Here is a 57,671-nt window from a genome sequence, read left to right as displayed (position 1 = left end):
TAAACACTTTTTTACGACCACGCATTTTCTCGATTGGAATTAGTTTTCCATCTTCTACGTGAAGGAGTGGTTTAATGCTTAATAATCCACCGATGAAAGCACTTGTTTTAGAAACACGTCCGCCTTTAGCAAGAAAATCTAAGTCTTCTACAGTAAATAAGTGTTCCATATGTTCTGCTTGGAATCGTGTACGTGCTACAACATCTTCAAATGAGTATGCTTGATCGCGTACACGAACCGCTTCTTTTACGACCATACCATAACCAAGTGATGCACATTTTGAATCAATAATTTCGAGTTTTAAATCAGGATAGTTTTCAAGCACCTGTTCACGCATCATGCGAGCAGTGTTGTATGTACCTGAAAGTTCAGAAGAGAATGCGATATATAAACCTTCCTCGCCTGATTTTGCAAGTTCTTCAAAAGCATACAAAAATACTTCAGGTGATACTTGAGAGGTTTTTGGCGATTTGCCATTTCGAATTTCGTCATATACTTTTTGTACATCAATGCCAATGACATCGTCGAATTCTTTGCCATCTAGCTCAACACGTAGTGGAAATAGATGTACATTATTATCTACATAAAAAGATTGTGGTAAATCACATGCGCTATCTGCAAATAGTTTCATGTGCTTACACCTCCTATAATTCATTTAGAGTTTTAGACGTTCACGTAAAATACGCGCGATTCCGTCTTCGTTGTTACTGTCCGTAATCTCATTTGCAATATTTTTTACATCGCCAATCGCATTGCCCATTGCCACGCCAAGACCGGCATATTCAAGCATCTCTAAATCATTATCCTCATCACCAAATGCAATAATATGTTCTTTTGGAATTTGTAAATGCTTTGAAACGATCCCTAAACCAATTGCTTTATGAATACCGCTGCGCACGATTTCGATTACATGGTACGGGTCACCCCAACGACGATGATCAATTACTTCTGCTTTCGTATGTTCTAAAAATTCACGAATGATTGCAACTTCTTGGTCACTCGCATGAAGTAATAAACTTGTTGGATCATCTTTTAGATGCTCTTTAATTTTGCCATATGTCATACGTGGATTACCCATTCCTAAAATCGCAAGAAGTGGATCGTCTTGCTGTTCAACATAAACATCATCCATCACTTCCGCAATGACATTGGCAAGACGGTATTCGTGAAGAGATTCCACAATGTCCGTTGCAGTATGTAATTGAATCGGATTATGTTGTGTTTTAAACTGCGTGTGATGAGGTTGATGAATGTATGCACCGTTGAAATTAACGATTGGTGTATGTAGTCCTAGTTCTTCATAAATATGTTTGCTGGCGCGAAAAGGCCGCCCAGTTGCAATCATTACTTGATGTCCTACTGACTTTGCTTGCAAGATTGTTTCTTTTGTCGTAGGTGATATCACTTTTTCATCCGTTAATAATGTGCCGTCTAAATCAAGCACAATTAAATGAGGCTTCATGAATCGCAAAACTCCTCTCTATCCCGTAATTTTACCCTTATACACCGTATTCCGTCAAAACTTCCTTTCGAAAAGAGTGAATAAGTCATAATAAAAAAGAAAATTGGAAATTGCCAATTTTCTTTTCATATCATCCTACTAATTTGCTTTTTTAGGATTTACAGCGGATACAATTGCACTGAATACGATAATGACACCAAAGAACAACCAAGAATTAATTGAATTATAAAAGAACGCATAAACTATAAGCACTGCACCATATACAAAACTTAAAACAATTAATCTTACAGATTTACCTTTCACTAAAGCGAAAATTCCGAGCACCAAAAAGAAAATACCAACGGCTAAAGCAAAAATCGCTTGGAACCCCATACAATACCTCCTTAAATTGTCTAATGCTTTATAAAATGACCTTTTCCCGATTTTGTTCATTTTTATTCGTCACATAAAATAATTTCTGTTACGATAAGGGTAGAAATGTAAAGGAGTGGACAGGAAATGGAGATTAAAAAAGAACAATGGGGCAATATCCCACTACTACACATCTATGATGAAACGATGGATGCATCAACACCAACCATTCTATTTTTACATGGTTTTGAAAGTGCAAAAGAGCATAATCTACACTATGCCTATAACTATGTGAATAAAGGAATGCGTGTCATCATGCCAGACGCCATGTTACATGGTGATCGTGATGAACATCTCGATCCTGTTCAATTAAGCTTACGATTTTGGGAGATTGTCTTAACGAATATTGAAGAAGTTGAGACGATTTATCATGCACTACAAGACAAAGGAATTATTCAAGAAGGTACAAAAATTGGTCTAAGTGGAACATCGATGGGAGCGATTACGACATTAGGGTGTCTAACTGTCTATCCATGGATTGATGTAGCAGCAGTGATGATGGGTACACCAAACTATGTTGATTTAGCAAAAGCACAAATCGAACAAGTGGAAGCGATGGGATTACCATTACCGCTTTCTGAAGAAGAATTGGCACATTTATACCGCACGCTAGCCTACTTCGAAATTAGTAGCCATCCTGAAAAATTAGCAGGACGACCTGTATTCTTCTGGCATGGTAAAAAAGATCAAATGGTTCCATATGCACCAGCACACGCTTTTTATGAAGCAATGAAAGAACAGTATGCAGATGCTCCTGAGAAGTGGCAACATATGACATCAAAAAGTTCAGGTCATAAAGTAAATCGTAAAGGTATGCTTGCAAACGTGGATTGGTTTGCAGAGTATTTGGCATAAGCCTTAAATTTTGTTATGATTGATTAAACACTATGTAGAAAGGGGTAAACTTTCATGGCAATCGATCAAGATATGAAAGACAGTATCCTAGGCGCACTAGAAAACGTTATTGACCCAGAATTAGGAATTGATATCGTCAATTTAGGTCTTGTTTATGACGTAGATATGAATGATGAAGGTGTCGCAATGGTTACAATGACACTAACATCAATGGGCTGCCCAATGGGACCAATGATTATCGACCAAATTCGTACAGCATTATTTGAATTACCAGAAGTAAAAGATGTAGACGTAAATATTGTTTGGAATCCACCATGGTCAAAAGACAATATGACGCGCTATGCAAAAATGGCTTTAGGCGTACGTTAAGAATAGAATGACCTTTCACATTCGATACTTGAATCGTAAAGGTCATTTTTTTATGATTAAATAAAGATAGGAGAATTAAATTTTTTTTAAATGGATAAACAATTGATTCAAATTGAACGTAAATTCCGACCCGAAATTGAGGGTTTACGTGTTGTTGCAGCACTTCTGGTCGCCACATACCATATTTGGTTTAATCGCGTTTCAGGTGGTGTAGATGTATTCTTCGTAGTCTCTGGATTTTTAATTACAACCTCTATTATTTCAACCATTAATCGTACAGGGACGTTTAAGTTCCTACCCTATATCTCTAAGCTATTAAAACGTTTATTGCCATCCGTATTTTTTATATTGGCAGTCGTTCTTTTACTTAGCTTCTTTTTATTACCGCAAACAATCCTAGATAAGACGATTAAAGAAATTATTGCTTCCATGTTCTATTTTGAAAACTGGCAATTAGCATTTTCAAATACGGATTATCTCGATTCCCAACAAATGAAAACTCCTGTAGAACACTTTTGGGCGATGTCCATTCAAGGTCAATTTTACATAATTTGGTTTATGCTATTTGCATTTATTTTATGGGCGATTAAAAAATATCAAATCACGAATACTCGAAAATTAATTAATTTTATTTTAGGTAGTGTATTCATCGTATCACTTATTTATTCAATTTATTTAACTTCAGTGAACCAACCATTTGCTTATTTCATTACATTTACACGTGTATGGGAATTCTCGTTAGGTGGATTACTCTGTGTAAATCTAGCATACATTCGCATCAATAAAGTAGTCGCCATGATATTAGGATGGCTAGGCTTAATTGGCCTTGTCTTAACAGGTATGTTATTTGATGTATCACAAATGTTCCCAGGATATATTGCACTATGGCCAATGGCTTGTGCGGTCTTTATTATTGTATCTGGAACAGTAACAACTCGTTTTGGTGTGCGTCGTATTTTAGCCTCACCTGTCATGATTAAATTAGGTGGTTTGTCATTCGGTGTTTATCTATGGCACTGGGTTATTCTTTCGTTCTACCACTATAATATTAGCCGAGAGAATCCGAACTTTTTAGAAGGTATGACGATTATTATTGCTTCATTCATCTTATCTTACTTAATGACGCGCTTCATTGAAAAACCGATTCGCGAATCTTCTACGACGCGTCGTGCATTCCGTAGAATCTCATGGATTGGAACGGTGAACCTTATTTTAATTGCTGTTTTAGTGAGTACAAATCTTTTTGCGCAAAATCAACAAGCTAAAAATAAAACTGTTGAAAATTATCCTGGAGCAGTAGCAGCTCTTGGAAAAGTTGAAGTACCAGATGTACCTGCATATCCAACTTTAGCCAATGTATTTAATGATTTACCACAATCGCATATAGATGGTAGTAATCAAACTCAAAAAGAAGCGGATGTAAAAGTTGGTGTCTATGGTAAAAAAGAAGGGTACACAGCTACCATCGCAGTTGTCGGAAGTTCACATTCCGAACAATGGCTAGGTGGCGTATTAAAAGCAGTTGAAGGAACGGATTATCGTGTGCTCAATATTACACGTTCCGCTACTCGTTTTTCAACAGGCTATGATGAAGATGATATTAAGTCTAAGTGGGTTGAAAATACATTAGCCTATATTAAAGAACAGGATATCGATTTAGTAGTAGGGCATGCGACAGCTTCAAATACAGATAAAGAACGTATTCAAGAACATCTTTTAAATCCACTGCGTGAATTAAAGGAAGCGGGTGTCCAAGTTTTAGCATTACGTGATAATCCACGCTATAAATTCAATGTTGTAGAGTCTCTTGATCAAGATGGTGAACAAAAAACGATTGAGAAAATGAATCGTGAACAAAATCAATTAGACGGAGCAGCTTGGACTAAACTTGAAAAGAGCCAAGAGTTTCATACTTTAGATTTAACACAGTATTTCAAAATAGGTGATGAATTCAGGCCGATTATTGGTAATGTGGTTGTCTATCGTGATTATGATCATATTACAAATACGTATGCCGAATCTTTTGCACCGATTTTTGAAAAACAATTTAATGACATCTTAAAGAAATAAAATAGTTAGAAGAGGCTGGGGCAAAATCCCAGTTAAAAGCAAGAGAGCTTCGGCACATGAAAATGCTGAAGCTCTTTTTGGTCTATTTGCGAATTTTCATTTTGGGCGATGCTGTTTCTGCATAAGTCACATCCACACGCCCATACAAAACAAAAACAGCCTTTCTTGTTAAAATTTAAGTATTCTACTACAAAAATTATAAATTAGAGTGATATTTTCTTAGTCTTGAGATAAATACATCCATTTATGATCATCTATTTCGCTTAATACAATATCCGAATCTATATACGTCAACAAGTTATTGAAAAATGGAACTTCATCTAAATCGGGATCATCATATAAATCTTTTTTTACAAACTCATCCATAATAAAAGTAGTGACATCCGTATTATTGACTAATTCTGAGAAAAAAGTCCTTAAAAAATAAGAATCTTCTTCTTCTAGTTTCTCATCACTTATAAATGAAATTTTGAAAACATTTAAAATTTCATTTATATCTTCCTCATCCATATAACATAATGGATCACGTTTTATTTCTTCTTTTGAAAGAGGTCGTCTAGAATCTTCTAGCAAAATGTAACATACCGTATTGCTTTCTTTGAAAAACTTAAAAATTTCTAGATTTTTAAGTTTTAATATTCTCTTAAATAATTTCATAAAATTCTCCTCTTCGAAATTTAATTTTGAATGTAGTAACAACTTTCCACCAGTTAGCCCCATTAATCTTACCTTTTTGAATAGGAACATACCAATCACCATCAACATATGGTTTTTCAACATGATATCGAAAGCTTCAAAACTAATTAATAAAACACCTAAAAAATTTTCTTTGACACATTCTTGATACATTCGAGCGGCATACTCTTATTTGTAAGACAGACAAGCTTGTCACATTCAAATAGGAGGAGTACAACATGAATTTTTTAAAACGAGCCTTTCATAGTATGAAAGTTAAAAAAGGAAGAACAGGGTTATTAACGATTGTCTTTTCAGCAATCTTAATCTTTATTTTAGCAGGCTTAACGATACAGAGTGCCTCACTAAAGGCAACAGAGAATGCGAAGAAAAGTATGGGAGCAACGGTTACGGTGTCAGCGAATATGCAAAAAGCGATGGAGGAAATGCGTTCATCAGAAAAAGAAGGAGAGAAACCAGACCCAAGTGGATTTAAATTAACGCCTATTGATGAAAAAACGATGAACAAGTTGAATGCATTAGATGGTATTGCAACGTCCAATGTGACAAGTTCAACTTCTGCTAACGCAAAATCCTTTGAAGCGATTACGTCAGACGATACGTCAACGGATGAAACTGATACGCAAACAGAAGGTCGAGGTGGCCCAGGCGGTGGTATGGGTGGCATGGCATCTGCAGGGGATTTAAGTATTGCAGGTACGAATACGACAGATACAGTTTCTTCATTTACAAGTGGTACATCGAAAATTGTAGAAGGTGTCGGTATTACAGAAGCAGATGAAAATACAAACCACGCAGTCATTGAGAAGAATCTTGCAGAAGCGAATGATTTAAAAGTCGGTGACAAAATTAAAGTAGAAGATACAGATGAAAAATCACATACATTAGAAGTTGTCGGGATTTATGAATCAACAGAAACAGCAGATGCACGTGCATTGCAAATCGCATCACTTAATCCGTATAACAAAATTTATACATCTTACACATTTGCGAACACATTAAAAGGTTCTGATTATAAAAATACAGCCGATTCAATCGTCTATACATTAGAAAATCCAGAACAGGTGGATGCATTTGTAAAAGCAGCTAAAAAAGCTGGTGTTGATACAGATACGTACACATTACAGACGAACGATCAAGTGTACCAACAAATGATTGAACCGCTTAAAAATGTAGAGAGTTTCGCACAGAAAATTGTGTTATTAGTATCGATTGCAGGAACGATTATTTTAGCGTTAATTGTTATTTTAACGATTCGTGAACGTAAATATGAAATTGGTGTTCTGTTATCGCTTGGTGAGAGTCGTGTGAAAATCATTGCGCAGTTCTTTTCAGAGATGTTAATTGTCTTAATTATGGCGATGGTGATTGCTGGTGTGAGCGGACAGTTCGTTGGCAACATGGTTGGGCAACAACTGTTAGATCAACAAACAACGACACAAACTGCAACAACACAAGATGCAGGACAACAACGAGGCCCTGGTGGTCAAGGTGGTCCAGAACAAGGAGATGCTAATGGTGGTCCACGCGGTGGCGGTGGATTTGGTGGATTCGGCGCAAACAGTGTGGCAGAAGCTGAACAAATTAAAGAACTAGATATCACATTGTCGCTACAAGAACTTGTAGAACTTGGTGGATTCGGTCTTGCGATTAGTTTCTTATCTGTCATTCTCGCATCTATTGGCATTATGCGCATGCAACCGAAAAAAATCTTAATTTCATAAGGAGGAATAGTAGATGTTACAAGTAGAAAATTTAAATTATTGGTATCAATCGAAGTCAGAACCACTTTATGAAGACTTAAATCTGACATTTGATGAAGGAAAATTATACGGTATTTTAGGATCGAGTGGCTCGGGTAAAACGACATTTTTATCGCTAATTGCAGGACTGGATACACCAAAATCAGGTGATATTTATTACGAAGGGAAGTCATTAAAAAAGATTGGTTTAACACGTTATCGTAATGAATGTGTATCGATTGTCTTTCAGTCGTATAATCTACTACCTTATTTATCGGCACTTGATAATATAACAGCAGCACTTGAAATTACGCATTCAAAAAAAGCGAATCGTAAAGAATATGCACTCGAGATGTTGCAAAAAGTAGGAATTGACACTGAAATGGCGAAGAAGAATGTCCAACATTTATCAGGTGGACAGCAACAGCGTGTTGCGATTGTGCGCGCCATGTGTTGTGATGCGCGACTTGTTGTAGCAGACGAGCCGACAGGTAATTTAGACAAACAAAATTCACTCGAAATTATTCGTCTGTTTAAACAACTAGCACATGAACAAAATAAATGTGTCATTGTCATTACACATGAAAAAGAGATTGCAGAACAATGTGATACGGTTCTAGAGTTAAAATCTAAGAAAATGCATGTGATTAAAAGTAGTTAATTTATGAAACATATAATTAGAATATAGCTAATCGAAATATAGTAAATAAAGAAGACCATGCAAAAAAAAGCAGTGGTCTTCTTTTCATGTCTAATTAATACGACATAAAAATTCGACACACTGCTCACATTCACAAAACTGCTGTAAATAATCTAAACGATGGATTGTAAGGTAGCCATTTTCTTCTGATATGACTTTTTCTTTTTTGAATTCTTGTAATAAGCGGTTTACAACTTCACGACTTGTTGCACAAAGACTTGCTAGTTCACTATGTGTAAATTTTTCACTAATTTGAATCGATTTGTCTGTTTTCTTTTCGCCATATGAATTCGCTAAACGAATGAGTGTAGAGGAGAGTGCGCCTTTTTTTCCATATAGCAGTAAGTCGCGTAATTTAGTTTGTTCACGCATTCTTTGGATTTGAATCCATGTGAGACATTCTCGTAGTGCTGCAAGGTTTTCGGATAATTCATGTTCTAATTGTTCTTTCGAAATTGCAAAAACGGTACAACAATCTAAAACTTTTGCTGAAAGTGGGTATGTAATAAGTGGGATGAATAAAATACTTTCACCAATACAATCATTTTTCGTCGCAATGCAAAGTGTTAATTCTTTACCACCAACGCTCTCTTTTGTAATAGCAATACGACCTTTTTCCACAAAATAAAGATGTGTTGCCGCTTCACCTGTAGTACAAATATGTTGATGACGAACGAAATGATGTTTTGTACCATGTGCTTTAAAAATCTGCTGGACGATTTGGGGGACTGCATCAAACAAGATTAAAACACCTCCATAATTAACTGGTTTTTATTTTAACATAAATAGTAAATGGTACAAAAAATATGAAAGTCAAAAAAGGTCAAACATATTACTTGAGTTTTTGAAATGAAGTCGATATAATAAAATTAATCAATAGTCAAAGATGGTCAAACAGGAGGGGAAAATAATGCAAATGAATCAAATGAACCAAGAAGAAGAAAATCCGCTAGAGAAGTACGGACGTAATCTAGTAGAGGCTGTTAAAGAAGGTAAGATGGACCCTGTTATTGGACGTGACCAAGAAATTCGTGATGTCATTCGTATTTTATCTCGAAAAACAAAAAATAATCCCGTTCTAATCGGTGAACCAGGTGTAGGTAAAACAGCGATTGTTGAAGGTCTAGCACAACGTATTGTAAAAAAAGACGTACCTGAAGGTTTAAAAGATAAACAAATATATGAACTTGATATGAGCGCATTAATTGCAGGCGCAAGTTATCGCGGACAGTTTGAAGAACGTCTACAAGGGGTTTTAAAACAAGTACGTGAAGCAGAAGGAAATATTATCTTATTCATCGACGAAATTCATACCATTGTCGGTGCAGGTAAAACAGAAGGTTCGATGGATGCAGGGAATATGTTAAAACCAATGTTAGCACGTGGTGAACTACATTGTATTGGTGCAACAACATTAGATGAATATCGTACAAATATCGAAAAAGACCCTGCACTTGAACGACGCTTCCAACAAGTGCTTGTACGCGAACCATCTGTAGAGGATACAATTTCCATTCTACGTGGTTTACGTGAACGTTTTGAATTACATCATGGTGTACGCATTCATGACCGTGCGATTGTGGCCGCGGCAGAATTATCAAATCGCTATATTACAGATCGTTTCCTACCAGATAAAGCGATTGATTTAGTCGATGAGGCGTGTGCGATGATTCGTACAGAAATCGACTCGATGCCATCTGAATTAGATGAGGTTACACGTCGACAAATGCAGTTGGAAATTGAAGAACAAGCATTGATGAAAGAAGACGACAATGCGAGTAAAAAACGTTTAGAGGCACTACGTGAAGAATTACAAGAATTAAAAGATTCATCACAATCGATGCGTGAACAATGGGAACGTGAAAAAAATGCGCTTCAAATTGTGCAAGAAAAACGTGAAAAACTCGACCAATATCGCCATGAATTAGAAGAAGCAGAGAATCAATATGACTTGAATAAAGCAGCGATTCTACGACATGGTAAAATTCCAGAGCTTGAAAAAGAGTTAGCGAATTTAGAAGAGGAAGTAGAAAGTACAGATAAGTTATTACGTGAAGATGTAACAGCAGAAGAAATTGCGAGTATTGTATCTCGCTGGACAGGTATTCCTGTAACGAAAATGTTAGAGGGAGAACGTGAAAAATTACTTCGTTTAAAAGATACACTACATGAGCGTGTAGTAGGTCAAGATGATGCAGTTCGTCTTGTTTCAGAAGCTGTATGGCGCGCACGTGCAGGTATCCAAGACCCGAATAAACCAATCGGTTCGTTCCTATTCTTAGGACCAACTGGTGTAGGTAAAACAGAACTTGCGAAAGCACTCGCAGCACAACTATTCGACTCAGAAGACCATTTTGTACGTATTGATATGTCGGAATACATGGAAAAACATAGTGTATCTCGACTTGTGGGTGCACCTCCAGGTTATATCGGTTATGAAGAAGGCGGTCAATTAACAGAGGCAGTTCGTCGTAATCCGTATTCGGTCATTCTATTAGATGAAATTGAAAAAGCACATCCAGATGTCGCAAACATTCTCCTTCAAATTTTAGATGATGGTCGTATTACAGATAGTCAAGGACGTATGGTGAACTTTACGAATACAGTTGTCATTATGACATCGAATATCGGTTCACACTATTTACTTGATTTACACAATACAGAAGGACATGCGGTGGAAGATTTAGTGATGGCAGAGTTGAAAAAACACTTTAAACCAGAACTATTAAACCGTCTAGATGATATCATCATGTTCCACGCATTAACAGATGAGCACTTCTACGAAATTACACGTAAGTACGTGAACCATCTCGTACAACGTGTAGCAGAACAAGAGATTAAATTAGTAGTTGGCGATGATGTTATTCATTGGATTGCGAAAGAAGGAGCAGATCCTGCATTCGGCGCAAGACCACTTCGTCGCTTCATCCAACGCCATGTAGAAACACCAGTCGCAAAAGAATTATTAAAAGGTGAAAAAGTACCTGGCGACACACTAACAGTTTATGTAGAAGACAATGAGATTAAAGTGAAATAAGATTTATTTTAGGAAGAGGAATCACATTTGATGTGGTTCCTTTTTATTTGCCCTATTTTTGATGAATGTAAGTAAAAAATAAAATTTTACTAATAAAATAAGTATTTCTTTAAATAACCCTTTTATCTATTTGTATTTTATGTTAATCTTTTACATGTTACATTTTTATCAAAAATATATTATTTATATTAAAATTATTGCGTACAAGTAAATGAGCGTTTTACATATACGATTAAATTTAAGAGGAAAAGTTCATAATATTCGAAAACCAATTGCTAAGTTATTTGGTAACTCTAAATATAAATACTAAAAGGAGGTATATGGATGAAATATATTAGACTGACCTTAATTAATATTGTGGCGATTGGCATATTACATCTAGGTGGTTTTTTGTTCAGTATTTTAACTGATGGTGTATATGAAGGTATAGCTTACTTATTAGTACTCATTACACCAATCACTTTGTTTATTGGAAACTATTTATTAAAAGAAAAGTTACAGCCAGAGTCACAAAGCAATTTGATTTTTATTTTAATTGGAAGTATAGGAAGCCTGTTTTTACATTTTCTTTTTAGTAATGTCCAGTTTGAAAATGGCTTACCTTATGATTCATCAAGAGATAATATGTCAACGGCGCTTGTATTATTTTTATATAAGGCGGTATTTGTTCAATATTTCATAGGAGCTGTCCTTTATGAGTGGCGACTTTATAAAAAGAAAAACAGTAATACATAGAATGAATGATACGAATTTACTTGGTTCATTGACATACACAACAAAAGCGCAACAAACATTTAACGAAAGATAGAAATGTGAGGGAAGAGAATGAATAAAAAAATCGCTGTTTTTCTTATAATAGAATTATTTTTAATTGCTTGTTTAGTATTATCAATATTTACTGAGATGTATTTTTTAATATTGCTGATTTTTATATTATCACCAGCTACTTTAATAATAATGCTACTTGTTTCAGATCATAAAAGAGGGAATAAAGGCTCAAGAATTACTTTTTTCATTATTGTATTTTCCTTTTATCTTCAAATGAATTTATTAGCAATAATTGATGATAGTTATACTTGGAGAGGTCCATTCAGGTTACCTGAATATGAAGAGCTTGATGAAGTTTTATTTCCGTTAATTATTTTAGTAGGAGTGAGTCTATTAGTGGCATTTATCGCTATCTATGAGCTAATTGCTATGTACGAGAGAAATAATAAAAAACGAAGTGTTAATGAGATGGATGAAAAATAAATAGGTTCAAATAGAAATAATTAAAAGAGAATCAATTATGTAAATAACTCTGCACCCTATGCTCATGATTTTTATTATGTATAAGTGTTTTAATTGATGCATTATCGTCATCTGAGTTAAAGGAAAATAGAAAAAATGAGATTTAATAAAAGGGTGAGTTATTTGAAAGATGTTTTTGATTCTCCAAAATATAAAAGATAAAAATATGAGGGTAATTAAATGAAGATGAAAAAATATTTGTTTGTATTAATAGAAATTATTTTATTAATCTGTTTAGCTTTATTCACGACAAGAAAAATGTACGATGCAGCATTTATCATTTTGATATTTTCACCAATAATTTTAATGAGTATTTTAATTTTAGGGGAATTGTTAAAAAGTAAGGGAAAGCCACAATATCTGATATTTAGTATCATAATACATACTTACATTGGACTAAATTTGTTTAGTATTTTTGATTCACAACTTGATTGGAGAGGGCCTTTTAGATTCCCCAAAGCTATAACTAATGATCAAGGTGTCTTTGAATTGATTGTTATTTTAACTGGAGTTAGTTTACTAATTTCTGTTTTAATAAGTGGAGCGATTTTATATAGTCAAAAGAAAAAATCTAATAAATAGGTTAGAGACTTCTTTTTTGAAACATACATTAATGAGATGGATGAAAAATAAATAAGTCCAAATTTGAAAAGAGCTCATTTCAGATGTAAATGTGGTCTTTTCAATTCATTACGAACCACCGTGGTGACGTATTAATTAAGGAACATCGACTAAGTTCCGCAAAAAAATTTCAAGGAACATCGACTAAATGCTGCACGTCCTGTGCGAACGTCGATGGATCTTACATCCTGTGAGGCCTACATCTAGGTGATGACGATGATCCATTACCTCAGACTGGTTATACGTATGGGGATAATAATCCAGTCGTTAAAATAGATACTGATGGTAATGACGCAATGATTATCATTGTAAAAAAAGCTGCTAGGTGGCAAGGGATATGTCACTTTTATTAAAAGTTAAAGGGAATTTCGATAGAGCATATAGCTATGCGAAAAGTATAAAGAAAAATAAACCAAAATATAATGTAACCACATACAATTGTGCAGATGTGTCGATTGATATCTTGTTAGCTTCGATGAAATATCGTCATAAAGGGATTGATGACTCTAAAACGTATGCATTAAAGCAAACTAGAAAAATAATTAGACCAAATGGGATGGTAGGGTCTTTAAAAGGTATTTTTGGTTCTTCGAAATATAAAAGATAATAAAATAGTAAAGTGAATTTAAATTTTAAAAATTAGGAGTAGATATGGTGAATAAAAGGTTATATTTTTTTCTCATTGCAGAATTTTTAATATTAATAGCATTAATTTTAGCTGTTGTTTTAAAATATAAGACGCTTGTCATGCTAATTTTATTAGGATCACCGTTATTGTTGATAGGAGGAGCCGTTATAGCTCACTTATTTTCCGATGCAAAGACCCCGCAAAAAATTATTATAAGTATAGTGGTTTACGTAATTGTGGCATTAAATGTATTTAGTATTATTGATCCGGACGTCGTTTGGAGAGGGATACTTACACCGTCTATAGGTAAGGCTCCAATACTATTCAATGAACAAGGTGAACAAATCGTTGGTACGGGTGACGAAGGTGTTACAAATGCTGTGTATATATATACTTTACTTTTAACAGGAGCATTAGTTGTAATTTGTGAATTATTTTTATTTGTGAAAAAAATACTAAAAAGTATCACAAGTAAATAATTCCGTAGTATATGGATATAATTACACAACATCATTTTATATTGCAGGTAACTTTGATAGAGCTTACAGTTATACAAAAGGTATAAAGAAAAAAAGCCTTATTATAGTGTTTTAAGAAATAACTGTTCAGATGTATCTATTGACGTGTTATTGGTATCAATGCAGTATAGTCAAAATGCTTTAACAGCATCTAAATCATATAGTTTAAAAAGATTGTAAAAACGTTCCATGAAACCAAATGGAATGGTAGGACCTTTAAAAAATATTTTTGGTTCTCCAAAGTATAAAAGGTAGAAATGTGAGGGAAGAGAATGAATAGAAGAATATTTGTTTTTTTAATAATAGAAGTTCTATTAATTGTTTGTTTAGGATTAGCCGCATTTACAGAAGTATATTACTTAACATTTCTGATTTTATTATTAACGCCCGCAGCTCTAATGATAATGCTACTTAATTCAAATCATAAAAAAGGAAGTAAGGGTTCAAGAGTCATTTTTTTCAGTATTATCTTTTACTATTATATTCAATTAAATGTATCAGTAATAATCGATGATGATTATATTTGGAAGGGCCCATTTAGATTTCCTGATATGATTGAATCGGATGGTGGTGTTTTCGCATTAATGATAATAGTATCAGCGAGTCTATTAGTGGCATTTATCGCTATCTATGAGCTAATTGCCATGTACGAGAGAAATAATAAAAAACGAATTATTAATGAGATGGATGAAAAATAAATAAACCTAAATTTGAAAAGACCTCATTTCAGCTGTAAATGTGGTCTTTTCAATTCATTACGAACCACCGTGGTGACGTATTAATTAAGGAACATCGACTAAATTCCGCAAAAAATTTTCAAGGAACATCGACTAAATGCTGCAAAAAATTTTCAAGGAACATCGACTAAATGCTGCAAAAAATTTTCAAGGAACATCGACTAAATGCTGCACGTCCTGTGCAAACGTCGATGGAACCGACATCGTGTCGGTCTGTGCGAACGTCGATGGATCTCACATCCTGTGAGACCCACATCTAGGTGATAATGATGAACTTTTATCATAGAGTAGTTATACGTACGGTAATTAAAGCAGAATAAAGAGGTGAGAAAATGGATTTAATCGTACCGGAAAGTGATTACTTCGAAAATAAAAAAGAGTGGATGCGTGCTTTTGATGTGTTACAACAGCTCGTTAAGGAATATCCAAATGAACCGAAATATCTTTGTAAATTAGCATTTCTTTGTTGGTATCATACTTCTGAATCGGACGGGGATCGAGAAAATTTGAATGAGAGTTTATTAGACAGTACTTTACTGGCGTGTTTTGTAGAAGGAAAAAAGAAATTTAGTGAAGATGTTAATTTCCTCGTTGTATTTGGACAAATGATGCACCTTACCCCGTATCTTTTTGAACATGAGAATTTTGATTATTTCGCTATTGAAAAGCTGGCGTTGGATTATATTGAGAAAGCATTTATGATGGCTCCTAATAGCCTTTTTATAAAAAAATTATTTATAGAGACTCGATATATCCCAGAAAATATTTCATCTAATAGACTTTTAAATCGTTTTAAAAAATTATTGAATATAGAGACAGAGACAGAATATAATAAGTTAAAAGAAGAAGTAGCGCATGACATCTCGAATTTTGGTTTTTCAGGGCTGATGTTAGAGTTTTTCAAGGATATGAATCCCCCAAATAGTTTGTGAATGATTAATTATAGAAAAAGATATTTAGCCCATCACTGAATAAAATTTTAGACTTTGCCGTATCAGTGGCATTTCTTTAAAAAGAATACTCATGATAATGCTTTTTCTGTAGTTAATTAAATAATTTATTTGGTTCACTGACGTACACAACAAAAGTACAACTTCTTGCTATAAAGAAAGAGGCATAGTCATTAATGAATTTTAAACAAATATTTTATTTTTTTGTCGGAATGTTAATTCTATTATTAGCAGGTGATATAACTTATAATACGGAGCATATTATTCCGATTTTCATAGTAATGGTATCAGTTTTTTATTTACTATATACGGAGATTTTTAAGAATAAATTTTCAATAAAGAGCATGTTAATAGGTATAATGATTGCATGGTTCATATATCATTTTGTAAATATTTAGTTTTTACAAAGTGCATCTTTAAAATAATACAGGATGTCGCACCTCAAAAGTAAAACTGAATTTTGAGGTGTTTTTTTATACCAAAATATACGGCGAAGTTTATATTATATATACCAAATAATGACTTATGATATATAATAGGGTGAGAACAAAAGTTCGTAATTTTATTATAGAGAGAAGTGAGGATAAATGAATGTATATGTAGATGATTTACGAGATTGTCCTGAAGGGTTCACAATTGCTAGAACCTTTGAAGAAGCGGTGACTTTATTGGAACAGCATGAGGTGGATATTTTGTCATTGGATCATGATTTAGGTGAGGATGCAGAGGGGAATCTACTGCCGACAGGGTATGATTTGGTCAAGTACTTTTGTGAACATGGTTTACGAGCAAATAAAATTTATTTGCATACAGATAATCCGGTAGGACGAGAAAATATGTATGAAACGTTGAAGGGGGCAAAGCGTAGAGGTTTTATTGATCAAGATATTGAAATTTATCATTATTCCATCACATCCAACCGTTATAGTGGTCCAACTGAATAAATAAAAAAAGACATGTACGTAGGTACGTGTCTCTTTTTGGTTTATTGTCTGTGTGAATCGATATCTTGTGCTTCACCTTTTGGAAGGATTGCGCCCACGATTACGACGAATACTGCAAATACAACTGAGAAGATTAAACCTTGCTTCACTTGTTCCATTTCGAATGGTGTGTTACCGATAGCAGAAGTTACATAATTTAAAAGTGTAAATAATACAGCACTCCAGAATAATAAAACGATGTATTTCATTGATTTTCACCTCTGATTTTACATTTGTACTCTATTAATAATAGCATAATGAAGAAGTAAATTGAAATACTCTTTTCATTCGCACAGTAGATTTTGTCAAAGTTTTGTCAATAGTGTTGAAAACTGAAAACGGTTCGATTATAATTAGTACCAGGTATTAATAATTGGTATTTGAAAAGGGGCGCTATAGATGGCAGCTGGTTTAATTGGTATTGGACGTTATGTACCAGAAAATATCGTGACAAATGCAGATTTAGAGAAAATTATGGATACATCAGATGAATGGATTCGCACACGTACGGGAATTGAAGAACGTCGTATTGCGGGAGACGATGAAAATACATCTGATTTAGCTTTTAAAGCAGCGGAAGCAGCAATTAAAGACGCAGGAATTACAGCGGATCAAATCGGTTTAATTCTTGTGAATACAGTAACACCTGATCAACCATTCCCAACAGTCGCATGTATGATTCAAGAACGTTTAGGTGCAACGAAGGCAGCGGCGATGGATCAATCGGCAGCTTGTGCAGGTTATATGTATGGATTAGTAACAGCAAAGCACTTCGTTGAAGCAGGTACATATGATTATGTATTAGTTGTAGGTGCAGAAAAGCTATCAAAAATTACAGATTGGACAGATCGTAACACAGCTGTATTATTCGGTGATGGTGCTTGTGCAGCTGTAGTTGGAAAGGTATCAGAAGGTCGTGGTATATTAGCTTATGAACTAGGAGCAGATGGTTCTGGTGGTAAATTCTTATATCAAGATGAACATGACCACATCGCAATGAATGGTCGCGAAGTATTCAAATTTGCGGTACGTCAAATGGGCGAATCTGCGATGAATGTAATCGAAAAAGCAGGTTACCAAAAAGAAGACGTTGATTTCTTAATTCCACACCAAGCAAATATTCGTATCATTGATGCAGCACGTAAACGTTTAGACTTACCAGAAGACAAAGTAGCAGCAGTGATTAGTAAATACGGTAATACTTCTGCCGCTTCAATCGGTAATGCGATGGTTGAATGTGTAGAAAATGGTAAAATCAAAGATGATGATTTAATCGTATTAGTTGGTTTCGGTGGCGGTCTAACATGGGGCGCAATCGCATTACGATACGGTAAATAAAATTTAACGAGCTAGAAAGAAGGGGTTTTAGACATGACGAAAAAAAGAGTAGTAGTGACAGGTATTGGTGCAGTTACACCTTTAGCAAATGATGCACATGCAACATGGGAAGCCATCAAAAAGGGTCAATCAGGTATTGGGCCACTTACACGTATTGATGCAGAAAAATTTCCTGTAAGTGTAGCAGCAGAAGTAAAAGATTTCGATATCGAAGAATACGTAGTGAAAAAAGAAGCGCGTAAGATGGATCGCTTCACACACTATGCACTTGCGGCAGCAACAATGGCTGTAAAAGATGCAGACTTAACAATCGACGATTCAAACGCACCGCGCGTGGGTGTATGGTTAGGTTCAGGTATTGGCGGTATGGAAACATTTGAACAACAATACACAAACTTAATTACAAAAGGTCCACGTCGTGTGAGCCCGTTCTTCGTACCAATGATGATTCCAGATATGGCAGCAGGTCAAGTTTCGATTCACTTAGGTGCAAAAGGTATTAACACATGTACGGTAACAGCTTGTGCTACAGGTACAAACTCAATCGGTGATGCGTTCAAAGTAATCGAACGTGGCGATGCAGATGTGATGATTACAGGTGGAACAGAAGCACCAATCACTGAGTTATCAGTAGCTGGTTTCTGTGCAAATACGGCACTATCATTAAATCCAGATCCAAAAACAGCTTCACGTCCATTCGATAAAGAGCGTGACGGTTTCGTTATGGGTGAAGGTGCAGGGATTGTCGTATTAGAAAGTTTAGAACATGCTTTAGCACGCGGCGCGAAAATCTACGGTGAAGTTGTAGGTTACGGTGCTTCAGGTGATGCATATCATATTACAGCTCCAGCTCCAGGCGGAGAAGGTGCAGCACGTGCGATGACACAAGCGATTGAAGATGCAGGAATTGACCCATCTCAAATTGATTACATTAATGCACATGGTACATCAACTTACTACAATGATATGCTTGAAACAGAAGCAATCAAAAAAGTATTAGGCGACCATGCACAAAAAGTAGCAATCAGCTCAACAAAATCAATGACTGGTCATATGTTAGGTGCAGCTGGTGGCGTAGAAGCTATCTTCTCAGTATTAGCACTGAAAGAAGGAATTGTTCCACCAACAATGAATCTTCAAAACCAAGCTGAAGAGTGTGATCTAAACTACACACCAAATGCAGCGGTAGAGAAAACAATGGAGTACGCATTAAGTAACTCATTCGGCTTTGGTGGACATAACGCAACACTTGTATTCAAAAAATACGAAGCATAATAATACAAAGGCATTACATCTTTTTGATGTAGTGTCTTTTTTTATTCCATTTATTGTTATTTGAAGTTATAATGTAAAGTAAGCTTTACAATCATCGGAGGAAAATATGAAAAATCATGTAAGAGATTTGCGAATGCAGTATGATTTATCGCAAGATGCATTAGCAGAAAAAGTAGGGGTATCACGACAGACGATTATTTCACTTGAAAAAGGAAAATATAATCCATCCATCATATTAGCTTTTAAATTAGCACGTGTGTTTCGATGTCAGATTGAGGATCTTTTTATTTATGAGGAGGAGAATAGTTGAAGAATAAACAGCTGGTATTTTATATATTAGGTACTATTTTATTCATTTATGCACTTGTACTGAACCTACCGTTGATTTTAGACTTTGAATTTCCGAATGCAATTATGGCATTTGGTCTAGCCATTATGGCGTTTTGTCTTGCCTATTTAACGCCGCATTTTTCAGAGAAAGATGAACGTGCGCAGAAGATTCGAGAACGCGCAATATATATGAGTTATTTCTGGGGTATGGGCTTCTTATTGGTTCTTTTAATCGTATTCAATCCATTATCTACGTTCGAGTTAGCAGCTTTTCAATTATTATCATTATTCATCGCACTCTATTTATCCATCGTCTTTTTAAATATGGTTTACTACGCAAGAAAATATTAAAACAGGCTACATAAAACATAGCGTTCGCAACAAAAAGAAGTACACCTCCTTTCCTTTTTTTGTTGGTGTTCGCAACAAAAAGAAGCACAACCCCTTCCTTCTTTTATTGATGTTCGCAACAAAAAACTGGAACCGCGTCACAGCGCGATTCCAGTTTTTCTTATGCTCATATGAGATGATGGCTTTTATAGCGTATTATTTTTTCTTCTTTACTTTACGACCTAAGCCCATCGCTGCTTCCATACGGTCAATTGTTGCTGAAGCAATCGCATTCGCTTTATCGCGACCTTCATCTAAGATGTGGTCTAATTCAGGTGAATCGATTAATTCTTTGTAGCGCGTTTGAATTGGTGCTAAATGATTGATTACAGCCTCTGCAACACCTGCTTTAAAGTCACCATATCCTTTACCTTCATACTTCGCTACAACTTCATCAACTGTTTTACCTGTAAGTGATGATTCAATAATGAGTAAGTTTGATACGCCTGGTTTGTTTTCAACATCAAAGCGTACAACACCCTCTGAATCCGTCACAGCCGATTTGATTTTCTTCTCGATTTGTTTTGGCTCATCTAAAATACGAATGGTTGCTTTTGCATTCGCATCTGATTTACTCATCTTCTTCGTAGGGTCTTGTAGTGATTTAATGCGCGCACCGTTCTTCGGTAATTGAATATCTGGTACAACGAATGTTTTACCAAAACGTTTATTGAAGCGCTCTGCTAAATCGCGTGTTAATTCGATATGTTGTTTTTGGTCATCACCTACAGGAACAAGGTGTGTATTATATAGAAGAATGTCACCAGCCATTAGCGGTGGATATGTTAAAAGACCAGCTGATACAGATACATTTTCTTTTGATGATTTATCTTTGAATTGTGTCATGCGCTCTAATTCACCAATTGAAGCGATACATTGTAACATCCATCCAGCTTGTGCATGTGCTGGTACTTCAGATTGAATGAATAGAGTTGATTTGTTTGGGTCAATCCCAGCTGCTAAGTAAGTGGCTGCGAGTTTACGGATATTTTCATGTAACTCTTTTGGATCTTGTGGCATTGTAATCGCATGTTGATCAACAATACAGAAGATGCTATCATATTCGTCTTGTACCTCTACGAATTGACGAAATGCACCGATATAGTTTCCGAGTGTGATGACGCCTGTTGGCTGAACGCCTGAAAAAATTCTTTTTTTCATTTTTTCTTCCTCCTTCAAATAAAAAAACATCATGCCTCCCTAAAAATAGGGACGAATGATGTTTTGAATCCGCGGTACCACCCAAGCTTGTCATAAAAATATGACCACTCTACCTCGTAACGTGAGGTAATGCGAGCTAAGTTACTTTTTGTCTGTTCACAAAGCTGGCTCCGAAGTCCATTCGACCAAGTGTATCATCTGTTCTCACCAACCACAGATTCTCTGAATATACAAAACTTGATGTACTACTCTTCATCTTCGCCTACTATTTCATTGTTTTGATTATATGATAAACATTCTGCAAATGCAAGCGTGTCAAGGGGTGAACGTATTTTCGGTTTTTATTTTCAGTCGTTGTATGCTAAATGAGAAAAAATATTTTGAAAACTAGGTTTATGTTTATGAGAATAAGGGAATAAATATATGTAGCGAAACTAGATATAGATGAAAAAGTGTTAGTAGATACAATATGTACACATTGTAAAACTTTTAAAAAACTATATTCAAACGAATGATTGTATTGTATAATAAGTTTATAATTCTTTATTAGATTTATTCTAATTTAAAAATAACAATCGTTTAGCTCTATACATTTGAAAGGATGTGCTAGATATGATGGTAACATTATTTACATCTCCGAGCTGTACTTCTTGTCGTAAGGCAAAGGCTTGGTTAGAGGAACATGATATTGCATATAAAGAACGTAATATTTTTGCGGAACCACTAACAATCTCTGAAATCAAAGAAATTTTACGTATGACAGAAGATGGGACAGATGAAATCATCTCGACACGTTCTAAAACTTTCCAAAAATTAAAAGTGGATGTAGAAACACTACCTCTACAAAAGTTATATGAATTAATTCAAGATAACCCAGGTTTATTACGTCGTCCGATTATTTTAGATGAAAAGCGTTTGCAAGTAGGTTATAACGAAGATGAAATTCGTCGTTTCTTACCACGTAAAGTACGTGCTTATCAACTTCAAGAAGCACAGCGTATGGTAAATTAGCAAACTAGCGTACAGTGAATACATTGTGCGCTAGTTTTTTTATGTTAAAGTGCGTCGTTTTTAAAAGACGTACTAAAATATAAAAATCAAGTCAAAACGATTGCATTTCATGTGAGACTTTTCTACAATTCATATACAATAGCTAATAGAATCTTTTTCTTTTCTTTTTTTCTGTTGAACACTTACAATAGAAGTAGTAGAGTTAGTTATTCACGTAAGCAATTTGCAGTAAGTCATAACTAACTGAAGGGAGTTGTTTAGTATGGATATAGAACGCATTAATGACAATACTCTAAAACTTGTGATTTCATATAAAGATATAGAAGAACGTGGCTTTACAAAAGATGAAATTTGGTTTAATCGAGATAAAGGCGAAGAACTATTCTGGGTCATGATGGATGAAATTGACGATGATCAATTTGAAGTGAACGGTCCACTCTGGATTCAAGTAGTTGCGAAAGAAGTCGGTCTTGAATTAACAGTGACAGTTGTAAATGCACCACATGAATTATTTAATGAAGGTATGTTAGATGTACAAAACAAGGGAAGTCAGTTTGCAAATATGTTTGAATCCGATCCATTCACAACCAATGCACAAGATTTTGAAACAGATACCTTCCAGTTGTTAGAGGACGCTGTTTTTGAATTAGAGAGCTTTGATGATTTGATTCCGCTAGCAAAATCAATGCCAAGTGGTTTTGATGAAGTGAATGAGTTATATGTATATGAAGGTCGATATTACTTGTACATTGACTTCACACGAGTGGTAGATGTTGAATTACAACAAGATTTCCTAAGTCCGATTTTAGAGTATGCAAAACTTTCAAGTCAGACAATTCATGTACTACGTGAATACGGAAAAGCGATTATGGAAGGCGATTGTTTCGCCATCACACGCGAACATTTTTAAAAACAAGTAAAATTAGAGAACTTCATCATTTTATATGGTGAAGTTCTCTTTTTGCGTTAGATTTAGTCTGTTGTTTTTTAAAAAAGCACCCTTTTTTAACAGTTGAGTAAGAGGAATATTTCTTTTATAGTGAGTAAAATCACGATAAGGGGGTCATGTATTGCTGAGTGCATTAACTGAAAAACAAGAGATGGTTTATTTAACGCATGAATTATCCAAAGAGCGCTTGCTTGAAATACGTCAAACACAACATTTTTATTGTCCAGCATGTCATGAACAATTGGTTTTAAAAATTGGACAAGTCATGATTCCGCATTTTGCGCATCGAAAAAATGAACATTGTCAGGTTTTTTCAGAAGGAGAATCAGCACTTCATTTACAAGGGAAGTACGCATTATATCGCTGGTTACAATTTCAACATATTCCGGTATTAGTGGAACCTTATCTAAAAGCGATTCAGCAACGCCCTGATTTATTAATTCAACAACAGGATAAATACATAGCGGTTGAGTTTCAATGTAGTGCTTTAACGCCGCAACGACTTACAAAGAGAAACAGAGGATATCAGAAACTAGGAATTGAACCACTCTGGATTGTCAAAGCGAAGCCGTCTTTTTATGAAGGGATTCAGTGTGTTCAATTAGCTCCTTTTTATCAACAGTTCATATTAAACCGACAACTTCTTACATTTGATGTAGAAAGAGAGCAGCTTCAAATGTATGACCATCTGATTCATATTGCAGGTCGTCGCTATCTCACCACAGCGAAAAGAACACCCATTCATCATCAACCTTTTCCGCTGGAGTTAGTGATTCCGTTTGAACAAGAAAAAATAGCAGAACAGTGGTTGCAAGAACGTGAGCGCTATTTAGTAAATCGCTTACGCTTTAACCGTCGTGGTATTCAAGATTCCTTTTTTAAGTTGTGTTACGAGCATAAAATTATGTTGCAAGCACTACCGAATTGGATTGGTATCCCAAGTAGTGTCCAGTTATCTGTTCATCCTGTTGAATGGCAATTAGCACTGACTTGCTTCATCCGCTCAGGAGTGACACAAGATTTATCATCGCAATTGTATCATCATAATCGTACATGGCGTATTCCTGAACGAGCAATTAGGACGTATATTGACTTCGTTCAACGTGAAAATCCTACCTTATCATGGCAAGATTTAGAAATTAGTTCGATTTCCGAAGAAATTTATCGCCAATATGTTGCATTAAAGTTTGATAATTGAGAAAATGGAAAAGAACAAATAAACCAAGTATAAAGTAGGGGGTTACGCAGATGACAGAAGTGAAAAAAATGCCATTACGTCATGAAGTACCAGAAGAATTAACATGGCGTTTAGAGGATATTTTTGCGACAGTAGAAGATTGGAATACGGAATATGCAGAGGTAGAAAACTTATTAACACAAGCACCTGCATTTCAAGGTACATTAAAAGACGGTGCTGAAGCAATGTTAGCTGTTCTTCAATATCGTGATGAAGTATATACACGTTTAGGTAAGTTAAATGCGTACTCGCATATGCGCGCAGATCAAGATACAACAAATAGTGAATTCCAAGCGCTAGATAGTCGCTGTAGCTCATTAGTAGCGAAAGCAGTAACAGCACTTTCATTCTTAACACCAGAAATTCTTTCATTATCAGAAGAACAAATCGCAGACTACTTAGCAAATAATGAAGCATTACGCTTATATAAACAAGAGTTAGATGAAATTAATGAACAGCGTGCTCATGTCTTACCAGCAGAGCAAGAAGCGATTTTAGCGCAAATGGGTGAAGTGACACAATCATCTTCTAATACATTCGGTATGTTGAATAATGCTGATTTAGAGTTCCCAGTCATTAAAGACGAGAACGGGCATGATGTGCAGTTAACACATGGTAACTATGTACACTTTTTAGAGAGTGCAGATCGTTCTGTACGTGAAGCAGGATTTAAGGCGATGTACGAGACATTCGGTAAATTCAAAAATACATTCGCTTCAACACTTGCAGGGAATGTTAAAGCACATACGGTATCTGCTCGTATTCGTAAATATGATTCAGCTCGCCAAGCAGCTATGTCGAATAATCATATTCCAGAAAAAGTGTATGATCAATTAATCGAGACAGTACACAAAAATATTCATTTAATGCACCGTTATTTAAAATTACGTAAAGAAGTACTTGGCCTCGATGAACTGCACATGTGGGATGTTTATACACCACTTGTAAAAGAGACAAAGATGGACATGCCATACGAAAAAGCAACAGAGCATATGTTAAACAGCTTTGAAGCGATGGGCGATGAATATGTAGGTATTGTTAAAGAGGCACTTGAGAATCGCTGGGTAGACGTTGTAGAGAACAAAGGGAAGCGTAGTGGAGCTTATTCTTCAGGTTCATATGGAACGAATCCGTATATTTTAATGAACTGGCAAAATAATTTAGATAATCTATATACATTGGTGCATGAATTTGGTCACTCTGTTCATAGTTACTATACACGTAACAACCAACCGGCTGTCTATGGGGATTATTCAATTTTCGTAGCAGAAGTTGCTTCAACGTGTAATGAAGAGTTACTAACAGATTATTTACTGAAAAATGTAGAAGATGAGAAATTAAAAATCTATATTTTAAATCACTGGCTAGATTCGTTCCGCGGTACAATTATTCGTCAAACAATGTTTGCGGAGTTTGAACATTTGATTCATGAAATGGACCGTAATGGTGAACCATTAACAGCAGATGCGCTATCTGAAAAATATCATGAACTGAATAAATTCTACTTCGGTGAGGATATGATTAGTGATGAAGAAATTGCATTAGAGTGGGCACGTATTCCTCACTTCTACTATAATTACTATGTATATCAATATGCGACTGGTAAATCGGCTGCGATTGCATTAAGCACACAAATTCTAAATGAAGGTCAACCAGCAGTTGAGCGTTATACAAACAACTTCTTAAAAGCAGGTTGCTCGGATACACCGATTAATGTATTACGCGCAGCAGGTGTTGATATGGAGTCTGCTGAACCAATTCAATTAGCTTTCAATCAATTTGAACGTAACTTAGAAAAATTAGAAGCATTACTTTTAGAAAAATAATGTACAATCAGTTGGTTTCACGATGAAGTGGAACCAACTTTTTTTGATATGTATTCAAAAAACAAAGAAGTTTGAATAATACAGTCTTAAAATCACATAAACACAGAAGAAGAAAGTAGAATGAAATATACTCTAAATAGATCATGCTAAATTTTTATCTAAAAGGAAACGAAGATATGATAAATTTCATAGAAAATAAAAATACTTATTTTGGTATTTATGAAATAAAAAAGAAGTTTATTTTGTCGGATTTTATCGGTTTTTACAAGTGTTATTTTGGTATCGCTTTCAATGTGTCTAAAATGTGAAAATAAAATAAAACCATTGCTATATAGGGATATAAGTGATAAAGTAACTAGTGTGAAATAAATCACAAACAAACATACACCCCTTTGTTTGAACGTGAACATTTCTCCCATCCCCTTTGTGAAAATGAGCGCTCTCGTAGAGTCGCTCATTTTATTTTTTTTGTAATTTTTATAGATGTCAAAAATTCCCTGATGAAAATTTCATTTATTTATTAATAACAAATACAGATAATAAAACATTTAATCAATCACTTAATTAGATGTTTTGTTATCTGTATTATTTTTTTAAGAAAAGTAAAATAGTACAGATATGAGTAGAGTAATACAGTTTTATATATATGCGAACGATAAGTATAGATATGAAAAGAAAAAACGTCCAAATCTTAACGGTAATTATTTGAAAACGTTTTATAAATAAGTATATTCGCTTTTTTATGATGAAAACTGTTATGAAACACATTAGGTAGAAAGAATATTTATTTAAATCCTATAAAAATAATAGCAAAAATAAAAATTGTTCATATGAGAGTTCCTTTTTATCAACAGAAGTATTTTTGATAAATGAAAAAGAACTTTGACGTTTTGATACGTCAAAGTTCTTTTTATAATTAGTATGCAGTTTTTAAGCGGAATAGCGAATGATGTTTACAATGAATGCGTTCAATCTTTTGTTGGAGTAAACGTTTTTTTAATTCACGATCAGCTGCTTTTTCTGAAATGTTATAAAAACTAGCCACTTCTTCAGCTGATAATACATGGAATTTTTTAAATAACTCTTCTAATGGTGGTGGTGGTGCTTGTACTAATTCTTTTTCGAGTAATTCTGATAAAATTTGCTCGTAAATTTCATAAGAATAGGTTCCAGAAACTTTTAGTCCTTCATCTTCAATATTGCCATTGAAGAATACAAAGCTCGGTACTTCTTGTACATCCATCTCATGTGTAATACATAAATCACTTTGGAATGAACGCGCTGCTTCTAGCGAGCGGAAGTCTGCTTCAAATTCTTCAACATCTAATGAAACAGCTTTAGCAATTTCCGTTAAGGTATTGCATGAACGAATATTTTTTTCTTCCGTAATCTGATATTCAAAGAGTTTCATTAAAAAACGGTGCCCTACTTTTTTACCTTGCAATTCAGCTGCTTTCACAGCAATTGAAGGCAATACAGGATGTGATAAATCAACAAGTTCTTCATGGCTTGCACAGTTGTTAATACGATGACAAGCAACATTTAATGAAGACAGCTCAGTACTTAAAATAAAACGAATTGAAAAGTAATGGCCGTAGTTTACTTGTAATTTACGAATAATCGCATGTAAGTCTCTACTTTTCGGCTGAAGTAAATCAATAAATACATATAATTCAATTGGTTTGCTATAGGATGCCGGTGGCGAGACAGGGTCCGTCACTAATTGTAAATGAGTCACTCCTCCATTACCTCCTCATCTTCATCAGGTGCGTTAATCATATGGTGGGCTGTTAAAACAAGGCGTTTATAATAGACTTCTCTAAATTTACCCTCTAACCCTACTTCATCCATAGCCTCAGACATACACTCTAACCAGGCTTGAGCGCGCGTAGGTGTAATTTTGAATGGCATATGGCGTGCTTTTAACATGGGATGTCCATGTTCTTCTGTATATATATTTGGACCACCTAAATACTGTGTTTGAAATTGTATTTGTTTACGAGTAGTCTCAGTAAAATCATCTGGAAAAATTGGTTTTAATATTGGATTTTGCGCTACTTTAGCATAAAAAATATGTAACATCTTATCTAAAGTCTCTGCTCCAATTTCCTCGTAAGGAATAATCGGTCTTTGAGTCATGAATCATACTCCTTTACTTGAACTATATATCTATCATATCAACTGACTTCGGATTTCTCAAACAAATGGTTTCTGAAATACGAAAAAAGGGAAAAGATTTCATTAGAACTATGTGAAAAAAGAACGAAAAAGATATACTTTTTAACTGTTAGCGCTCTTTTAATGAAATATAAAATAGTTATTTATAACCATTCGTGTAAGATGAATTTGATATTTGTCCCGATAATAAGACAAAGTATGTAAAAAGAAAGAGTGTATCTTAAAAAACAACACTTACATAGTATAAAACAAATAGAGAATAAGTAAATAAAGGATTTTGTAGAGATAAAAGGTCATTCATATTAAAAGAGACAGGCCATTTTTGGCATGCCTCTTAATTTGTTTCAATGCAATATTATGCTTGGTAATTATTCATCACTTTTTTTACATAATTTTGTGTTTCGTTAAATGGTGGGATGCCATTATACTTCATGACATTTCCAGGTCCTGCGTTATATGCAGCAAGCATCATTTTATAATCGCCACCGAATTTATCGAGCATCATACGTAAATATTTTGTACCACCCATGATATTTTGCTCAGGGTTATAAACATCCGTTACACCTACATGAGCTGCAGTTGCAGGCATTAACTGCATTAAACCAGCTGCACCAGCGTAGCTTTTAATAGTCGGATTAAAGTCTGATTCTTGTTTAATAACTGCTTTAATCATCTTTTCAGGAATGCCATAAGTTTCAGAAGCTTTCTTGATGATGTCATCATACTTCGTCTTAGGGGAGTTACTTGATGTTGGTGCGATTGTATCGGTTTTCGCTGCATTCGTTTGATAAGTATTTACATATTGTTGATACATATTAGCAGGATTCGTTCCTACATTATTTGATACGCCTGATGTACCACCAAGTAAATTAGACGCAAGTGAAGCGCTCAGTGAACTAATTAACATCGCTGCCATAGCTGATGTGTTATTTTGACTTAATGAATTCAATCCATTTGTTAAACCAAGTGATTGCGTTAAGTTAGGTGTCGCTGAACTATTCTGTGTTTGACCGCCTAAAGCTTGACTAAATAATGCTTGGAAAGAAGCATCCCCTGTAGCAGGTGATGAACTTGCATTTGCTTGAGTACCAGATGTCATTTGAGAAAGTGCTTGTAATTGAACCATTTGCTGTAAAGCAGATACATCCATGTGACCTTACTCCTTTTTGTTTTGAATGGCTTGCATAAATCGTGCAAGCTTCTTTTTTGCTGGGCGAATTGGAATGTGAAGTGATTGTAATAGTTCTTGGAATATGAATCGACCACTTACTTCGTCTTGTACTTCATATTCTAACTCGTAGTCCTCTTGGTCGGCATATTGTGAATGATCAAACACCAATAAACCGCCTTTATACTTTATTTCGGCACGATTTGTTGAAAGTGTACCGATTTTTTGTAATTCTTTGCTGTCAATGTGTAGAGATTGTAGTCTATTTTTTACGTCACCTTCAGGGAAATCTTGAGTTCCTTGTAAAATAGCCTCTGCTTCATCTAATGTGAGAGAATCAGTCGTTTCTGTTAGTGCAATACCATTCGTTGGTTCTTTTAATGTTACTTCGTTTTTCGTCGGTGTTTGACGAATGCGAAGTCCGGATTTTAAGTGGCGAAGTGCTTGTTCTTTTGTATCAAAATAATGATTGTGTTGTAAGTGAAAAGCTTCTGGTTTTACATGGAAATGTGCGATTAATTGTTCAAATTCAGATGGTGTAAGTAAATTTTTAAATTCAATTTCTAATTCTTGCGACATAATGGAATCATCCTTTCAAATCAGTTGTCTACGAAAAATGGAATGTTACTGTAATAATACTACTGTCTTATGATAAAATATACGAGAGATAATCGGAAGGGAAGATGACAGTGAGAAAAACGTATTTAATTCATGAAGGCTCAAATAATGAAGGAGCTATTCAGTTCACATTAACAACTGCACCAGAAGGACAGTGGCAGCCAGCGAATCGCGTCATTACAGATTCAGATGAGATGGCTTTTATTTATGTCATTGATGAAAATGATGCATTTAGTTATTTCGTATTTCAACAATCTTCGTGGGATGCATTAGTCCAAATGATTCAACAAGAACAAGATCCAGCTGTTGTCATTGGAGAAGAAGCAATCACATTAACAGGAATGTTTGAAGAATTGCAAGCATTGTTATTTAATATAGAAGGAAATTCAAATTATGGAGAAGCTTTTGTCACAGCTGTTGAAGAAGCATTCTCAGCAATTTTAGCAGAAGCCTAAGACGTTAAGGGGGTCTTGTCATGGGACAATGGGATCGATTTTTGCAGCCCTATAAACAAGCCGTAGACGAATTAAAAATTAAACTAAAAGGCATTCGTACACAATTTCAAAAGACGAATCAAACGTCACCAATCGAGTTTGTGACAGGACGTGTGAAGCCGCTCGCAAGTATTTACGATAAAACGTTAGAAAAAGGACTTGTTTTTGAGCCATCTACAAAATTAGCACATGAACTACAAGATATCGCAGGTGTTCGCATCATGTGCCAATTTGTCGATGATATTCATACGGTCATTGAGCTACTTCGTCAGCGAAATGATTTAAAGATTATAGAAGAAAAAGATTACATTACTAATGTAAAAGCAAGTGGATATCGTTCTTATCATGTAATTATTGAATATCCTGTTGCAACGATTAAAGGCGAAATGAAAATTTTAGCTGAAATTCAAATTCGTACATTGGCGATGAACTTTTGGGCATCAATTGAGCATTCATTAAATTATAAATATAAAGGTGAGTTTCCTGAAGAAATTATGAAGCGCTTGCAGTTTGCAGCAGAAGCCGCATTTCGTTTAGATGAAGAAATGTCGCTTATTCGAAATGAAATTCATGAAGCACAGCAATATTTTACAGAGTATAAAGAGTTAACGAAGCCGAACGTAGAATCTGATGAGGAGAAAGGGGATCAATCGTCATGATGAGATTCGCTATTCAATCTAGAAACGACCAAACATCAAACGAACTAGCAGAGCGAGCGATTACGCATTTAACTGATTTTGGTTTAGAATTAAATGAAGAAAAGCCGGATATTGTGTTATCAATTGGTGGAGATGGGACATTACTTCATGCATTCCATCGTTACACACATATGTTATCTGAAGTTGCTTTTGTAGGCATTCATACAGGACATTTAGGTTTTTATGCAGATTGGCAACCAGAAGAATTAGAAAAGCTAGTCATTGCGATTTCGAAAAAGGAGTTTCGTGCGATTGAATATCCGCTTCTTGAAGTGACGATTAACTATCAAAATTCAGACGAGAATTTTACATACCTTGCGCTGAATGAATCGACGGTTAAATCACCTGAAGTCACACTTGTGATGGACGTCGAATTAAATGGACGACGTTTCGAACGTTTCCGCGGAGATGGTCTTTGTGTATCAACACCGTCGGGTAGTACAGCGTATAACAAGGCGCTAGGCGGTGCGATTTTGCACCCATCATTAGAAGGTTTCCAAATTACAGAGATGGCTTCGATTAACAATCGTGTATTCCGTACAGTTGGTTCATCGCTTATTTTGCCGGCACATCATACATGTGTTTTAAAGCCCGTTCAGGCGGAAGACTTTATGGTAACGGTAGACCATGTACAATTACTACACAAAAATGTAAAATCAATACAATATCGTGTCGCAGAAGAAAAAGTACGTTTTGCTCGATTTAAAGCATTCCCATTCTGGCAACGTGTACATGATTCATTCATCGATAGCGATTTAAAGGATTAATATGACAGAACAACGATATTCGATTCAATTTCAAGCAACAAAAGAAGAGCTTCTACGCGAGGCTCTTTCTTCTTTTGGAATTTCTAAAAAAGGATTAACAGCGATTAAACATCGCGGTGGACAATTACTTGTCAATAACGAAGAAAAGACAGTGCGACATATGCTATCGGTAGGCGACCTCGTGACGATTTATTTTCCTTTAGAACAGCCGAGTGAACATATTCAACCGAGTTCAAAGTCACTCGATATTGTGTATGAAGATGCAGAAATTATCGTCTTAAATAAGCCAGAGGGACTTGCGACCATCCCTTCTTATTTACATCAGGAGGATAGTGTCGCAAGTCGTTTAGTGCATTATTTTCAGAAGAAGAACATTGCGTCAACGGTACATATTGTAAACCGTTTAGACCGTGATACTTCAGGATTAATGTGTGTTGCAAAGCACAGCTACATTCATTACATTCTATCTGAACGTCAAAAAAAGCATGAGATTCATCGTGAATATGAAGCAATTGTGGAAGGACATGTCGAGCAAGATCAGGCAGAAATTATTGCACCAATTGCTCGAAAAGAGGCGAGCATGGTGGAACGTACAGTTTCAGAGCATGGTCAATACGCACATACGGCTTATACTGTTCTAAAACGATTTACAAAAGAGGGACAGCCGATGACGCACGTTCGATTAAAGCTTTATACAGGACGTACACATCAAATTCGTGTCCATATGGCATCGATCGGTCATCCACTTGTTGGGGATGAATTATATGGTGGAAGCACAGTCTTTTTATCGCGGCAGGCGTTGCATTGTGTCTATGTATCACTTGCGCATCCGATTACGAACGAGCCGATTATATTTGAAGCTGTATTACCAGCTGAAATCGCTCAACTAAAAGGAGAGTAAATGATGAAAAAGAAAATAAGTTTACTAATTGTTAGTTTATGTCTTGTTGGAGTTGCTTTCTTCATCGCACAAAACAAGACAGCTGCTGAACCTGAAAAGAATGGCTATGAACCAGAATCCCAAGGTGACTTGATCTTTTCGATTTTGAAGTAACCAAAGAGAAGCAGAGGAATTTCCTCCGCATCTCTTTTTTTATTGATTTTTAACAGAACCGTAAGCTGTTTTGGCTTCGAATAATAAGTGAATAAAGCTTTCAAAATAAGGTACAAATTGTTCTGTTCGTAGCAATTGTAATACTTCCTCTTTTGTCGCAAAATGTGCTTCTTGCACTTCATCTTCTTGTAGTTGTAATGTGTGAACATCTACAAATGATTCAATAATATAGTAATCATCAAAACCACGTGTGAAGTTCATCGTTAATTGAGGACGCATCTCTGAAAAATCATACATAATACCAAGCTCCTCATACAATTCACGCTCCGCTGCTTGTTGGCTTGTTTCGCCTACAAGTGCTGCGCCACCGCAACTTACATCATACAGATTAGCCCAACTATTTTTAGTTTTGTGTCGTTGTTGAATAAGTAATTCACCACGTTCGTTAAAAATACAGACATGAATGACCATGTGTAAATCTTCCGGTGGAAGTGGGTCACCGCGCCTTACTTGTCGGTGTTGCTTTATACGATCTCGATTATAAATATCAAAAAATTCTTCCATGATGTTCCACCTCTCGTATTCGCACTTCTATTTTGAAATGATTACAATAATGAAAAGGGTATAACATGTAGTATAGAGGTTTCACGGTGATTTTCATAAGAAAAGGAGTTGGCACACATGGAGAATCCATTCCAGTGGGAGCATGACAAAGCCATGCAGTACAACGAAACAATTCGAAAACGTATTTTAAACTATGCATCGATTTTTGAAGTGATGCAAGATATTGTTGTAACCGATTGTCGAGAAGTTCATTCCGTCGCCATTGTTGGTGCTGGTGGAGGACAGGAACTGAGTACACTCATTGATGTTTTACCGAAAGCATGTTATTTCGCAATTGATCCATCAGAAAAAATGCTTGAACTTGCGAAATATCGTCTAATACAAGAAGGGAAAGAAGCAGATATTCAGTACATTGCAAAACCTTTCCATGAAGTAGAGGTGGATGCAGTCGATCTTATCACCTGTCATCTCGTTCTCCACTTTTTACAGACAGACGATGAAAAACGCCAATTGATTCAAGCGATTTCCGCGCGTTTAAAAGTAGGGGGTACACTATTCTTATCGAGTATAAATGGGAAGATTGGTCGTGCAGATTTTGAACAACAACTCGATGTTTGGCGTGTAGGCATGTTACGAAAAGGCGCAGCGGAGAAAGAGTGGGAGAAGTTTCGTGCGTCAATTGGCGAGCAGTTAGTGCCTATTACAGATGAAGAAGTTGTAGCATTACTCCAGCAGTACGGCTTATCACTTCTTTATCATTATGAAAAAACACATGTTATCACTGCTTCTTACTATGTGAAAATTCGATAACCATTTGAGCAAAAAATCTTATTTTATTGTGAACATAAAGTAAAGGTTCTTTTTTTATTGGCTTAATGGTTGAGAAGTAGTAGAGAGCAGTGATAGTATAGATAGTTGTGGATGTTTGAAAAAAAGGTTCACATTTTCTATTTAAAGCACTATTATTAGTAAGTGCTTTAAAAAAGGCACATTTATGAAGATTGGTTCTGATACATTTAGACTTCCTCGAAATCTAAATGAATCTTCATAAACAAATAACAAGAGCCCGAGAGGAGGGGACATGCATGATGGACGAAAAAATGGAAAAAGATGAAGTGCAATACGATGAAGAACATTTACGTGACTTGTTGCAAACAGGTGAGACAGATGCTTTTCGTGAGGAGTATTTAGCGCTGCATCCATATGATCAGGCACAGTTTTATGAGAAGGTGGGCCCAGATATACGACAGATTATCTATCAATACTTGTCCCCGAAAGAGATGTCAACGGTGTTCGAGGCTTTAGAGTTAGATGATGAAAACTACTTACCTTTCATTGATGAGATGGAAAGTACGTATGCAGCTCAGATGATTTCAGAGATGTATACGGATGACGCGGTAGACGTATTAAATGAATTAGGACAAGATCGTGTTAGCCATTTCTTAAAAATAATGGACCAAAAATCAGCGGAAGACATTCGCGATTTATTATACTACGAAGAACATACAGCAGGTTCGATTATGACGACGGAATATGTAAGTATTCCAGCGAATTCAACCGTTCGCTCTGCGATGAATATTTTGCGTAATGCAGCACCAGATGCCGAAACCATCTACTATATTTTCGTTGTGGATGATGCTAATCATTTAGTAGGCGTTATTTCTTTACGAGATTTAATTATTGCAACAGAAGATACACTCATTCACGATATTATGAATGAGCGTGTCGTAAGTGTGAATGTAACGGATGACCAAGAAGATGTTGCACAAGTAATGAAAGACTATAACTTCTTAGCAGTTCCCGTTATTAATTCACAAGGTGAAATGCTTGGAATTATTACAGTCGATGATATTATCGACGTTATCGATGAAGAGGCGAGTGAAGACTACTCAAAACTGGCCGGTGTTTCGGATATGGATACATTCGATACGAATCCATTCCAAGCGGCTAAAAAGCGTTTACCATGGCTTGTAATTTTACTATTATTAGGTATGTTAACAGCGAATTTAATTGATTTATTCACCGTTACATTAGAAAAAGTAGCTTTACTGGCTGCTTTCATTCCACTAATTGGCGGTACTTCAGGTAATAGTGGTACACAAGCATTAGCGGTAGCTGTACGCGGTATTGCGACAGGTGATGTAGAAGAAGAAAGTAAGATGAAGTTATTAGTGCGTGAAGGTTTAACAGGTGTCATTATGGGAATTGTTTGTGGGATTGTAGCCTTTTTAATCGTCTATTTATGGCAAAGTGAAGCGCTACTTGGTTTATTAGTTGCAACAGCGATTGCTTGTTCAATCTTTGTCGCAACAGTAGCAGGTTCGATTATTCCATTATTAATGCATCGTTTAAAAATTGACCCAGCAGTAGCTTCTGGTCCATTCATTACAACATTAAATGATATTACATCCATCTTAATTTATTTAGGTATTGCGACTGTATTTATCGATAGATTAATGTAATCAAAAAAGTGGAGAGTCGCAATAGCTTGCGATTCTTCACTTTTTTATATTAAAGGTTGAAAACACAGAAAATTTAATTCTTCATGTGTTAAAAATATAATAATCGGGTATTAGTTTGTAAGAAGGAGGAGATAGGTATGGGCTATATTCTACCAATTACACCGTATCAGTCTATACAATATGCGAACATTCAAAGGGCTAGTTTGTCAGAACCTTATGGACAAATTATGGCTGTAGAGATAGTTCGAAAGCAAACACGTTCTGAAAAAAGTCGTGAGCGAACTATGGATCGTATTTTTGAAGAGACGGAAAGAGAGACGGAACGTGAACAGGATGTATTACCGTTTCCGCCTATGAAACCTGTGCTTATTAAAAAACCTGAAGAAAAAACAATTGCTGAAATTACAGGGAAGGGATACATTGTGAGTACCTATGCTTAATATAAATGAATATGCGAAAAAATAAGCATGCCGTGGACACTGAAAAGTGTACATGACATGCTTATTTGTTTTATAAACGTTTTTCCATTGCGCGATATGGAATACCACCATCAATAAATTCAGGTGATGTCACATGATAGTCCATTTTCTCATAAAAAGGAACTGCATGTGTCTGTGCGAAGATTTTAATCGTTTGGATATGGACTGACTCTGGAAGTTGTGTGACGTAACCTTCTAATTTTTGCATCATACGTACACCCACTTGTTGTCTTCTGAAAGCAGGTAATACGCAAATGCGGTCGACTTTTGCGATTGATGAATCAATCAGACGGACGCGACCAGCAGCAATCGGTTGTCCTTCGTGGTAGGCAACAATGTGCTGAGATTCATCATCATATTCATCGCGTTCTAAAGGAAGAGGAATTCCCTGTTCCTTTACAAATACTTCTTGTCGAACAAAGAACGCATCTTCCAATTCTTTATCTGTATGAACCAGTGTAACGGTAATGTTTGTTACCATGAATTAGTCCTTTTGTAGACGGAATGTTTCGTACACAGTCCAAGAGCCATTTTCAAGTTGATAAAGTAAGTGAATGCGATCAATTTCTTCAGAGAAATTGATTTGTGTCATACGTAATTGTCCATAAATATCTTCTAATTCATCTGCTGTAATACCTTGTGCTAACGTAATATGAGGTACATATTGATACTGTGCAGGTCCACCGAAGTCTTCAACATGTAGTGCTTTGTTTAAATCATAAAGTGCTTCATCTGCATCTACTTTTAAATAGATGACATTATTAATCGGTTTAAACGTACCCACTTTTGGAACGGATATATGAAATGCCTTTGCATCTTTTGTTACATCAAATAAACGATTCGCTACTTCTTTTAGTCCTGCTTCATCCGTCTCTACTTCCCCGCGAAGCGTAATGTGAGGTGGAATTTGAGCGTAGTGTGAATCGTAACGCATGCGATAACCATTTGCAAAATCTTGAACTTCCTTAGAAGGAAAAGCAACAATACCATATTTCATAATAACTACCTCCATTAACATATTTATATAGTTAGTATAGCAAATGATGAAGGAAAATAGCTGAAATGCGACACACTATTTATGAAAAATTCGCATAATCGCATTTGGAAGGTCTGGTTTCCACGTTTTCCAGGTATGATTTCCTTCTAATTCGACATAATTATAATCAATTTTTCGTTGATGAAGTGCATTTTTTAATGTACGGTTTGGAGTTAAAAAGTCTTTAATCTGTCCATCTTTTGTATGTACTTCATATTCTCCTGTACCAATTGCATGATAAATATGATAATCAATACCTTCTGGAATATTTTGAACATAATGAAGCACTTCATCTGTAATCTGAGGTGAATGTAAAATGGCTTGTTGGAAAACTTCTGGGTAACGAATTAAACCAAGTAATGATACAGTTGCAGCTTGAGAGTCACCCATTAAAATATGTTCATCTGCTACATCGGATACAGCGTAATGTTCTTGTAAATAAGGTATCAATTCATGTGCTAAAAAAGTAAGGTAAGCTTCATGTTTTTTACCGCTTGGCATATATTTTTCACGTCTGTCTTCTACACTTTTATAAGGAATACCCACAACGACATGTTCATCAATATCACCATCTTCAATTTTTTCGTCTAAAATACGCGAAAGACTACCTAGTTGAAAATAATCATTGCCATCTGAAGCAATAGCTACAGGATATGACAACATTGGTGTGAAATCAGCTGGTGTATAAATTAATAACTTTAATTCCTCTTGTAAAGCGTCACTAAAAAATAATTCGGTCGTAATAGAACCCATATCCTAAAAAGCACTCCTTTAATAATTTGTAGGGAAATTGTATCATAGAAGAAGATGACTTTCATCAAGTTCAGATTAACAAGAGAGAAGGTAATAGAAATGAACCGAAAACAACCTGTTTTATCGGCAGACGTATCCATCGCTGCACGTGCAGCACTAGAACGTCGTGGTGTTACACTAATGGATATCGCAGAAATTGTATATGAGATGCAATATACATATAATGAAGGATTAACATTAGAACGCTGTGTAGAGGCAGTAGATAAAGTACTTCGAAAACGTGAAATTCAATATGCATTATTAGTAGGTATTGAATTAGATGAACTAGCTGAGAAAAAGCAATTATCACAACCACTACAACAAATTATTGAAACAGACGAAGGGTTGTTTGGTGTAGATGAAACTATCGCACTTGGCGCTGTTTTAACATATGGTAGTATTGGTGTAACAACGTATGGACATTTGGATAAACATAAAATTGGTGTTATTAAAAAATTAGATACAAAAGCAGGAGAAGGCGTGCATACATTTTTAGATGATTTAGTTGGTGCCATTGCAGCAGCTGCTTCATCTCGTTTAGCGCATCGTATTCGCGATGAAGAAGAAGCCGCTCTTCTTATTATGGAGTAACGTTCGTGTTGTTCATTGTGATTAGTATTATTATTCTACTCATGATTGTTGTGGTGTATATGCGTAAGCTAGCACCACAGCAAGAACAATACATCATTGGTGAAAAAGTAGAAGTCGTTAGCGTGATGGATGGCGATACAATGAAAGTGCGTTATAACGGACAAATAAAAAAAGTGCGTTTTTTATTAATTGATACACCAGAAATGTACCACAAGCGTATTGGAGAGCAGCCTTTTGCAAGAGAAGCACAACAGTTAAGTCGTATACTCATACAAAATGCACAAGTTGTCTCTATTATGTTTGATCGGAATGAAGAGAGAGAAGATCGCTATGGTCGTTTACTTGCATATGTCTATGCGGATGGACAGTCCATACAAGAATTATTACTTCGTTCAGGTTATGCTAGAGTGGGGTATGTTTATACCAAACAAGCACAATATGTCGATGAATTTTATGCCTTTCAAGAAGAAGCAAAACAGGCGAAAAGGGGAATTTGGCGATATGCAGGTTATGTAACAAAGAAGGGATTTCATGCAGAGGCGATTCCGCATTGGCAACCTGGGAAACAGGTAGAATCCGTTCAATTAGTAACAGAACCTAATTTATTAGCACATCAGATTAAAGGAAATATTAATCCGAAGGGCGAAAAGAGATATTATAAGCCAGGCGATCCAAATTATGATCAGGTGAACCCTGAACAATTATTTATGTCTGAAGAAGAGGCGAAGGCGGCAGGGTTTATTCGCGTTTTTCGTCCTTAATCAAGGGAATGGACAAAGGGGTGAAAGAATGACGAAAATTTATATTGCAAGACATGGTGAGACAGATTGGAATCGAGCTGGAAAATTACAAGGTGCAACCGATGTACCTTTAAATGAAGAGGGGCGTAAACAAGCAGTAGCATGCGGTAAGTTTTTTGAAGACATTGCCATTCAAGCAATTTTTACAAGCCCACTACAACGTGCAAGTGAAACAGCGAAAATCATTAATGAACAATTACATCTTCCATTAATCCAAATTGATGCTTTTCGTGAGCGAACATTTGGAGCGGCAGAAGGGATGACTTATGAAGAACGCTCTAAAGTGTACCCGCGAAAAAATTATCCGAATCAAGAAAGTTTTAAAGCGTTTCGAAAAAGATTAGTACGTGGATTACAAGAAATTTATGAAGCTTATCCAGATGAAGATGTCGCATTAATTGCACATGGTGCAGTCATTCATACATTATTTCAAATTGTTCAAAATGCGGATTTCTTTCCACAACATGCGCGTTTATCGAATGGTGGCGTAAGTACGATTTATTCAAAAGGTGGCGAATGGTGGTTAGAAGCTTATAATGATACACATCATTTACCTGAAAATACTATATAGTTATAAAGAGTTCAAATGTTCTTGAAATATAATATTTGAACTCTTTTTTAACGATATAAAGCCAATTTTTAATGTAAATTATGAATATTTTGTAAATTTTAAAATTGATAAAATCATGTACTTAAAAAGAAAAAATGCTATTTTAATAGAAAAAAATCATTTTTGTGAACGCTTTTGTTACAGTAATGTAAATATTCCATTAAGTAATGTAAATTTCAGCGTTTTTTATCTAAAAAATTGTTAATATGATGGAGAAATACAAGCAAGACTAAACACATATATGTTTTCAGGAGGAATTTATGTTTAATCGTAAAAAAGATGATCCGTTTTTCAATATTTTGTTAAAGATTGCTGAGAATGTGCAAGTAGCCATGCACTATGCAAATGATTTCCGAATCAACTCGTTAGAAGATTTAGCTGAAATCAGCGTACAAATGAAAAAATATGAAACAGACGGAGATAAATTAATTCACGAATTAATCGTTATGTTAAATAAATCGTTCATGACACCTATTGAACGTGAAGATATTTTAGCTCTAGCTAATAGTATGGATGATGTGTTAGATGGAATGGAAGAATGTATCGCACACTTTGATATGTTCTCGTTAGTAGATATTGACGATTCAATGAATACATTCATGAGTTATATTATGTTATCATCTGATGAAATCGTAAAAGCAATGCAAAAACTACAAATGAAAAAATTAGTAGATATGCGTGAAAATGCGATTCTAATTAAAGATTACGAAAGCAAATGTGATGATGTACTACGTGTATCAATCAAACAACTATTCTTACACGAACAAGATCCAATTCGAATTATTATGTTCAAAGATATTTACGAACAATTAGAAGATATCGCGGATGATTGCCAAACCGTTGCAAACACGATGGAAACAATCATTATGCGAAATGCATAGGTAGGACGGTAAACTATGGATACAATTGTTATTTTAACCATACTCGTTGTCATCTTTGCATTAGCATTTGATTTTATTAATGGTTTCCATGATACAGCGAATGCGATTGCGACATCTGTCTCGACGCGTGCTTTAAAACCAAAAACAGCTGTATTAATGGCTGCAATTATGAACTTTGTTGGTGCGATTACTTTCGTAGGGGTAGCCAAAGCGATTACCAAAGATATTGTCGATCCATTTACTTTAGGGAATGGTACACTTGTTATTTTAGCAGCGCTTATCTCAGCGATTGCTTGGAACTTAATTACATGGTACTTCGGTATCCCATCAAGTTCTTCACATGCAATTATCGGTTCGATTGCAGGGGCAGCAGTTGCAGCTGGTGGTTGGGCAATTTTAAACTATGAAGGATTTATTAAAATCCTTCAAGCATTAATTCTATCACCATTCATTGCAATTACAGTCGGTTTCCTTGTGATGAGTCTATTTAAAATTTTGTTTAAAAACTTTAATCTGTATAAAACAAATAAAGGCTTCCGTTCTGTTCAAATTGGTACAGCGGCTTTACAAGCATTCACACATGGTACGAATGATGCGCAAAAAGCAATGGGTATTATCACAATGGCTTTAATTGCAGCTGGTTGGCAAACAACAGATGAAGTACAAGGTTGGGTTCGTTTTGCCTGTGCTTTAGCAATGGGTCTAGGTACATCAATTGGTGGTTATAAAATTATTAAAACAGTTGGTGGTAAGATCATGAAAATTCGTCCAGTAAATGGTGTAGCAGCTGACTTATCTTCTGCTTCAATCATCTTTGGTGCGACATTAATTCACTTACCAGTATCAACAACACATGTTATTTCTTCTGCAATCATGGGTGTTGGTGCAGCGCAACGTGTAAAAGGTGTTAAATGGGGTGTAGCACGTAAAATTGTTTTAACGTGGATTATTACGTTACCAATTTCAGCACTATTTGCAGGCGTAGTTTATTTTATATTAGACATGTTCTTCTAAATTTATATGATATGAGGCTAGGAATTTTCCTAAGCCTCTTTTTTATTTTAGACATCTGATTGACACATTCACGTTATAAAGTATGAATTGTACAGGTCATGTACAATGTATAAAGAAAGGGGTTCGTTATGTCCATTTTACTTGATTCGATTCAATCGAATGCATTTTTAAGTCAGTTGTTACAAACGTCATCTACGTCAACTGCTGATTCAACATCGTTTTCTGTTTCAACAGAAGGAACTACAGACTTTGCTGAGTTGTTATTAAAGCAATTAAGTAGCGTGACAACTTCTAATGATTCAAGTGCCCTCCAACAACAACTTGTCCAATTAGAAGAACAACTTGGTCAAACAACACAAACACAAAGTACAACAACAAATGCAACAAAAGAATTGATTCAGTTAATGACAGCTACAGCACAACTTGCGATGATACAGACGCTTGCATCGCAAACAGATTCATCTTCTTCGTCTAAAGAAGATGAGGCAGTTGAAAATACTGCACAGTCTAATCCAGTAGCCACTCAGTCGGCTGCTCTAAACCAAACATCGCTTTTTTAATTCATTTTAGATTTCTCCCAATCTAAATAAAAAAACGAATTGTACATTCAATTGTACAGTTCGTTTTTTCATGTAGACAAAATAAAAAGAGCGGGGGCTCATCAAACTTTCCCCGCTCATCTTGAAGTCTTTTTCCAGCAATCCGTGCTGTTATGAAAAAGACTTTTGTTATTCTACAAGAGAATAACGATAGGTTTGGCACCTAGTAATTTATTATACGTGTTTTTAATAAATTGTCTAGCATTCATTTTGCTAATGGAATAAACCAGATTCTTTTGACTTTTTGAGTAGATGTGCAGTTCCACGATTAACAGGATTTTTGAACAGAGCACCAATGATTAAGAATGCAACTGCAATCCCAATAAGAACAGTCATATCTAATGCGACCTTTGACCAAATAATACCTGCCACAGCTTCACGTACCATTTCAATTGCATAGGTGAAAGGAAGGAAAGGATTAATGATTTGGAAGAATTTTGGTAGTAATACAACTGGATATGTTCCGCCAGCACCTGCTAATTGTAGAACGAGTAATACAATGGAAAGTGCCTTTCCGACATTATTAAATAGTGATACAAGTGTATAAACAATTGTCATGAATACCATACTAATGAATACACAGAACAAGATAAAGAATAATGGTGAAACAGGTTGAACACCGATAATTAAAATTGTACCGCTCGACATAACGAGCGCTTGACAAATACCAATCACCCAGAAAATTAATAATTTACCGAAGTAAATCTCGCTATATTTATAGTTTTCTGGTTTTTTTACATTGACACTTAAGAGGGACATGAGTAAGAGTCCACCTACCCAAAGTGAAAGAACACCGTAGAATGGCGTCATACCAGTTCCATAATTCTTAACAGGGAATACAGCATTTTCTTTTAATTTAATTGGTTCTTCAAAGAAAGATTTTTCTTTATTTGGATTGTTTAATAATAGTTTAATTAATTTATTTATATCCACTTTGTCATCGAACTGACGAAGCTTCCCTGCGAGTTCATCCACTTTCGATTTTAAAAATGGATATTTTCCAAGTGCATCGTTTAAAGCAGTCTGTCCAGTATTAACATAACCACTTGTTTCATCTAAAACAGATTGTGCTTTTGGTAATGATACTTGTAATTCTGTCAACATACTTTGTGCTTGTGTTAATGTTTGCTTTGCATTTGCAAGTTCTTTTTTGATATCCGGAGAAATCGTATTTTGATAAGAACGAATAAATTGATTCATTTCGGAAGTAATACGTTGTGCTAAAGCATCTAATTCTTTTTGAGCAGTTTGAATGTTATTTTTAGCTGTGCTTACATCTGCATCAAGTGTACGAATATTACGTTGTGTACTTTGTAAACTTGCTTTTGTCGCGCGAATGTCCTTAATAGCAGGTGTTAAAGTAGCATTTGCTTCGTTTAACTTGTTCGCTTGGTTGAATCGTTTGATGGTTAAAAGTGCGCTCTCGATTGAAGTTAACCGATTAATGGATTGTGTTGTTTGTTCCATAATTGCATTTTGCTTTTGGACAAGTCCAGATGTATCAATAGACCTTTGTTCAATCGTCTTTCGAATATTACGTATTTCTTGCATGGCGCTTTGTAATGTTTTTAAATCCTGTTCAATACGAGGCTCTAAAGTATCCATCGCTTTTTGTGCAGTTGTTACATATGTCATGGCCGTAGTAACTGTATTTAAGCCCTCAGTTGTTGTTTGTGCAGCCTCAGGTATTTTCGCTTTGGCTTCTTTTAACATTTGATCAGCAGTATTGGCAGTCTTTTTAGCACCTAATAATTCTTTATGAATACCTGGTAAGTCTTTTTCAAGTTGAAAAATGAATTTTTCAAAGTTTTGAATATCAGGTAAGTTTTTTTGAATGTCAATTCCTAATTTGTTATAAAGTTCGAAAATAGTCCCATTAACTGTTCCAACGAATTTGCTACTCATGGTCGTAACAAGCATAGAAGCTCCACGATCTGTAATTTTAGGTGCGATGGAATTAATTTTTTCATTCACATAGTACTCCATTTGAGCTTTTTGAGGAGAGTCATTTGTGATGGTACTTAACTTTTTCGAAAAGTCTTTAGGAACGACGATAACAGCAAATAAATCCCCATTTCTTAATTCGTCCATAGCCTTATCTTTATTTAAAAATTGCCAATCCATTTCTTTATTTTTCTTTAGGTTGGCTACAAGGTCATCCCCTGCTCTGACAGATTGATTCTCAATCTTGCCTCCTTCATCCTCATTGACAATACCTACAGGGATATTCTTAGTATTGCCATAAGGGTCCCAGGATGCAGCAATGTTTAACCATGCATATAGCGATGGAAGAACGATTAAACCGACAATAATAGCGGCTGAAACCCAATTAGTTAGTAAGTGGTGCATATCATTTTTAAAGATTCCCCAAATTTTTTTCATACGAATCCCCCTTTGTAAAAATTTACCCAAATTCGTGAACATTGAAGCAATAACTTATACAATGATATACTAAAACCACATATTTTAGGAAATTAAAGGAGGAAATGAGAATGACCAATGTAACAGCAGAAGAAATCCATCAAATCATTCAAAAGCAAAATACTTATTATAGTTCAGGAGAAACTAGAACGCTGGCTTTTCGAAAACAGCAATTAAAGGCATTAAAAGCGAGTATTTCAAAATACGAAAAAGAAATCAAACAAGCGTTGTATAAGGATTTACGTAAGAGTGAATTTGAAGCTTTTACAACAGAGATTGGCATTATTTATTCGAGTATTAGTCATGCTTTGAAGTATTTAGAAGAATGGATGCATCCAGTTAGTGTTCCAACACCTGTTCAATTTCAGCCAGGTAAAAGTATGATTGTTCATGATCCATATGGTGTTACATTAATTATTGGTCCATTCAACTATCCGTTCCAACTTGTAATGGAACCACTAATTGGTGCAATCATTGGTGGGAATACAGCTGTTGTGAAGCCATCGGAATCAGCAGTAGAGACATGTAAGATTATTCGCACGATTTTAGAAGAAACATTTAGACCAGAATATATCGCGGTTGTAGAAGGGGAAAAAGAGGAGACGAATGCACTGATTCATGCACCGTTTGATTTTATCTTCTTTACAGGAAGTGTAGCTGTTGGGAAAATTGTAGCGAAGGCAGCTGCGAATCGTTTAACACCACATGTTCTTGAACTTGGCGGTAAGAGCCCTGTAATTGTTGATCAAACAGCAAATTTAGAAGTGGCAGCAAAACGTGTCGTATGGGGTAAATTCGTCAATGCAGGTCAGACATGTATCGCACCAGATTATGTTTTTGTTCATGAGTCCGTAAAAGCGCCTTTCATTCGTCAAATTAAAAAAGTATTAAGTAAATTTTATGGTTCAAATCCACAACAAAGTAAAGATTTTGGTCGTATTATTAATACACGTCAGTTTGACCGATTAAATGGTTTATTACAACAACATCGTAGTGACATTTTATTCGGCGGTGAAACAGATCGCGAAGATTTATATATGGCACCAACAATTTTACAAGATATCACATGGGATTCTCCAATTATGCAAGACGAAATTTTCGGCCCGATTTTGCCAATTCTTGTTTATACAGATTTAACACATCTCATACATCAAATTAATCGTCGACCTAAACCATTAGCTGCTTATTTCTTCTCTGAAACTGAAAAAGCGATTCAATATTTCTTAGATGAATTAGCATTTGGTGGTGGCTGTATTAATGAAACCATTATGCACGTTGCATCGTGGCACCTTCCGTTCGGTGGTGTTGGCGAATCAGGTGTTGGGAATTATCATGGTAAGGCTAGTTTTGAAGCATTTACCCATCAAAAATCAGTACTAAAACGTTCATCTAAATTAGCAAATAACTTGTTGTATCCACCATATAAACAAAAAGCAACACTCGTAAAAACTATTTTAAGATAAAAAATCGAGCCTGGGACAGAACAAAATAATATGTTTCAAATACGAATAATCAAATCAATTGAACGCGTAGAAAACGACTCCTGCGAGAATAGCGTGAGCTAAAAACCCCACAGGAATGAAGTGACGAGGAGTTTGAAGCCGTGCCCGAACGCTACGTAATGTAGTGGGGCAGGGTTTGCAACAGGACGTTGCGTTCTTTTCTTACCTACCTCTATTCATTTTTCGAAGCGAAAATTGATCTGAATGAACAAATCCCGTATGATTTTTCGAATCATACGGGATTTGTTATGTTGAAAATACTTTTGTCTCAGGCTCTTTTTTATACTTCGTTTTGTTGTGCGAGCGGTAATGTAATCGTAATGGTCGTTCCGAAATCTGGTTCACTGGTTACATGAATCTTTCCCTTATGTTCTTGAATAATATCATAAGTTACCATCATGCCAATACCATTCCCTTGATCTTTTGTTGTAAAGAAGGGTTCGAACATTTTTTCAACGGTTTCTTTGGACATACCACAACCGCTATCAGAGATGACAAGTTGTACAGATTGTTCTTCAATGATGCTGCTTGAAACGATTATATTCCCATTTGTACCAATAGCCTCTAAAGCATTTTTAAAAATATTAATAAATACTTGACGCAATTTATTTGGATAGCCATGGATAACAGCAGGTTGATCGTTCAAGTGAGATTCTAAATCAATTTCATTGGCATGCATATTTGGTTTAAAGAATAATAGCATAGCTCTTAAAATTTCTTGTACGTCAAAAACTTCTTTTTCAGTATCTGTTTTTTCACGAGCTAAAATTAAGAATTCATTAATGATTAAATCAATTCGCTTAATTTCTTCGTCAATTAAGCCATAAAAGTAGGCATGTGGAGAATCTTTATCTTGTTGCATCATCTGCGTAAAGCCTGAAATAACCGTTAATGGATTTCTGATTTCATGTGCTACAGTTGCAGCCATGCCTTGAGCAAAATCGAGCTTTTCAGATTGTACGAGCAATCTCTCAGCTTCTTTACGATAAGAAATATCACGCGTAATAACAGATGTAGCGATAATTTCACCATCATGGTTGAAAATCGGAGATAATGTCACTTCCGCATCAAATAATGTACCATCTCGACGCATATCAACAGTTTCGAGTAAATCAAAACTTTCACCATTCAGCATGCGTGCCATTCGATCGCGTGATTCTTCAAATTGTCCTGTTGGTACCATTGGCAGTTGTTTACCAATACACTCATTCATATCCCAACCGTATAACTTTTCAAAAGCAGGATTAACTGCAATAACGTCATTATTCAAATCAAATACAGCCATACTATCTTTTGCATTTTCAAAAAATAGTTTTAAATACCCTTCTTTTGATAAGAATTCCTGTTCTATTTGATCGTTTTTTGTTTCGATATTTCGGTAAGAAATACTAAAATAGTACCCTTGAATAAGGCTTGTCGCACATAAAAATGCGAGTATAATCAATAATACAACTAAATTCGTTTGTCCGAATGTTTCCATTAGTGTTGGATATTGTGCATATATCAACCAACCTATTTCAGCTGCAAAGACGACCATAATCGCCGCATTCAAGTAGGCTGATTGATAAATTGAGACAATAAAAAGTCCTAAAACTGGTAGAATACATGAGTAAATATTTTGAGATTCATAAATTGTATGTACGAGTAGAACATTAATTGTCATAACAATAAAGCCGCAAACGACTAAATCGTTCACGCGAAGTTGATAAAGTAAATACGCTGTGGCGCAAAGCATGAGAGAGAGCCAGGGAAAGCTATGAAGCCCCTTAGCAAATCCAGTTGCCATTAGAACCGTATATAGAAAAATACTTGTCATAATAATAAATAACACAATTTTATTCCGTTTACGTAAACTAGAAGTAGTGTGCTTCATATGAAAAAACACCTCGAATCGATTAATACATCTATCATACAGTATTTGACGGTGTCGGAAAATGTCATATTCTGATATTATGGAATAAATATAAGAGGGGGCTTTCTAAATTGAGTATTTTTAATGAGACTGAAACAATTGCTTTACTAGAAAAACTAACGAACACACCGAGCCCTACTGGGTACACGAAAAAAATCATGCAAGTGATGGCGACAATTTTCGACGAAATCGGTGTTCCTTATACACGAACGAATAAAGGCGCATTAATTGTGACACTGAAAGGTGAGAACGATGAACGTCATCGTTTATTAACAGCACATACAGATACACTAGGTGCTATGGTAAAAGAAGTGAAGTCTTCAGGTCGCTTATCTTTATCGATGATTGGCGGATTTAATTGGAATGCAGTAGAAGGTGAGTATTGTACAATTCATACAGCGTCTGGCGAAGAAATTCGTGGAACGATTTTAATGCACGAAACATCTGTACACGTATATCGCGGTGCAAGTAGTTTACCACGCGATGAAAAACATATCGAAGTACGTGTAGATGCTAGAGTGAAAAATGCAGACGATACGCGCGCACTTGGAATTGAAGTAGGTGACTTTGTCTCATTCGACAATCGTTTTGAACAAACAGATACAGGCTTCATTAAAACACGTCATTTAGATGATAAAGCGAGTACGACATTATTAATTGAACTGGTAAAGTATGTACATCAAAAACAAATCACATTACCTTATACAACACATATTTATATTTCAAATAATGAAGAAATTGGTTATGGTGGTAATTCAAATATTCCAGAAAAAACAGTCGAGTACATTGCAGTTGATATGGGGGCAATTGGTGACGGGCAACAAACAGATGAATACACAGTATCCATCTGCGCAAAAGACTCGAGTGGCCCTTATCACTATGAATTAACACAACAACTTGTGCGACTTGCAAAAGCAAATCAAATTGATTATAAGCTAGACATTTACCCTTATTATGGATCAGATGCCTCGGCTGCGATTAAAGCAGGGGCAGATGTTCGTCATGCTTTATTCGGTGCAGGTATTGAATCTTCTCATGCCTATGAGCGAACGCATATGGATTCTTTACGTCATACAGCAGATTTACTTTATGCATATGTGATGTCGCCAATGGTAGATGAAGAGGAGGAAGCATAATATGCAAGCAACACAATTATTACAATGTTTACCGATTAAAAAAATTATCGGAACATTACCAGAAAATATTAAAGATATTGCCATCGATTCACGCAATGTACAAGATAAAACCATTTTTATCTGTATTAAAGGTTATACAGTCGATGCACATGATTTTGCACAACAAGCAGTGGATCAAGGTGCAACAATTGTTGTAGTCGATCATGTACTTGATTTAACAGGGGATGTCGCACAAGTCGTTGTAGAAGACACAAGTCGCGCACTTGGTTTACTCGCAGCAAAATTCTTCGATTATCCTTCAAAAGATTTAACGATGTTTGGTGTAACAGGTACAAATGGTAAAACGTCTGTTGCGACAATGATTCAAAATGTTTTACAAGGACTAGGTGTACGTTCAGCACTATCTGGCACAATCGGTTTTAACTTGAATGGTGTTATGTACGATTCAGCGAATACAACAAGTGATGCATTGACAACACAACAAATGATTTTCCGTGCTAAAGCAGAAGGTTGTCGTGGCATGATTATGGAAGTATCTTCACATGGACTTGTATTAGGTCGTTTAGCAGGCGTTGAATTCGACGTTGCAATCTTTACAAATTTAACGCATGATCATTTAGATTTCCACGGTACAATGGAAAACTACGGTAACGCCAAAGGAATGTTATTCTCTCAACTTGGACAAGACCTTGAAAAAGATAAACATGCCGTATTAAATTCAGATGATCCATGGTCTAAAACATATGCTGGGTTAACACCTTATCCAATCTGGACATATGCGATTCATGATGACAACGCTGTATTCCAAGGATTAAATATTAAATACCATGATGAACATACAGAGTTCGATATGAAAACACCAGAAGGTACAAAACACGTCGAATTAAAGTTACTTGGTGAATTCAATGTTTACAATATGTTAGCCGCAACAGCAGCTCTTTATTGTAAAGGTTACGCATTAGATGATATTATTCAACAATTTGAACATATGATGCCGATTAAAGGGCGCATGCAAAAAATTGAGACAGGTAAACTACCAATTTCAATTTTTGTCGATTATGCACATACGCCAGATGCAATTGAAAAAGCGATTACAGCAGCTATGCCATACAAAGAGAAAAAATTAATTTTTGTCATCGGTACAGGCGGTAATCGTGATAAATCAAAACGTCCAGACATGGCACGCATGGCTTCAATGGCTGATTACGTTATTTTAACAACGGATGATCCACGCTATGAAGCATATGATTCAATTGTAGGTGATTTAGAAAAAGGTATGACACATGATAACTATGCATGTATTGGTGACCGCGCAGAAGCAGTTCGCCATGCAGTAGAAATTGCGGAACCAGGTGATTTAATCTTATTCGCTGGTAAAGGTCATGAAGATTATCAAATTATTGAAGATACAAAGTATCCACATAGCGATGCAGAAATTGCGCTGATTGCAGCAAAAGAAAAATTCGGTATGTAAGATTCAAAAGAAGTTGTGGTTGAAATAAGCCACAACTTCTTTTTTAATTCGATGTGCTTTTACTTTAGGGGTTTTTCTCATATGATAATTTTGATATAATCGTAAGGTTAGAAACGTAAATAATGAACGAATCATATACAAACTCATAGGTAAGGAACGGTGATACCCGATGTAGACAAACCTTCAACCAACCATTTATGAAAATATATGATAGTAGAAGGAGCAAAATAATGAGCACAACATTAGAACAAGAAATTTTATCACGTCGTACCTTTGCGATTATCTCTCACCCCGATGCTGGTAAAACAACAATTACAGAAAAACTTTTATACTTTGGTGGCGCGATTCGTGATGCTGGTACTGTAAAAGGTAAAAAATCAGGTAAATTCGCAACATCTGACTGGATGGAAATCGAAAAACAACGTGGTATTTCGGTTACATCATCTGTTATGCAATTTGATTATGCAGATTGCCGTATCAACATCTTAGATACACCTGGACACCAAGATTTCTCAGAAGATACGTATCGTACATTAATGGCTGTAGATAGTGCGGTCATGGTTGTCGATGCTGCAAAAGGGATTGAGGAACAAACGAAGAAGTTATTCCAAGTATGTCGTATGCGTGGTATTCCAATCTTCACATTCATTAATAAATTAGACCGTCAAGGTAAAGAACCACTAGAATTAATGGAAGAATTAGAAGAAGTATTAGGCATTCAAACATATGCGATGAATTGGCCAATCGGTATGGGGAAAGAATTCTTAGGGATTTATGACCGCTACAATAATCGTATTGAACAATTCCGTACGGAAGAAGAAGATCGCTTCATTCCTTTAAATGCAGAAGGTGGAATAGATGTTGAGAACGATATGACAAAAACATCTTACTACACACAAGCTTTAGACGATATTCTATTATTAGATGAAGCTGGTAATGACTTCTCTGAAGAAGCGATTGCAAAAGGTCAATTAACACCTGTATTCTTCGGTTCAGCTTTAACAAACTTCGGAGTGCAAACATTCCTTGAAACGTACTTAAAGTTTGCGCCAGGTCCACAACCACGTTTGACAGAACAAGAAACAATTGTAGAACCAACAGATGAAGAATTCTCAGGATTCGTATTCAAAATCCAAGCAAATATGAACCCAGCTCACCGCGACCGTATCGCATTCGTTCGTATCGTATCAGGTAAATTTACGCGTGGTATGAACGTAATGATGACACGTACAGCAAAATCATTCAAAGTGACACAGGCGACAACGTTCTTAGCAGACGACCGTGAAACAGCGGATGAAGCTGTAGCGGGTGATATTATCGGTTTATATGATACAGGTAACTACCAAATTGGGGATACAATTGTCGGCGGCAAAAAGAAATTCCAGTTTGAAAAACTACCACAATTCACACCTGAATTATTCGTACGTGTAACAGCGAAAAACGTCATGAAGCAAAAGCACTTCCATAAAGGTATTGAGCAATTAGTACAAGAAGGTGCGATTCAATACTACAAAACATTACACACAGAAGATACAATTCTTGGTGCAGTTGGTCAATTACAATTTGAAGTATTTGAAAATCGTATGAAGAATGAGTATAACGTAGATGTGGTTATGCAACCAATCGGTTCGAAAATTGCCCGTTGGATTGAAAATGAAGAAGACGTAAAAGACTCAATGACAGGTCCACGTAGTATGCTTGTAAATGATCGTTTTGGTAATAAGGTATTCTTATTCGAAAATGAATTTGCAATGCGTTGGTTCAATGATAAATATCCAGAAATTCGTTTATATAGCTTACTATAAGATGAAACAGGCTGGGACAAAACAAGTCACTTCCCTCTTTTAGCGTTCGCAACGAAAAACTGGAATCGCGCTATAGCGCGGTTCCAGTTTTTCTTATGCTCATGTGGGATGTGTTTTTTTGCACTTATGTCCCAACCTGTTTTTTGATTGAATCTCTTTTAAAAAGTAGATTTTTCATATAATATATAAGTTGATGCTTATATAAGGAGGGGTTAGATGAATCAAGACCAACTCATTCAACAGCTAAAGGCAGTAAGCGATGCCAATCGTTTAAAATTACTCGCCGCTTTAAAAAATGGAGAATGTTGTGTTTGTGATTTTGTACCATTACTACAAATTTCACAACCTGCTGTCAGTCAGCAATTGAAAAAACTAAAAGACGCATCTATTATTCAAGAGCGAAAAGAAGGAGCATGGCGCTACTATCGTTTAGTAGATTCATTATCACCTGTCATACAAGCTGTACTAGATGAATTAGAACCTATTACGATTCCATCATCGTGTTCAAAATAGGTAGGAGGAAATTATGTTTGATTTTTGGATTGCTTTACTATTATTTATCGTGACATTATTTTTTGTCATTGTTCAACCACGTAATATAGGGATTGGCTGGTCAGCTTGTGCTGGTGCAGCAATTGCTTTTTTATTAGGCATTGTGAATATGGAGGACTTTAAGTCGGTTGTCGGTATTACGTGGAATGCAACACTTGCATTTATCGGTATTATTATGATTTCGATTATTTTAGATGAAATCGGTGTTTTTGAATGGTCAGCACGCCATATGGCAAAGTTGGCTCGTGGTCATGGTATTCGTATGTATGTTTACATTTGTTTACTTGGTGCAGTTGTTGCCGCATTTTTTGCGAATGACGGAGCAGCTCTTATTTTGACACCAATCGTTTTAGCGATGGTGCGTAATTTGAATTTTAAAGAAAAAATGATTTTCCCGTTTATTATCGCAAGTGGTTTTATTGCAGATATGACGTCATTACCCTTTGTTATTAGTAACTTAGTAAACATTGTTGCTGCAGATTATTTTTCAATTGGTTTTGCAGAATATGCACTTCATATGATTATTCCGAACCTTTTTTCATTACTTGCAACAATCATCATTTTACTATGGTATTTTAAAAAGGCGATTCCGCGTACATATGATGCAACGCAAATTTCAGAACCAAAAGATGCGATTCGTCATCAATCCCTTTTTAAACAATCATGGTGGATGTCACTATTATTATTAATTGGTTACTTCTCGAGTGAATGGACAGGTATTCCTGTGTCATTTATTGTTTTAGCAGTTGCATTCATTATGTTGGTTCAAATGAAGATGTATCGATTCTCAAGTCCAACAAAAGTAATTAAAATGGCTCCTTGGAATATTGTATTCTTTTCGATTGGAATGTATTTAGTCGTGTATGGACTAGGGAGCGCAGGAATGACACATGGCGTTGCAATATGGATTCAGTGGTTAGCAGATCAAGGATTATTCGTCGCAACAATTGGTATGGGATTCTTATCGGCTATTTTATCAGCAATTATGAATAATTTACCAACTGTTATGATTCAGTCATTAGCAATTCAAGAAGTGCATACGACACCTGTTATTCGAGATACACTCATTTATGCGAATGTAATTGGCTCAGACTTAGGCTCAAAAATGACACCAATCGGTTCACTTGCAACATTGGTTTGGCTTCATGTTTTGTCACTTAAAGGGATTCAAATCTCTTGGATTCGTTACATAAAGATTGGGTTTATTTGTACAATCCCAATTCTACTTGTAACATTACTGGGACTGTATATTACAATGAAATTATTTTAAAAATCATCCTTTTCAAGGGTGGTTTTTTTGTTTTATTTTTAATACATAAAAAGGAAAAAAATTACCGTATAATTGAAGAAAATAGTGATAAAATACTTAATAAACGAAAAAAAATTTCAAAATGAACTGAAAAAATACACTTTTCAACCGATGTATGTTTCGTAGGGGATTATTAACATATTAATAAAAATAAATAGATATGAACTGGAGGGTACTGCATGAATTACAGATGGCTATATGCTATTTTTTTAATCTGTTTCATATTCTTAATCAATCCTTCATCTGCCAGTAGTTCTGAAAAAGAAGTACACGATTTAAATTTGAATACATATTTGGCACAACAAAATAAGGCATCTTTGGAAGGGGATTGGAGGTATATAGAAGGTATTCGTACGCCAAATGAGATGGAACAGGCGTATATGGTATTGCCAACTACAAAAATTCCAATTGAATTCAGTCGATTATTTAATCGAGACGATGCTTCTGCAACATTTTCTACATATATCAAGATTCCAAGCCATTTTGTAGGACAATTAATGGCAATCGACATTCCTTATGAATATAGTGCATATCGTTTATTCATCGGAAATCAAGAAATCGCTAAAAAAGGTAAAGTAGCAACAGATTTACGTTATCACGAAAGTCAAATTGTACCAGCAATCGGTTATTTCACACCGCAGAGTACAACCATTTTTGTGACAATGCAAGTTTCAAATGATGGTTTAATAAGAGGCGGATTTGTTGAAAATCTTTCGCTAGGAACAGCTAAAGTAATTTCGACAGGTATTACAACAAAAGTATTCATCCATACATTATTAATTGGTTGTATTCTAATTGTTGGGATTTTTATGATTTTCATCGGAGCATATCGTGTTTATACACGTAGTTTATACATATTTGGAGTGTTTTGCATATCCATCGCATTACGTGCATTATTTGGCGTACCATTTATCTATGCTATTTTATGGCCGAATTTTGATTGGTTATGGGCGATTAAAGCAGAGTATGCATTGACCTGTTTATCTACTTTCTTCTTTGTATGGTTAGTTTATAATATTTCTAATAAATTATTTAATCCGCTTATTTTTTATATGACACAATCCATTGTTGTAATCGTCTTAATATGTGTATTGTTTTTATCTCCTGTTATTTTCCAAAAAACTTTTTTCTATGCTTTTTTAATTGCCATTCCACTTTTCGCATATATGGGGTGGATTTTGATTCAATCTACACGTATGAAAAATGATTTAGCGATGAATAACTTAATCGGTATTGTCCTTGTGTGTCTTGCTGTATTAATTGATTTTTTCAATGGATTAGGTGTTTTGCATCTTCCGCCGCTCAGTTTTGCTGCAACAGCTTTTTATGTCATCATTCAAATGTTCTTTTTAAGTAAACAATTTTCGGTTGAAGTCACAGGTCGTTTGCAACTAAACGAGCAACTTCAGCAGTTGAATCATTTGTTAGACGAAAAGATTTATGAACGTACAAAAGAGTTAGAAGAAGCAAATGAACGTTTACGTGAACTAGCAAATCGTGATGGGCTAACGCAAGTGTATAATCGACATTATTTTAATGAATATATGAAAAAAACATTTGCGGAAGTAATTAAAGAACATGCTTCGCTCTCCATGTTAATCTTAGATGTGGATGATTTTAAAAAGTACAATGATTTTTACGGACACATTGAAGGCGATCAATTATTGCAATATCTTGCAAGTGAAATGTCTAAAGTCGTACCAAAAGAAGGTGTCCTAGCACGCTATGGAGGAGAAGAATTCGCCATCGTGCTACCGAACTGTTCAAACGAACAAGCTACAGCAATCGCTGAAAAAATAAAATGGCATATTCAACATCAAAACTTACAACATGCAGCGAGTGACTATGGATTTATTACAGTGAGTATTGGGGTCGCAACACATGAATGTAAAACACAATATGCAACTGTGAACGAATTAATTAACGCAGCCGATCAAAATTTATATATCGGTAAAAATACAGGTAAAAATAAAGTAGTCTATTAAAAAAATCCAAATGGATGATGTGGCGGTATTTTACCGATTACTCAAACATTTGGATTTTTTATTAGATTGAAAAGTCTTCAGGCACAAATACTTTTAATTGTTTTGGATGGATGTAGACTGTATCACCTTTTTCAATGGCAAGTTGAGTGAAGAATTCTTTTGTAATTTCTGCTTCTAAATAGTC

61 protein-coding genes and 1 other annotated feature (2 of these 62 only partly in view) are annotated in these 57,671 nt (G+C 35.4%); of the genes, 43 read left to right on the top strand and 18 right to left on the bottom strand.

Annotation, left to right across the window (positions count from 1 at the left end; all coding sequences use genetic code 11):
* From ASO14_RS11750 to ASO14_RS11740, 3 genes are all read right to left on the bottom strand, one after another.
* Positions 1–631 carry the 5' portion of a DegV family protein gene (locus ASO14_RS11750; protein ID WP_068455464.1) on the bottom strand. 233 nt of this gene lie to the left of the window's left edge, so only the first 631 of its 864 coding nucleotides appear in the window; the start codon lies at positions 629–631; the stop codon falls past the left edge of the window.
* A gap of 24 nt (positions 632–655) precedes the next feature.
* On the bottom strand, positions 656–1,462 hold the full coding sequence (locus ASO14_RS11745; protein WP_068455461.1) for a Cof-type HAD-IIB family hydrolase: 807 nt from the start codon (positions 1,460–1,462) through the stop codon (positions 656–658).
* Positions 1,463–1,600: 138 nt separating this feature from the next.
* Positions 1,601–1,834 (bottom strand): hypothetical protein, encoded by a 234-nt coding sequence (locus ASO14_RS11740; protein WP_068455459.1) that lies wholly within the window; start codon positions 1,832–1,834, stop codon positions 1,601–1,603.
* Between the two features lie 126 nt (positions 1,835–1,960).
* Between ASO14_RS11740 and ASO14_RS11735 the strand changes: the two genes are divergently transcribed.
* From ASO14_RS11735 to ASO14_RS11725, 3 genes are all read left to right on the top strand, one after another.
* Positions 1,961–2,728 (top strand): prolyl oligopeptidase family serine peptidase, encoded by a 768-nt coding sequence (locus tag ASO14_RS11735; RefSeq protein WP_068455457.1) that lies wholly within the window; start codon positions 1,961–1,963, stop codon positions 2,726–2,728.
* Between the two features lie 60 nt (positions 2,729–2,788).
* The gene (locus ASO14_RS11730) at positions 2,789–3,097 is read left to right on the top strand and encodes a metal-sulfur cluster assembly factor (RefSeq protein WP_068457542.1); all 309 of its coding nucleotides are present in this window, start codon (positions 2,789–2,791) and stop codon (positions 3,095–3,097) included.
* 102 nt (positions 3,098–3,199) lie between these two features.
* Entirely contained in the window at positions 3,200–5,167 is a 1,968-nt protein-coding gene (locus ASO14_RS11725) for an acyltransferase family protein (RefSeq protein ID WP_335339052.1), read from the top strand.
* A gap of 219 nt (positions 5,168–5,386) precedes the next feature.
* Here the strand turns inward: ASO14_RS11725 and ASO14_RS11720 are convergent, their stop codons facing one another.
* Positions 5,387–6,016, bottom strand: a complete 630-nt coding sequence (locus ASO14_RS11720) for a hypothetical protein (protein WP_231726955.1) — start codon at positions 6,014–6,016, stop codon at positions 5,387–5,389.
* Positions 6,017–6,081: 65 nt separating this feature from the next.
* Here ASO14_RS11720 and ASO14_RS11715 point away from each other — a divergent pair, with 65 nt between their 5' ends.
* Both ASO14_RS11715 and ASO14_RS11710 read left to right on the top strand, forming a co-directional pair.
* Positions 6,082–7,587: an ABC transporter permease gene (locus ASO14_RS11715; RefSeq protein ID WP_068455453.1), complete on the top strand. Its 1,506-nt coding sequence runs from the start codon at positions 6,082–6,084 to the stop codon at positions 7,585–7,587.
* Between the two features lie 13 nt (positions 7,588–7,600).
* Positions 7,601–8,266 (top strand): ABC transporter ATP-binding protein, encoded by a 666-nt coding sequence (locus ASO14_RS11710; RefSeq protein WP_068455451.1) that lies wholly within the window; start codon positions 7,601–7,603, stop codon positions 8,264–8,266.
* A 90-nt stretch (positions 8,267–8,356) separates the two neighbouring features.
* Here the strand turns inward: ASO14_RS11710 and ASO14_RS11705 are convergent, their stop codons facing one another.
* On the bottom strand, positions 8,357–9,046 hold the full coding sequence (locus tag ASO14_RS11705) for a Crp/Fnr family transcriptional regulator (protein WP_068455448.1): 690 nt from the start codon (positions 9,044–9,046) through the stop codon (positions 8,357–8,359).
* Positions 9,047–9,221: 175 nt separating this feature from the next.
* Here ASO14_RS11705 and ASO14_RS11700 point away from each other — a divergent pair, with 175 nt between their 5' ends.
* The 9 genes from ASO14_RS11700 to ASO14_RS11655 all read left to right on the top strand — a co-directional run bounded on the left by ASO14_RS11700 (position 9,222) and on the right by ASO14_RS11655 (position 17,030).
* The gene (locus tag ASO14_RS11700) at positions 9,222–11,342 is read left to right on the top strand and encodes an ATP-dependent Clp protease ATP-binding subunit (protein ID WP_409136029.1); all 2,121 of its coding nucleotides are present in this window, start codon (positions 9,222–9,224) and stop codon (positions 11,340–11,342) included.
* 324 nt (positions 11,343–11,666) lie between these two features.
* Complete coding sequence (locus ASO14_RS11695) at positions 11,667–12,077, top strand: hypothetical protein (RefSeq protein ID WP_068455446.1); 411 nt, start codon at positions 11,667–11,669, stop codon at positions 12,075–12,077.
* 90 nt (positions 12,078–12,167) lie between these two features.
* Complete coding sequence (locus ASO14_RS11690) at positions 12,168–12,593, top strand: hypothetical protein (protein ID WP_068455444.1); 426 nt, start codon at positions 12,168–12,170, stop codon at positions 12,591–12,593.
* A 219-nt stretch (positions 12,594–12,812) separates the two neighbouring features.
* Positions 12,813–13,214, top strand: coding sequence for a hypothetical protein (locus tag ASO14_RS11685; protein WP_068455442.1), 402 nt, complete (start codon positions 12,813–12,815; stop codon positions 13,212–13,214).
* 376 nt (positions 13,215–13,590) lie between these two features.
* Positions 13,591–13,860, top strand: coding sequence for a hypothetical protein (locus ASO14_RS11680; RefSeq protein ID WP_068455440.1), 270 nt, complete (start codon positions 13,591–13,593; stop codon positions 13,858–13,860).
* A 47-nt stretch (positions 13,861–13,907) separates the two neighbouring features.
* Positions 13,908–14,360: a hypothetical protein gene (locus tag ASO14_RS11675; protein WP_068455438.1), complete on the top strand. Its 453-nt coding sequence runs from the start codon at positions 13,908–13,910 to the stop codon at positions 14,358–14,360.
* 311 nt (positions 14,361–14,671) lie between these two features.
* Complete coding sequence (locus tag ASO14_RS11670) at positions 14,672–15,097, top strand: hypothetical protein (protein ID WP_068455435.1); 426 nt, start codon at positions 14,672–14,674, stop codon at positions 15,095–15,097.
* Positions 15,098–15,468: 371 nt separating this feature from the next.
* Entirely contained in the window at positions 15,469–16,068 is a 600-nt protein-coding gene (locus tag ASO14_RS11665) for a hypothetical protein (protein WP_068455431.1), read from the top strand.
* Between the two features lie 605 nt (positions 16,069–16,673).
* Positions 16,674–17,030: a cyclic-phosphate processing receiver domain-containing protein gene (locus ASO14_RS11655; RefSeq protein ID WP_068455427.1), complete on the top strand. Its 357-nt coding sequence runs from the start codon at positions 16,674–16,676 to the stop codon at positions 17,028–17,030.
* Positions 17,031–17,071: 41 nt separating this feature from the next.
* Here the strand turns inward: ASO14_RS11655 and ASO14_RS11650 are convergent, their stop codons facing one another.
* Positions 17,072–17,278 carry a DUF2929 family protein gene (locus ASO14_RS11650; protein ID WP_068455425.1) on the bottom strand — a complete coding sequence of 69 codons (207 nt, stop codon included), beginning with the start codon at positions 17,276–17,278 and terminating at the stop codon, positions 17,072–17,074.
* 190 nt (positions 17,279–17,468) lie between these two features.
* Here ASO14_RS11650 and ASO14_RS11645 point away from each other — a divergent pair, with 190 nt between their 5' ends.
* The 4 genes from ASO14_RS11645 (at position 17,469) to ASO14_RS11630 (ending at position 20,363) form a co-directional block, all read left to right on the top strand.
* Positions 17,469–18,407, top strand: coding sequence for a beta-ketoacyl-ACP synthase III (locus tag ASO14_RS11645; RefSeq protein ID WP_068455422.1), 939 nt, complete (start codon positions 17,469–17,471; stop codon positions 18,405–18,407).
* 33 nt (positions 18,408–18,440) lie between these two features.
* Positions 18,441–19,682: a beta-ketoacyl-ACP synthase II gene (fabF, locus tag ASO14_RS11640; protein ID WP_068455419.1), complete on the top strand. Its 1,242-nt coding sequence runs from the start codon at positions 18,441–18,443 to the stop codon at positions 19,680–19,682.
* 106 nt (positions 19,683–19,788) lie between these two features.
* On the top strand, positions 19,789–19,992 hold the full coding sequence (locus ASO14_RS11635) for a helix-turn-helix transcriptional regulator (protein ID WP_068455417.1): 204 nt from the start codon (positions 19,789–19,791) through the stop codon (positions 19,990–19,992).
* Complete coding sequence (locus tag ASO14_RS11630; RefSeq protein ID WP_068455414.1) at positions 19,989–20,363, top strand: DUF2178 domain-containing protein; 375 nt, start codon at positions 19,989–19,991, stop codon at positions 20,361–20,363. Before ASO14_RS11635 ends, ASO14_RS11630 begins: the two co-directional genes overlap by 4 nt.
* A gap of 195 nt (positions 20,364–20,558) precedes the next feature.
* Here the strand turns inward: ASO14_RS11630 and trpS are convergent, their stop codons facing one another.
* Positions 20,559–21,563, bottom strand: coding sequence for a tryptophan--tRNA ligase (gene trpS, locus ASO14_RS11625; protein WP_068455411.1), 1,005 nt, complete (start codon positions 21,561–21,563; stop codon positions 20,559–20,561).
* Between the two features lie 44 nt (positions 21,564–21,607).
* Positions 21,608–21,831 (bottom strand) — a binding site (T-box leader).
* Between the two features lie 347 nt (positions 21,832–22,178).
* On the opposite strand from trpS, the gene spxA reads away from it, so the two are divergent.
* The 4 genes from spxA (at position 22,179) to pepF (ending at position 26,586) form a co-directional block, all read left to right on the top strand.
* Positions 22,179–22,574 (top strand): transcriptional regulator SpxA, encoded by a 396-nt coding sequence (gene spxA / locus ASO14_RS11620; protein ID WP_068457536.1) that lies wholly within the window; start codon positions 22,179–22,181, stop codon positions 22,572–22,574.
* 262 nt (positions 22,575–22,836) lie between these two features.
* Positions 22,837–23,484, top strand: coding sequence for an adaptor protein MecA (locus ASO14_RS11615; protein WP_068455409.1), 648 nt, complete (start codon positions 22,837–22,839; stop codon positions 23,482–23,484).
* A 160-nt stretch (positions 23,485–23,644) separates the two neighbouring features.
* Positions 23,645–24,721: a competence protein CoiA gene (locus tag ASO14_RS11610; RefSeq protein ID WP_068455406.1), complete on the top strand. Its 1,077-nt coding sequence runs from the start codon at positions 23,645–23,647 to the stop codon at positions 24,719–24,721.
* A 50-nt stretch (positions 24,722–24,771) separates the two neighbouring features.
* Entirely contained in the window at positions 24,772–26,586 is a 1,815-nt protein-coding gene (pepF, locus tag ASO14_RS11605) for an oligoendopeptidase F (protein ID WP_068455404.1), read from the top strand.
* A gap of 916 nt (positions 26,587–27,502) precedes the next feature.
* Here pepF and ASO14_RS11600 read toward each other — a convergent pair.
* The 4 genes from ASO14_RS11600 to ASO14_RS11585 all read right to left on the bottom strand — a co-directional run bounded on the left by ASO14_RS11600 (position 27,503) and on the right by ASO14_RS11585 (position 30,511).
* A complete protein-coding gene (locus ASO14_RS11600) occupies positions 27,503–28,324 on the bottom strand; it encodes a DsbA family protein (protein WP_068455401.1) in 822 nt (273 codons plus the stop codon).
* Positions 28,321–28,725 carry a globin domain-containing protein gene (locus tag ASO14_RS11595; RefSeq protein WP_068455398.1) on the bottom strand — a complete coding sequence of 135 codons (405 nt, stop codon included), beginning with the start codon at positions 28,723–28,725 and terminating at the stop codon, positions 28,321–28,323. Before ASO14_RS11595 ends, ASO14_RS11600 begins: the two co-directional genes overlap by 4 nt.
* 394 nt (positions 28,726–29,119) lie before the next feature.
* On the bottom strand, positions 29,120–29,914 hold the full coding sequence (locus ASO14_RS15285; protein ID WP_068455395.1) for a lytic transglycosylase domain-containing protein: 795 nt from the start codon (positions 29,912–29,914) through the stop codon (positions 29,120–29,122).
* A 6-nt stretch (positions 29,915–29,920) separates the two neighbouring features.
* Positions 29,921–30,511, bottom strand: coding sequence for a CYTH domain-containing protein (locus tag ASO14_RS11585; protein ID WP_068455392.1), 591 nt, complete (start codon positions 30,509–30,511; stop codon positions 29,921–29,923).
* Positions 30,512–30,615: 104 nt separating this feature from the next.
* Between ASO14_RS11585 and ASO14_RS11580 the strand changes: the two genes are divergently transcribed.
* The 5 genes from ASO14_RS11580 to ASO14_RS15055 are packed head-to-tail and all read left to right on the top strand — an operon-like array spanning position 30,616 to position 33,563.
* Complete coding sequence (locus ASO14_RS11580) at positions 30,616–31,005, top strand: UPF0738 family protein (protein WP_068455389.1); 390 nt, start codon at positions 30,616–30,618, stop codon at positions 31,003–31,005.
* Positions 31,006–31,025: 20 nt separating this feature from the next.
* Positions 31,026–31,703, top strand: coding sequence for a GTP diphosphokinase (locus tag ASO14_RS11575; protein WP_068455387.1), 678 nt, complete (start codon positions 31,026–31,028; stop codon positions 31,701–31,703).
* A complete protein-coding gene (locus ASO14_RS11570) occupies positions 31,703–32,509 on the top strand; it encodes an NAD kinase (protein ID WP_068457533.1) in 807 nt (268 codons plus the stop codon). The genes ASO14_RS11575 and ASO14_RS11570 overlap by 1 nt, the downstream gene beginning before the upstream one ends.
* Before the next feature lies 1 nt (position 32,510).
* Entirely contained in the window at positions 32,511–33,410 is a 900-nt protein-coding gene (locus ASO14_RS11565) for an RluA family pseudouridine synthase (RefSeq protein ID WP_068455385.1), read from the top strand.
* 3 nt (positions 33,411–33,413) lie between these two features.
* On the top strand, positions 33,414–33,563 hold the full coding sequence (locus ASO14_RS15055; protein WP_156422372.1) for a hypothetical protein: 150 nt from the start codon (positions 33,414–33,416) through the stop codon (positions 33,561–33,563).
* A gap of 39 nt (positions 33,564–33,602) precedes the next feature.
* Here the strand turns inward: ASO14_RS15055 and ASO14_RS11560 are convergent, their stop codons facing one another.
* The gene (locus ASO14_RS11560; RefSeq protein ID WP_068455383.1) at positions 33,603–34,127 is read right to left on the bottom strand and encodes an NUDIX hydrolase; all 525 of its coding nucleotides are present in this window, start codon (positions 34,125–34,127) and stop codon (positions 33,603–33,605) included.
* A gap of 117 nt (positions 34,128–34,244) precedes the next feature.
* On the opposite strand from ASO14_RS11560, the gene ASO14_RS11555 reads away from it, so the two are divergent.
* The 3 genes from ASO14_RS11555 to ASO14_RS11545 all read left to right on the top strand — a co-directional run bounded on the left by ASO14_RS11555 (position 34,245) and on the right by ASO14_RS11545 (position 37,029).
* Positions 34,245–34,937: a class I SAM-dependent methyltransferase gene (locus ASO14_RS11555; RefSeq protein ID WP_068455381.1), complete on the top strand. Its 693-nt coding sequence runs from the start codon at positions 34,245–34,247 to the stop codon at positions 34,935–34,937.
* Positions 34,938–35,212: 275 nt separating this feature from the next.
* Positions 35,213–36,589, top strand: a complete 1,377-nt coding sequence (mgtE, locus tag ASO14_RS11550; protein WP_068455379.1) for a magnesium transporter — start codon at positions 35,213–35,215, stop codon at positions 36,587–36,589.
* Positions 36,590–36,726: 137 nt separating this feature from the next.
* Complete coding sequence (locus tag ASO14_RS11545; protein WP_068455376.1) at positions 36,727–37,029, top strand: hypothetical protein; 303 nt, start codon at positions 36,727–36,729, stop codon at positions 37,027–37,029.
* 70 nt (positions 37,030–37,099) lie between these two features.
* Here the strand turns inward: ASO14_RS11545 and ASO14_RS11540 are convergent, their stop codons facing one another.
* The 3 genes from ASO14_RS11540 to ASO14_RS11530 form a co-directional block, all read right to left on the bottom strand.
* Positions 37,100–37,549, bottom strand: coding sequence for a GNAT family N-acetyltransferase (locus ASO14_RS11540; protein WP_068455373.1), 450 nt, complete (start codon positions 37,547–37,549; stop codon positions 37,100–37,102).
* A 3-nt stretch (positions 37,550–37,552) separates the two neighbouring features.
* Positions 37,553–38,065, bottom strand: coding sequence for a 2'-5' RNA ligase family protein (locus tag ASO14_RS11535; protein WP_068455371.1), 513 nt, complete (start codon positions 38,063–38,065; stop codon positions 37,553–37,555).
* A 75-nt stretch (positions 38,066–38,140) separates the two neighbouring features.
* Positions 38,141–38,857, bottom strand: a complete 717-nt coding sequence (locus ASO14_RS11530) for an alpha/beta hydrolase (RefSeq protein ID WP_068455368.1) — start codon at positions 38,855–38,857, stop codon at positions 38,141–38,143.
* Between the two features lie 99 nt (positions 38,858–38,956).
* Between ASO14_RS11530 and ASO14_RS11525 the strand changes: the two genes are divergently transcribed.
* The 6 genes from ASO14_RS11525 (at position 38,957) to ASO14_RS11500 (ending at position 43,352) form a co-directional block, all read left to right on the top strand.
* A complete protein-coding gene (locus ASO14_RS11525; RefSeq protein WP_068455365.1) occupies positions 38,957–39,487 on the top strand; it encodes a phosphatidylglycerophosphatase A family protein in 531 nt (176 codons plus the stop codon).
* A 5-nt stretch (positions 39,488–39,492) separates the two neighbouring features.
* Positions 39,493–40,248 carry a thermonuclease family protein gene (locus ASO14_RS11520; RefSeq protein WP_068455362.1) on the top strand — a complete coding sequence of 252 codons (756 nt, stop codon included), beginning with the start codon at positions 39,493–39,495 and terminating at the stop codon, positions 40,246–40,248.
* Positions 40,249–40,276: 28 nt separating this feature from the next.
* Complete coding sequence (locus ASO14_RS11515; RefSeq protein WP_068455359.1) at positions 40,277–40,858, top strand: histidine phosphatase family protein; 582 nt, start codon at positions 40,277–40,279, stop codon at positions 40,856–40,858.
* Positions 40,859–41,157: 299 nt separating this feature from the next.
* A complete protein-coding gene (locus ASO14_RS11510; protein ID WP_068455357.1) occupies positions 41,158–41,778 on the top strand; it encodes a DUF47 domain-containing protein in 621 nt (206 codons plus the stop codon).
* Between the two features lie 15 nt (positions 41,779–41,793).
* Positions 41,794–42,792 carry an inorganic phosphate transporter gene (locus ASO14_RS11505; RefSeq protein ID WP_068455354.1) on the top strand — a complete coding sequence of 333 codons (999 nt, stop codon included), beginning with the start codon at positions 41,794–41,796 and terminating at the stop codon, positions 42,790–42,792.
* 128 nt (positions 42,793–42,920) lie between these two features.
* Positions 42,921–43,352, top strand: a complete 432-nt coding sequence (locus ASO14_RS11500) for a hypothetical protein (protein ID WP_068455351.1) — start codon at positions 42,921–42,923, stop codon at positions 43,350–43,352.
* A 252-nt stretch (positions 43,353–43,604) separates the two neighbouring features.
* Here ASO14_RS11500 and ASO14_RS11495 read toward each other — a convergent pair whose 3' ends face one another.
* Complete coding sequence (locus tag ASO14_RS11495; RefSeq protein WP_068455348.1) at positions 43,605–45,773, bottom strand: YhgE/Pip domain-containing protein; 2,169 nt, start codon at positions 45,771–45,773, stop codon at positions 43,605–43,607.
* Between the two features lie 110 nt (positions 45,774–45,883).
* Between ASO14_RS11495 and ASO14_RS11490 the strand changes: the two genes are divergently transcribed.
* The gene (locus ASO14_RS11490; protein WP_068455345.1) at positions 45,884–47,275 is read left to right on the top strand and encodes an aldehyde dehydrogenase; all 1,392 of its coding nucleotides are present in this window, start codon (positions 45,884–45,886) and stop codon (positions 47,273–47,275) included.
* Between the two features lie 319 nt (positions 47,276–47,594).
* Here ASO14_RS11490 and ASO14_RS11485 read toward each other — a convergent pair whose 3' ends face one another.
* Entirely contained in the window at positions 47,595–49,187 is a 1,593-nt protein-coding gene (locus tag ASO14_RS11485; protein ID WP_082701466.1) for a two-component system sensor histidine kinase NtrB, read from the bottom strand.
* A gap of 110 nt (positions 49,188–49,297) precedes the next feature.
* Between ASO14_RS11485 and ASO14_RS11480 the strand changes: the two genes are divergently transcribed.
* From ASO14_RS11480 to ASO14_RS11455, 6 genes are all read left to right on the top strand, one after another.
* On the top strand, positions 49,298–50,362 hold the full coding sequence (locus ASO14_RS11480; RefSeq protein ID WP_068455342.1) for a M42 family metallopeptidase: 1,065 nt from the start codon (positions 49,298–49,300) through the stop codon (positions 50,360–50,362).
* A 1-nt stretch (position 50,363) separates the two neighbouring features.
* On the top strand, positions 50,364–51,836 hold the full coding sequence (locus ASO14_RS11475) for a UDP-N-acetylmuramoyl-L-alanyl-D-glutamate--2,6-diaminopimelate ligase (protein WP_068455339.1): 1,473 nt from the start codon (positions 50,364–50,366) through the stop codon (positions 51,834–51,836).
* A gap of 230 nt (positions 51,837–52,066) precedes the next feature.
* A complete protein-coding gene (locus ASO14_RS11470) occupies positions 52,067–53,641 on the top strand; it encodes a peptide chain release factor 3 (protein WP_068455336.1) in 1,575 nt (524 codons plus the stop codon).
* 216 nt (positions 53,642–53,857) lie between these two features.
* On the top strand, positions 53,858–54,154 hold the full coding sequence (locus ASO14_RS11465) for an ArsR/SmtB family transcription factor (protein WP_068455333.1): 297 nt from the start codon (positions 53,858–53,860) through the stop codon (positions 54,152–54,154).
* A gap of 13 nt (positions 54,155–54,167) precedes the next feature.
* Entirely contained in the window at positions 54,168–55,463 is a 1,296-nt protein-coding gene (locus ASO14_RS11460; protein WP_068455330.1) for an arsenic transporter, read from the top strand.
* Positions 55,464–55,681: 218 nt separating this feature from the next.
* Positions 55,682–57,487 (top strand): sensor domain-containing diguanylate cyclase, encoded by a 1,806-nt coding sequence (locus ASO14_RS11455; RefSeq protein WP_068455327.1) that lies wholly within the window; start codon positions 55,682–55,684, stop codon positions 57,485–57,487.
* A 61-nt stretch (positions 57,488–57,548) separates the two neighbouring features.
* Here ASO14_RS11455 and ASO14_RS11450 read toward each other — a convergent pair whose 3' ends face one another.
* Positions 57,549–57,671: the end of a sulfate/molybdate ABC transporter ATP-binding protein gene (locus ASO14_RS11450; protein WP_068455324.1), read on the bottom strand. It continues 948 nt past the right edge of the window; 123 of the gene's 1,071 nt are visible here — the last part of the coding sequence; the start codon falls outside the window, past its right edge — the gene reads right to left on this strand; it ends in the stop codon at positions 57,549–57,551.

It is taken from the genome of Kurthia sp. 11kri321, assembly GCF_001534765.1.
Lineage (GTDB): Bacteria > Bacillota > Bacilli > Bacillales_A > Planococcaceae > Kurthia > Kurthia gibsonii.
This window is presented reverse-complemented; position numbering and strand designations above follow the sequence as displayed.

What these genes read in the sequence shown, in the direction of transcription:
- ASO14_RS11745 (WP_068455461.1), bottom strand. Translation starts at nt 1,462, where the DNA reads ATGAAGCCTCATTTAATTGTGCTTGATTTAGACGGCACATTATTAACG.
- ASO14_RS11740 (WP_068455459.1), bottom strand. Translation starts at nt 1,834, where the DNA reads ATGGGGTTCCAAGCGATTTTTGCTTTAGCCGTTGGTATTTTCTTTTTG.
- ASO14_RS11735 (WP_068455457.1), top strand. Translation starts at nt 1,961, where the DNA reads ATGGAGATTAAAAAAGAACAATGGGGCAATATCCCACTACTACACATC.
- ASO14_RS11720 (WP_231726955.1), bottom strand. Translation starts at nt 6,016, where the DNA reads ATGTATCAAGAATGTGTCAAAGAAAATTTTTTAGGTGTTTTATTAATT.
- ASO14_RS11715 (WP_068455453.1), top strand. Translation starts at nt 6,082, where the DNA reads ATGAATTTTTTAAAACGAGCCTTTCATAGTATGAAAGTTAAAAAAGGA.
- ASO14_RS11710 (WP_068455451.1), top strand. Translation starts at nt 7,601, where the DNA reads ATGTTACAAGTAGAAAATTTAAATTATTGGTATCAATCGAAGTCAGAA.
- ASO14_RS11700 (WP_409136029.1), top strand. Translation starts at nt 9,222, where the DNA reads ATGAATCAAATGAACCAAGAAGAAGAAAATCCGCTAGAGAAGTACGGA.
- ASO14_RS11695 (WP_068455446.1), top strand. Translation starts at nt 11,667, where the DNA reads ATGAAATATATTAGACTGACCTTAATTAATATTGTGGCGATTGGCATA.
- ASO14_RS11690 (WP_068455444.1), top strand. Translation starts at nt 12,168, where the DNA reads ATGAATAAAAAAATCGCTGTTTTTCTTATAATAGAATTATTTTTAATT.
- ASO14_RS11685 (WP_068455442.1), top strand. Translation starts at nt 12,813, where the DNA reads ATGAAGATGAAAAAATATTTGTTTGTATTAATAGAAATTATTTTATTA.
- ASO14_RS11680 (WP_068455440.1), top strand. Translation starts at nt 13,591, where the DNA reads ATGTCACTTTTATTAAAAGTTAAAGGGAATTTCGATAGAGCATATAGC.
- ASO14_RS11670 (WP_068455435.1), top strand. Translation starts at nt 14,672, where the DNA reads ATGAATAGAAGAATATTTGTTTTTTTAATAATAGAAGTTCTATTAATT.
- ASO14_RS11665 (WP_068455431.1), top strand. Translation starts at nt 15,469, where the DNA reads ATGGATTTAATCGTACCGGAAAGTGATTACTTCGAAAATAAAAAAGAG.
- ASO14_RS11655 (WP_068455427.1), top strand. Translation starts at nt 16,674, where the DNA reads ATGAATGTATATGTAGATGATTTACGAGATTGTCCTGAAGGGTTCACA.
- ASO14_RS11650 (WP_068455425.1), bottom strand. Translation starts at nt 17,278, where the DNA reads ATGAAATACATCGTTTTATTATTCTGGAGTGCTGTATTATTTACACTT.
- ASO14_RS11645 (WP_068455422.1), top strand. Translation starts at nt 17,469, where the DNA reads ATGGCAGCTGGTTTAATTGGTATTGGACGTTATGTACCAGAAAATATC.
- fabF (WP_068455419.1), top strand. Translation starts at nt 18,441, where the DNA reads ATGACGAAAAAAAGAGTAGTAGTGACAGGTATTGGTGCAGTTACACCT.
- ASO14_RS11635 (WP_068455417.1), top strand. Translation starts at nt 19,789, where the DNA reads ATGAAAAATCATGTAAGAGATTTGCGAATGCAGTATGATTTATCGCAA.
- trpS (WP_068455411.1), bottom strand. Translation starts at nt 21,563, where the DNA reads ATGAAAAAAAGAATTTTTTCAGGCGTTCAGCCAACAGGCGTCATCACA.
- spxA (WP_068457536.1), top strand. Translation starts at nt 22,179, where the DNA reads ATGGTAACATTATTTACATCTCCGAGCTGTACTTCTTGTCGTAAGGCA.
- ASO14_RS11615 (WP_068455409.1), top strand. Translation starts at nt 22,837, where the DNA reads ATGGATATAGAACGCATTAATGACAATACTCTAAAACTTGTGATTTCA.
- pepF (WP_068455404.1), top strand. Translation starts at nt 24,772, where the DNA reads ATGACAGAAGTGAAAAAAATGCCATTACGTCATGAAGTACCAGAAGAA.
- ASO14_RS11595 (WP_068455398.1), bottom strand. Translation starts at nt 28,725, where the DNA reads ATGACTCAAAGACCGATTATTCCTTACGAGGAAATTGGAGCAGAGACT.
- ASO14_RS15285 (WP_068455395.1), bottom strand. Translation starts at nt 29,914, where the DNA reads ATGGATGTATCTGCTTTACAGCAAATGGTTCAATTACAAGCACTTTCT.
- ASO14_RS11585 (WP_068455392.1), bottom strand. Translation starts at nt 30,511, where the DNA reads ATGTCGCAAGAATTAGAAATTGAATTTAAAAATTTACTTACACCATCT.
- ASO14_RS11580 (WP_068455389.1), top strand. Translation starts at nt 30,616, where the DNA reads ATGACAGTGAGAAAAACGTATTTAATTCATGAAGGCTCAAATAATGAA.
- ASO14_RS11575 (WP_068455387.1), top strand. Translation starts at nt 31,026, where the DNA reads ATGGGACAATGGGATCGATTTTTGCAGCCCTATAAACAAGCCGTAGAC.
- ASO14_RS11570 (WP_068457533.1), top strand. Translation starts at nt 31,703, where the DNA reads ATGAGATTCGCTATTCAATCTAGAAACGACCAAACATCAAACGAACTA.
- ASO14_RS11565 (WP_068455385.1), top strand. Translation starts at nt 32,511, where the DNA reads ATGACAGAACAACGATATTCGATTCAATTTCAAGCAACAAAAGAAGAG.
- ASO14_RS15055 (WP_156422372.1), top strand. Translation starts at nt 33,414, where the DNA reads ATGAAAAAGAAAATAAGTTTACTAATTGTTAGTTTATGTCTTGTTGGA.
- ASO14_RS11560 (WP_068455383.1), bottom strand. Translation starts at nt 34,127, where the DNA reads ATGGAAGAATTTTTTGATATTTATAATCGAGATCGTATAAAGCAACAC.
- ASO14_RS11555 (WP_068455381.1), top strand. Translation starts at nt 34,245, where the DNA reads ATGGAGAATCCATTCCAGTGGGAGCATGACAAAGCCATGCAGTACAAC.
- mgtE (WP_068455379.1), top strand. Translation starts at nt 35,213, where the DNA reads ATGATGGACGAAAAAATGGAAAAAGATGAAGTGCAATACGATGAAGAA.
- ASO14_RS11545 (WP_068455376.1), top strand. Translation starts at nt 36,727, where the DNA reads ATGGGCTATATTCTACCAATTACACCGTATCAGTCTATACAATATGCG.
- ASO14_RS11540 (WP_068455373.1), bottom strand. Translation starts at nt 37,549, where the DNA reads ATGGTAACAAACATTACCGTTACACTGGTTCATACAGATAAAGAATTG.
- ASO14_RS11535 (WP_068455371.1), bottom strand. Translation starts at nt 38,065, where the DNA reads ATGAAATATGGTATTGTTGCTTTTCCTTCTAAGGAAGTTCAAGATTTT.
- ASO14_RS11530 (WP_068455368.1), bottom strand. Translation starts at nt 38,857, where the DNA reads ATGGGTTCTATTACGACCGAATTATTTTTTAGTGACGCTTTACAAGAG.
- ASO14_RS11525 (WP_068455365.1), top strand. Translation starts at nt 38,957, where the DNA reads ATGAACCGAAAACAACCTGTTTTATCGGCAGACGTATCCATCGCTGCA.
- ASO14_RS11515 (WP_068455359.1), top strand. Translation starts at nt 40,277, where the DNA reads ATGACGAAAATTTATATTGCAAGACATGGTGAGACAGATTGGAATCGA.
- ASO14_RS11510 (WP_068455357.1), top strand. Translation starts at nt 41,158, where the DNA reads ATGTTTAATCGTAAAAAAGATGATCCGTTTTTCAATATTTTGTTAAAG.
- ASO14_RS11505 (WP_068455354.1), top strand. Translation starts at nt 41,794, where the DNA reads ATGGATACAATTGTTATTTTAACCATACTCGTTGTCATCTTTGCATTA.
- ASO14_RS11500 (WP_068455351.1), top strand. Translation starts at nt 42,921, where the DNA reads ATGTCCATTTTACTTGATTCGATTCAATCGAATGCATTTTTAAGTCAG.
- ASO14_RS11495 (WP_068455348.1), bottom strand. Translation starts at nt 45,773, where the DNA reads ATGAAAAAAATTTGGGGAATCTTTAAAAATGATATGCACCACTTACTA.
- ASO14_RS11490 (WP_068455345.1), top strand. Translation starts at nt 45,884, where the DNA reads ATGACCAATGTAACAGCAGAAGAAATCCATCAAATCATTCAAAAGCAA.
- ASO14_RS11485 (WP_082701466.1), bottom strand. Translation starts at nt 49,187, where the DNA reads ATGAAGCACACTACTTCTAGTTTACGTAAACGGAATAAAATTGTGTTA.
- ASO14_RS11475 (WP_068455339.1), top strand. Translation starts at nt 50,364, where the DNA reads ATGCAAGCAACACAATTATTACAATGTTTACCGATTAAAAAAATTATC.
- ASO14_RS11470 (WP_068455336.1), top strand. Translation starts at nt 52,067, where the DNA reads ATGAGCACAACATTAGAACAAGAAATTTTATCACGTCGTACCTTTGCG.
- ASO14_RS11465 (WP_068455333.1), top strand. Translation starts at nt 53,858, where the DNA reads ATGAATCAAGACCAACTCATTCAACAGCTAAAGGCAGTAAGCGATGCC.
- ASO14_RS11460 (WP_068455330.1), top strand. Translation starts at nt 54,168, where the DNA reads ATGTTTGATTTTTGGATTGCTTTACTATTATTTATCGTGACATTATTT.
- ASO14_RS11455 (WP_068455327.1), top strand. Translation starts at nt 55,682, where the DNA reads ATGAATTACAGATGGCTATATGCTATTTTTTTAATCTGTTTCATATTC.